The sequence below is a fragment of the Achromobacter sp. 01N37 genome, from assembly GCF_056399725.1.
On the sequence record NZ_JBFTRX010000005.1, the window covers coordinates 691,147 to 747,555 of the forward strand.

Annotated in this window: 52 protein-coding genes and 1 tRNA gene (2 of these 53 cut by a window edge); 30 read left to right on the forward strand and 23 right to left on the reverse strand. The window is 63.6% G+C overall.

The features are described from left to right. The 4 genes in view from AC1DSJ_RS14650 to AC1DSJ_RS14665 are tightly spaced (at most 39 nt apart) and all read left to right on the forward strand, a layout consistent with a single transcriptional unit that may run on beyond the window. A protein-coding gene (locus AC1DSJ_RS14650; RefSeq protein WP_441370579.1) for an ABC transporter ATP-binding protein crosses the window boundary here: on the forward strand, positions 1-457 show its end. Its footprint begins 545 nt before the window's first position; 457 of the gene's 1,002 nt are visible here — the last part of the coding sequence; its start codon lies off the left edge, out of view; its stop codon occupies positions 455-457. Positions 458-496: 39 nt separating this feature from the next. Then, a complete protein-coding gene (locus AC1DSJ_RS14655) occupies positions 497-1,369 on the forward strand; it encodes a MurR/RpiR family transcriptional regulator (RefSeq protein WP_441370578.1) in 873 nt (290 codons plus the stop codon). Positions 1,370-1,383: 14 nt separating this feature from the next. Further along, on the forward strand, positions 1,384-2,874 hold the full coding sequence (locus tag AC1DSJ_RS14660) for an N-acyl-D-amino-acid deacylase family protein (RefSeq protein ID WP_054424375.1): 1,491 nt from the start codon (positions 1,384-1,386) through the stop codon (positions 2,872-2,874). An 11-nt stretch (positions 2,875-2,885) separates the two neighbouring features. Further along, complete coding sequence (locus AC1DSJ_RS14665) at positions 2,886-3,323, forward strand: RidA family protein (RefSeq protein WP_476760336.1); 438 nt, start codon at positions 2,886-2,888, stop codon at positions 3,321-3,323. 101 nt (positions 3,324-3,424) lie between these two features. Here the strand turns inward: AC1DSJ_RS14665 and lolA are convergent, their stop codons facing one another. Beyond that, positions 3,425-4,048, reverse strand: a complete 624-nt coding sequence (lolA, locus tag AC1DSJ_RS14670; protein ID WP_476760340.1) for an outer membrane lipoprotein chaperone LolA — start codon at positions 4,046-4,048, stop codon at positions 3,425-3,427. Next, positions 4,048-6,432 (reverse strand): DNA translocase FtsK, encoded by a 2,385-nt coding sequence (locus tag AC1DSJ_RS14675; protein WP_156336646.1) that lies wholly within the window; start codon positions 6,430-6,432, stop codon positions 4,048-4,050. Before AC1DSJ_RS14675 ends, lolA begins: the two co-directional genes overlap by 1 nt. Before the next feature lie 42 nt (positions 6,433-6,474). Here AC1DSJ_RS14675 and trxB point away from each other — a divergent pair, with 42 nt between their 5' ends. The 5 genes from trxB (at position 6,475) to AC1DSJ_RS14700 (ending at position 10,254) form a co-directional block, all read left to right on the forward strand. Continuing rightward, the gene (gene trxB, locus AC1DSJ_RS14680; protein WP_175172172.1) at positions 6,475-7,434 is read left to right on the forward strand and encodes a thioredoxin-disulfide reductase; all 960 of its coding nucleotides are present in this window, start codon (positions 6,475-6,477) and stop codon (positions 7,432-7,434) included. Further along, the gene (locus AC1DSJ_RS14685; RefSeq protein WP_175172170.1) at positions 7,421-8,089 is read left to right on the forward strand and encodes a Smr/MutS family protein; all 669 of its coding nucleotides are present in this window, start codon (positions 7,421-7,423) and stop codon (positions 8,087-8,089) included. The genes trxB and AC1DSJ_RS14685 overlap by 14 nt, the downstream gene beginning before the upstream one ends. Next, positions 8,086-8,415, forward strand: coding sequence for a DMT family transporter (locus tag AC1DSJ_RS14690; RefSeq protein ID WP_054424385.1), 330 nt, complete (start codon positions 8,086-8,088; stop codon positions 8,413-8,415). The genes AC1DSJ_RS14685 and AC1DSJ_RS14690 overlap by 4 nt, the downstream gene beginning before the upstream one ends. A 92-nt stretch (positions 8,416-8,507) precedes the next feature. Next, positions 8,508-9,140, forward strand: coding sequence for a hypothetical protein (locus AC1DSJ_RS14695; RefSeq protein ID WP_441370577.1), 633 nt, complete (start codon positions 8,508-8,510; stop codon positions 9,138-9,140). Further along, positions 9,127-10,254: a hypothetical protein gene (locus tag AC1DSJ_RS14700; RefSeq protein WP_441370576.1), complete on the forward strand. Its 1,128-nt coding sequence runs from the start codon at positions 9,127-9,129 to the stop codon at positions 10,252-10,254. The genes AC1DSJ_RS14695 and AC1DSJ_RS14700 overlap by 14 nt, the downstream gene beginning before the upstream one ends. On the opposite strand, the gene AC1DSJ_RS14705 is transcribed toward AC1DSJ_RS14700, so the two are convergent. After that, on the reverse strand, positions 10,251-12,341 hold the full coding sequence (locus tag AC1DSJ_RS14705; RefSeq protein ID WP_054424388.1) for a sodium:solute symporter family protein: 2,091 nt from the start codon (positions 12,339-12,341) through the stop codon (positions 10,251-10,253). The two genes, AC1DSJ_RS14700 and AC1DSJ_RS14705, sit on opposite strands and share 4 nt — an antisense overlap. Then, positions 12,341-12,667, reverse strand: a complete 327-nt coding sequence (locus AC1DSJ_RS14710) for a DUF4212 domain-containing protein (protein WP_054424390.1) — start codon at positions 12,665-12,667, stop codon at positions 12,341-12,343. The genes AC1DSJ_RS14705 and AC1DSJ_RS14710 overlap by 1 nt, the downstream gene beginning before the upstream one ends. A 1,015-nt stretch (positions 12,668-13,682) precedes the next feature. Here AC1DSJ_RS14710 and kdpF point away from each other — a divergent pair. The 9 genes from kdpF (at position 13,683) to AC1DSJ_RS14755 (ending at position 24,293) form a co-directional block, all read left to right on the forward strand. Next, positions 13,683-13,772, forward strand: a complete 90-nt coding sequence (gene kdpF, locus AC1DSJ_RS14715; RefSeq protein WP_006223569.1) for a K(+)-transporting ATPase subunit F — start codon at positions 13,683-13,685, stop codon at positions 13,770-13,772. Next, positions 13,772-15,568 carry a potassium-transporting ATPase subunit KdpA gene (kdpA, locus tag AC1DSJ_RS14720; RefSeq protein WP_054424392.1) on the forward strand — a complete coding sequence of 599 codons (1,797 nt, stop codon included), beginning with the start codon at positions 13,772-13,774 and terminating at the stop codon, positions 15,566-15,568. The genes kdpF and kdpA overlap by 1 nt, the downstream gene beginning before the upstream one ends. A gap of 22 nt (positions 15,569-15,590) precedes the next feature. Further along, the gene (kdpB, locus tag AC1DSJ_RS14725; protein ID WP_054424394.1) at positions 15,591-17,750 is read left to right on the forward strand and encodes a potassium-transporting ATPase subunit KdpB; all 2,160 of its coding nucleotides are present in this window, start codon (positions 15,591-15,593) and stop codon (positions 17,748-17,750) included. Positions 17,751-17,786: 36 nt separating this feature from the next. Beyond that, positions 17,787-18,407 carry a potassium-transporting ATPase subunit KdpC gene (gene kdpC / locus AC1DSJ_RS14730; protein WP_054424396.1) on the forward strand — a complete coding sequence of 207 codons (621 nt, stop codon included), beginning with the start codon at positions 17,787-17,789 and terminating at the stop codon, positions 18,405-18,407. A gap of 51 nt (positions 18,408-18,458) precedes the next feature. Next, a complete protein-coding gene (locus AC1DSJ_RS14735) occupies positions 18,459-21,245 on the forward strand; it encodes a sensor histidine kinase (protein WP_175170860.1) in 2,787 nt (928 codons plus the stop codon). A gap of 12 nt (positions 21,246-21,257) precedes the next feature. Next, positions 21,258-21,950, forward strand: coding sequence for a two-component system response regulator KdpE (gene kdpE / locus AC1DSJ_RS14740; protein ID WP_054424400.1), 693 nt, complete (start codon positions 21,258-21,260; stop codon positions 21,948-21,950). Positions 21,951-22,157: 207 nt separating this feature from the next. Then, positions 22,158-22,925 (forward strand): TorF family putative porin, encoded by a 768-nt coding sequence (locus tag AC1DSJ_RS14745; protein WP_441370575.1) that lies wholly within the window; start codon positions 22,158-22,160, stop codon positions 22,923-22,925. A 144-nt stretch (positions 22,926-23,069) separates the two neighbouring features. Next, positions 23,070-23,390 (forward strand): hypothetical protein, encoded by a 321-nt coding sequence (locus AC1DSJ_RS14750; protein ID WP_245636353.1) that lies wholly within the window; start codon positions 23,070-23,072, stop codon positions 23,388-23,390. A 3-nt stretch (positions 23,391-23,393) separates the two neighbouring features. Beyond that, the gene (locus AC1DSJ_RS14755; protein ID WP_175170858.1) at positions 23,394-24,293 is read left to right on the forward strand and encodes a 4-hydroxy-tetrahydrodipicolinate synthase family protein; all 900 of its coding nucleotides are present in this window, start codon (positions 23,394-23,396) and stop codon (positions 24,291-24,293) included. On the opposite strand, the gene AC1DSJ_RS14760 is transcribed toward AC1DSJ_RS14755, so the two are convergent. From AC1DSJ_RS14760 to icd, 3 genes are all read right to left on the reverse strand, one after another. Then, a complete protein-coding gene (locus tag AC1DSJ_RS14760; RefSeq protein WP_175170857.1) occupies positions 24,271-25,812 on the reverse strand; it encodes a methyl-accepting chemotaxis protein in 1,542 nt (513 codons plus the stop codon). The two genes, AC1DSJ_RS14755 and AC1DSJ_RS14760, sit on opposite strands and share 23 nt — an antisense overlap. Before the next feature lie 219 nt (positions 25,813-26,031). Further along, on the reverse strand, positions 26,032-27,297 hold the full coding sequence (locus tag AC1DSJ_RS14765) for an O-antigen ligase family protein (RefSeq protein ID WP_425286135.1): 1,266 nt from the start codon (positions 27,295-27,297) through the stop codon (positions 26,032-26,034). A 133-nt stretch (positions 27,298-27,430) separates the two neighbouring features. After that, positions 27,431-28,687, reverse strand: a complete 1,257-nt coding sequence (icd, locus tag AC1DSJ_RS14770; RefSeq protein WP_175170855.1) for an NADP-dependent isocitrate dehydrogenase — start codon at positions 28,685-28,687, stop codon at positions 27,431-27,433. 205 nt (positions 28,688-28,892) lie between these two features. Here icd and AC1DSJ_RS14775 point away from each other — a divergent pair, with 205 nt between their 5' ends. Next, complete coding sequence (locus tag AC1DSJ_RS14775; protein ID WP_054424409.1) at positions 28,893-29,318, forward strand: DUF1841 family protein; 426 nt, start codon at positions 28,893-28,895, stop codon at positions 29,316-29,318. 13 nt (positions 29,319-29,331) lie between these two features. Here the strand turns inward: AC1DSJ_RS14775 and AC1DSJ_RS14780 are convergent, their stop codons facing one another. Both AC1DSJ_RS14780 and AC1DSJ_RS14785 read right to left on the reverse strand, forming a co-directional pair. Beyond that, positions 29,332-29,694, reverse strand: a complete 363-nt coding sequence (locus AC1DSJ_RS14780) for a c-type cytochrome (RefSeq protein WP_054424411.1) — start codon at positions 29,692-29,694, stop codon at positions 29,332-29,334. A 10-nt stretch (positions 29,695-29,704) separates the two neighbouring features. After that, on the reverse strand, positions 29,705-30,058 hold the full coding sequence (locus tag AC1DSJ_RS14785) for a c-type cytochrome (RefSeq protein WP_006217806.1): 354 nt from the start codon (positions 30,056-30,058) through the stop codon (positions 29,705-29,707). A gap of 187 nt (positions 30,059-30,245) precedes the next feature. On the opposite strand from AC1DSJ_RS14785, the gene AC1DSJ_RS14790 reads away from it, so the two are divergent. Continuing rightward, on the forward strand, positions 30,246-31,127 hold the full coding sequence (locus tag AC1DSJ_RS14790) for an AAA family ATPase (protein ID WP_054424413.1): 882 nt from the start codon (positions 30,246-30,248) through the stop codon (positions 31,125-31,127). Positions 31,128-31,152: 25 nt separating this feature from the next. Next, complete coding sequence (locus AC1DSJ_RS14795) at positions 31,153-32,325, forward strand: vWA domain-containing protein (protein WP_175170854.1); 1,173 nt, start codon at positions 31,153-31,155, stop codon at positions 32,323-32,325. 18 nt (positions 32,326-32,343) lie between these two features. Here the strand turns inward: AC1DSJ_RS14795 and AC1DSJ_RS14800 are convergent, their stop codons facing one another. The 3 genes from AC1DSJ_RS14800 to AC1DSJ_RS14810 form a co-directional block, all read right to left on the reverse strand. After that, the gene (locus AC1DSJ_RS14800) at positions 32,344-32,901 is read right to left on the reverse strand and encodes a GNAT family N-acetyltransferase (RefSeq protein ID WP_346552149.1); all 558 of its coding nucleotides are present in this window, start codon (positions 32,899-32,901) and stop codon (positions 32,344-32,346) included. A 102-nt stretch (positions 32,902-33,003) separates the two neighbouring features. Beyond that, the gene (locus AC1DSJ_RS14805) at positions 33,004-33,381 is read right to left on the reverse strand and encodes a hypothetical protein (protein WP_054424416.1); all 378 of its coding nucleotides are present in this window, start codon (positions 33,379-33,381) and stop codon (positions 33,004-33,006) included. A gap of 249 nt (positions 33,382-33,630) precedes the next feature. Then, entirely contained in the window at positions 33,631-34,230 is a 600-nt protein-coding gene (locus AC1DSJ_RS14810) for a GNAT family N-acetyltransferase (RefSeq protein WP_054424418.1), read from the reverse strand. Between the two features lie 99 nt (positions 34,231-34,329). On the opposite strand from AC1DSJ_RS14810, the gene AC1DSJ_RS14815 reads away from it, so the two are divergent. Both AC1DSJ_RS14815 and AC1DSJ_RS14820 read left to right on the forward strand, forming a co-directional pair. Further along, entirely contained in the window at positions 34,330-37,086 is a 2,757-nt protein-coding gene (locus tag AC1DSJ_RS14815) for a M16 family metallopeptidase (protein WP_427949727.1), read from the forward strand. 295 nt (positions 37,087-37,381) lie between these two features. Further along, complete coding sequence (locus AC1DSJ_RS14820; RefSeq protein ID WP_054424421.1) at positions 37,382-37,771, forward strand: DUF4148 domain-containing protein; 390 nt, start codon at positions 37,382-37,384, stop codon at positions 37,769-37,771. Positions 37,772-38,166: 395 nt separating this feature from the next. On the opposite strand, the gene dnaJ is transcribed toward AC1DSJ_RS14820, so the two are convergent. From dnaJ to hrcA, 7 genes are all read right to left on the reverse strand, one after another. After that, entirely contained in the window at positions 38,167-39,300 is a 1,134-nt protein-coding gene (gene dnaJ / locus AC1DSJ_RS14825; protein WP_054424424.1) for a molecular chaperone DnaJ, read from the reverse strand. A gap of 109 nt (positions 39,301-39,409) precedes the next feature. Further along, positions 39,410-41,335: a molecular chaperone DnaK gene (gene dnaK / locus AC1DSJ_RS14830; RefSeq protein WP_476760337.1), complete on the reverse strand. Its 1,926-nt coding sequence runs from the start codon at positions 41,333-41,335 to the stop codon at positions 39,410-39,412. Between the two features lie 81 nt (positions 41,336-41,416). Next, positions 41,417-41,821 (reverse strand): thioredoxin family protein, encoded by a 405-nt coding sequence (locus AC1DSJ_RS14835; RefSeq protein ID WP_054424428.1) that lies wholly within the window; start codon positions 41,819-41,821, stop codon positions 41,417-41,419. A 17-nt stretch (positions 41,822-41,838) separates the two neighbouring features. Then, positions 41,839-42,396 carry a nucleotide exchange factor GrpE gene (grpE, locus tag AC1DSJ_RS14840; RefSeq protein WP_054424431.1) on the reverse strand — a complete coding sequence of 186 codons (558 nt, stop codon included), beginning with the start codon at positions 42,394-42,396 and terminating at the stop codon, positions 41,839-41,841. A 125-nt stretch (positions 42,397-42,521) separates the two neighbouring features. Next, a complete protein-coding gene (locus AC1DSJ_RS14845; protein WP_054424433.1) occupies positions 42,522-42,758 on the reverse strand; it encodes a hypothetical protein in 237 nt (78 codons plus the stop codon). Then, on the reverse strand, positions 42,748-43,872 hold the full coding sequence (gene hemH / locus AC1DSJ_RS14850) for a ferrochelatase (protein WP_175170850.1): 1,125 nt from the start codon (positions 43,870-43,872) through the stop codon (positions 42,748-42,750). Before hemH ends, AC1DSJ_RS14845 begins: the two co-directional genes overlap by 11 nt. Positions 43,873-43,917: 45 nt before the next feature. Further along, the gene (gene hrcA / locus AC1DSJ_RS14855; RefSeq protein WP_006223542.1) at positions 43,918-44,922 is read right to left on the reverse strand and encodes a heat-inducible transcriptional repressor HrcA; all 1,005 of its coding nucleotides are present in this window, start codon (positions 44,920-44,922) and stop codon (positions 43,918-43,920) included. A 141-nt stretch (positions 44,923-45,063) separates the two neighbouring features. On the opposite strand from hrcA, the gene AC1DSJ_RS14860 reads away from it, so the two are divergent. Both AC1DSJ_RS14860 and recN read left to right on the forward strand, forming a co-directional pair. Then, the gene (locus AC1DSJ_RS14860) at positions 45,064-45,963 is read left to right on the forward strand and encodes an NAD kinase (RefSeq protein ID WP_054424436.1); all 900 of its coding nucleotides are present in this window, start codon (positions 45,064-45,066) and stop codon (positions 45,961-45,963) included. Between the two features lie 13 nt (positions 45,964-45,976). Further along, positions 45,977-47,641 (forward strand): DNA repair protein RecN, encoded by a 1,665-nt coding sequence (recN, locus tag AC1DSJ_RS14865; RefSeq protein ID WP_054424437.1) that lies wholly within the window; start codon positions 45,977-45,979, stop codon positions 47,639-47,641. A gap of 168 nt (positions 47,642-47,809) precedes the next feature. Here the strand turns inward: recN and fur are convergent, their stop codons facing one another. Next, positions 47,810-48,229: a ferric iron uptake transcriptional regulator gene (fur, locus tag AC1DSJ_RS14870; RefSeq protein WP_054424439.1), complete on the reverse strand. Its 420-nt coding sequence runs from the start codon at positions 48,227-48,229 to the stop codon at positions 47,810-47,812. Positions 48,230-48,385: 156 nt separating this feature from the next. Here fur and AC1DSJ_RS14875 point away from each other — a divergent pair, with 156 nt between their 5' ends. Together AC1DSJ_RS14875 and dapB are read left to right on the forward strand one after the other, a co-directional pair. Continuing rightward, positions 48,386-48,922 (forward strand): outer membrane protein assembly factor BamE, encoded by a 537-nt coding sequence (locus AC1DSJ_RS14875; RefSeq protein ID WP_441370574.1) that lies wholly within the window; start codon positions 48,386-48,388, stop codon positions 48,920-48,922. A 17-nt stretch (positions 48,923-48,939) separates the two neighbouring features. Beyond that, a complete protein-coding gene (gene dapB, locus AC1DSJ_RS14880; RefSeq protein WP_054424443.1) occupies positions 48,940-49,731 on the forward strand; it encodes a 4-hydroxy-tetrahydrodipicolinate reductase in 792 nt (263 codons plus the stop codon). Positions 49,732-49,848: 117 nt separating this feature from the next. Here dapB and murB read toward each other — a convergent pair whose 3' ends face one another. Next, entirely contained in the window at positions 49,849-50,895 is a 1,047-nt protein-coding gene (gene murB / locus AC1DSJ_RS14885) for a UDP-N-acetylmuramate dehydrogenase (RefSeq protein WP_441370573.1), read from the reverse strand. A 245-nt stretch (positions 50,896-51,140) separates the two neighbouring features. Between murB and AC1DSJ_RS14890 the strand changes: the two genes are divergently transcribed. Further along, positions 51,141-51,216, forward strand: a tRNA-Gly gene (locus tag AC1DSJ_RS14890). Between the two features lie 67 nt (positions 51,217-51,283). Here the strand turns inward: AC1DSJ_RS14890 and AC1DSJ_RS14895 are convergent. Next, positions 51,284-52,729: an aminotransferase-like domain-containing protein gene (locus AC1DSJ_RS14895; protein ID WP_441370572.1), complete on the reverse strand. Its 1,446-nt coding sequence runs from the start codon at positions 52,727-52,729 to the stop codon at positions 51,284-51,286. 202 nt (positions 52,730-52,931) lie between these two features. On the opposite strand from AC1DSJ_RS14895, the gene AC1DSJ_RS14900 reads away from it, so the two are divergent. Beyond that, positions 52,932-53,678: an iron-containing redox enzyme family protein gene (locus AC1DSJ_RS14900; RefSeq protein ID WP_054424449.1), complete on the forward strand. Its 747-nt coding sequence runs from the start codon at positions 52,932-52,934 to the stop codon at positions 53,676-53,678. Positions 53,679-53,686: 8 nt separating this feature from the next. Continuing rightward, the gene (locus AC1DSJ_RS14905; RefSeq protein ID WP_454668353.1) at positions 53,687-54,406 is read left to right on the forward strand and encodes a hypothetical protein; all 720 of its coding nucleotides are present in this window, start codon (positions 53,687-53,689) and stop codon (positions 54,404-54,406) included. 153 nt (positions 54,407-54,559) lie between these two features. On the opposite strand, the gene AC1DSJ_RS14910 is transcribed toward AC1DSJ_RS14905, so the two are convergent. Next, positions 54,560-56,409: the 3' portion of a PKD domain-containing protein gene (locus AC1DSJ_RS14910; protein ID WP_441370571.1), read on the reverse strand. It continues 775 nt past the right edge of the window; 1,850 of the gene's 2,625 nt are visible here — the last part of the coding sequence; its start codon lies beyond the right edge, outside the window; the stop codon is at positions 54,560-54,562.

Here is a 56,409-nt window from a genome sequence, read left to right on the forward strand (position 1 = left end):
CGTGGCCGACGAACCGGTGTCGGCGCTGGACGTGTCAGTGCAGGCGCAGGTGCTGAACCTGTTGCAGGACTTGCAGCGCGATCTGGGGCTGACGATGCTGTTCGTCGCGCATGATCTGGCGGTGGTGGATTACCTGTGCGATGACGTCGTCGTGATGTATCTGGGCCGCGTGATGGAGCGCGGCCCCACCAGCGAGGTGTACGCCCGCCCCCGCCATCCCTATACTCGCGCGCTGCTGTCTGCCGCGCCGGTGCCGGACCCGCGTGCGCCGCGCTCGCGTATTCTGCTGAAAGGCGACATCCCCAGCCCGATCAATCCGCCGTCCGGTTGCGTGTTCCGCACGCGCTGCCCGCACGCCATTGACGCCTGCGCCACGATCGAAGCGCAAGCTGTCAGCGTCGGCCCGGGCCACTACGTGGCCTGTTCGCGCATCGGCGACCCCGAGCTGGCGGCCTGACGCCGGCCAGCCCTGCCCGACTCGACCCAGGAATTTCACATGAACATCATCCGCGACATCGTCTTCCAGATACGCAGTCGGCGGGACGCATTGAGCGTGACCGAACGCAAGGTCGCTGACGCCATTCTGGACGACATCATGTGGGGCGCCAGCGCCACCGTTGACCAGTTGGCCACCAAGGCGGGCGTCAGCATCGCCACGATCTCGCGCTTTGCGCGCACGGTCGGCTGCTACGACACGCGCGACCTGAAGATGAAGCTGGCGCAGGCCAGCACGGTGGGCAGCCGCTTTCTGGACCCGAGCGCGCCCGCCGAGGAAAGCACCTTCTACGCCCGCATCTACGCCGACATCGAAAGCACGCTGCGCGCGCATCTGCCCACTTTTACCGAGTCGTTGTTCGAGCAAGCCTGCGCCATGATTGACGGCGCCCGCATGATCTACGTGTTCGGCATGGGCGGCGCGTCCGCCGTGCTGGCGCAGGAAGTGCAGTCGCGCCTGGTGCGGCTGGGCTACCCCATCGCCGTCTACAGCGACGCCGTGCTGTTGCGCATGGTGGCCGCCACCCTGGACGAGCGCGATGCGGTGCTGGTGCTGTCGGCTTCGGGCCTGACGCCGGAAATCGTGGGCGCGGCGCGCATCGTCAAGCAGTACCGCGCGCGTCTTGTCGCCATCACCGACGCATCGTCGGAACTGGCCAAGCTGGCCGACGTGGTGTTGCCGATACGCACCGACGAAACCGACTTCATCTACAAACCCTCGGCATCGCGCTACGCGATGATGCTGGCCATTGACTTGTTGTCTACCGAACTGGCCATGCTGAACCAAGAGGAAAACCGCGAACGCCTACGCCGCATCAAGCTGGCGCTGGACGAACACCGCGGCGGCCCCAACCGTTTGCCGCTGGGCGATTGAACCTGGAACCCAAGATGTATGACACCCTCATAGGCAACGTCCGAGTCCTGGACGGCACGGGCGGCCCCGAGTACCGCGCCAGCGTGGCGCTGGCCAATGGCCGCATCGCCGCCATTGGCGACCTGCCGGGCGCGCACGCCCGCCACATCGTCGACGGCACCGACCTGGCGCTCGCCCCCGGCTTCATCGACGTGCATACGCATGACGACACCAACGTCATCCGCACGCCGGGCATGCTGCCCAAGCTGTCGCAAGGCGTGACGACGGTGGTGGTGGGCAACTGCGGCATCAGCGCCTCGCCCGTGTCGCTGCGCGCCGACCCGCCAGACCCAATGAACCTGCTGGGCGGCCGCAAGGATTTCAACTACCCCACGTTCGCCGACTACACCCGCGCCATCGAAGCCGCGCAGCCCGCCGTGAACGTGGCCGCGCTGGTCGGCCACACGGCGCTGCGCAGCAACCACATGGACCGCCTGGACCGCGCCGCCACGCAAGACGAAGTGCTGGCGATGCGCGAGCAACTGCGAGACGCGCTGGCGCATGGCGCGATCGGGCTCAGCACGGGCCTGGCGTATGCGTCCGCCATTGAGGCCGACACCGCCGAGGTCAAGCTGCTGGCCGAAGCGCTGGACGAATTCGGCGCGCTCTACACCACGCACCTGCGCTCGGAATTTGCCGCCATCCTGGAAGCCATGCAGGAAGCGTTCGACATTGCCCAGCATGCACGCGTGCCGGTGGTGGTGTCGCACCTCAAATGCGCGGGCGCGGGCAACTGGGGCCGCACGAAGGAAGTGCTGTTCACGCTTGAAAGCGCCGGCCGCCTGCAACACGTGGGTTGTGACTGCTATCCGTATTCCGCCAGCTCGTCGACGCTGGACTTGAAGCAGGTCACCGACGAATTCGACATCGACATCACTTGGTCCGTGCCGCATCCAGAGCAGGCCCGCCGCAAGCTGGCCGACATTGCCGCCGAATGGGGCGTGAGCCTGCTGGACGCGGCCAAGCGTTTGCAGCCCGCGGGCGCCGTGTATCACAACATGCACGAAGACGATGTGCGCCGCGTGCTGTCGCACCCGCTAACGATGGTGGGTTCCGACGGCCTGCCCAACGATCCGATGCCGCACCCCCGCCTGTGGGGCGCGTTCCCGCGCGTGCTGGGCCATTACAGCCGCGATGTGGGCTTGTTTCCGCTGATTCAGGCCGTCCACAAGATGACCGGGCTGTCCGCCGCCCGTTTCGGTTTGGCTGAACGCGGCCTGGTGCGCGAGGGCTATCACGCCGACCTGGTGCTGTTCAATCCCGACACCGTCATCGACCGCGCCACCTTCGCCGCCCCCGTACAAACGGCCGCCGGCATCGAAGCCGTGTGGGTCAATGGCGCACTCTCTTATCACCACGGGCAACCCACCGGCGACCGCGCTGGCCGCTGGCTGCCGCGCAGTGGCGATCTGCGCGCGGGCTTTGCCGCAGCAAATCCGCTGACGCCCGCCCCCCAAACACCCTAAGGAGCCTATCCATGAGCAATGCCCCCACCCCCGACAACAATGGCATCACCCGCTACGGCGTGGCCGGCGGCACCGGCCAGGGCGGATCGCACATGCCGTTTGCGCGCGCGGTTGCGGCCGACGGCTGGCTGYACGTGTCTGGCCAGGTGCCGATGGAAAACGGTGAAGTGATTGAAGGCGGCACGGTTGCCCAGTGCCATAAAGCCATTCAGCAGTTGCTGGCGATCTTGAAGGAAGCCGGCTACGGCCCGGAACACGTGGTGCGTTGCGGCGTCTGGCTGGACGACGCCCGCGATTTCCCGTCGTTCAACAAGGTATTCAAGGAATACTTCGGCGAAAACCCGCCGGCACGCGCCTGCGTGCAGTCCAGTTTGATGGTGGACGCTAAAGTTGAGATTGATTGCGTGGCGTATAAGCGCCCCCACGCCGCGCCCACTTCCGTGGGCTAGCTGCCCCCGAGGGGGCTCTTTCCCCTTGGGGCGGCCCGGCGGGGAAAGGCGCCTGGATCACGTCCGAAAAAAAGCCCGGTGAATTCACCGGGCCTTTCTTTTTACATCTTCACCACATCCACCCCCTTGGGCGCGACGAACTGGAATTCCTTCGCCGGCAAGGACGGGTTCGCGGCGATGGATGACAAGTCCACGCGCGTCGTCTGCCCGAAAGAATCCAGCAGTTCCACGCGCACGGGCAGGTTGTCTTTCATGCCGATATCCACGCGCGAAAAGCCGGCGTCCGCCGTGCGCGGTTTGGCGCGCAGCCATTCCACGCCGTCCTTGGACGGCAAGGCGGTAACGTCGAACGACTGCTCAAGCGAACCGGAGCCAAACAGGATGGCGGCGGGCGACGTGCCGATGGCGGCGTCTACCTTGCGCTCGGTGACCTGAGCCAGATCGGGGTCAAACTGATACACCGTGCGGCCGTCAGAGATAACCTGCTGTTCGTAAGGCTTCTGCACCGCCCACTTGAACTTGCCAGGGCGCTGGAACGAGAACACGYCCGTCTGGGCGGGTTGCGTACGGCCTTGGGTATTCACCGTGTATTGCGAGAACGAACCCGTCGCCGCGGAGACCGTGGCGACGAAGGCCTTCAACTGTTCTTGCGCGCTGGCGGCGAACGTCAGTGCGGGCGCCAGGCTCAGGGCTGCGACTACGGCCAGGCGGCGAAACGTCTTCATCATGCTTCCTCTCGGGCGGCGGCTGCCGCGGGGACCAGAATTTCGCGGTTGCCATTGGACTGCATCGCCGACACCATACCCGATTGCTCCATCTGCTCGAGTAACCGGGCCGCACGGTTGTAACCGATGCGCAGGTGACGTTGCACCAGCGAAATCGACGCGCGGCGGTGCTTGAGCACCACTTCACAAGCCTGGTCGTACATCGGGTCGGACTCGGCGTCGCCACCGATGCCGGTGACGCTGCTGGCGCCTTCGCCGTTATCGCCTTCGACGCCGCCTTCCAGCAGGCCTTCGATGTAGTTCGGTTCGCCCTGCGCCTTCAGGTTTTCCACCACGCGGTGGACTTCGTCGTCGCTGCAGAACGCACCGTGCACGCGCACCGGCAGGCCAGTGCCAGGCGGCATGTAAAGCATGTCGCCCTGACCCAGCAGGGTCTCGGCGCCCATCTGATCAAGAATGGTGCGGGAGTCGATCTTGGACGACACCTGGAACGCGATACGCGTCGGGATGTTGGCCTTGATCAAGCCCGTGATGACGTCCACGCTGGGGCGTTGCGTGGCCAGGATCAGGTGGATACCGGCGGCGCGCGCCTTCTGCGCCAGACGGGCGATGAGCTCTTCGATCTTCTTGCCCACCACCATCATCAGGTCAGCCAATTCGTCGATGACCACCACAATGGTGGGCAAGGGCGACAGCGGCTCGGGCTGATCCGGCGTCAGCGAGAACGGGTTCGGAATCGGTTCCTCGCGCTTGATGGCGTCGCGGATCTTGGTGTTGTAGCCCGCCAGATTGCGCACGCCCATCTTGCTCATCAGGCGATAGCGCTTTTCCATTTCGCCCACGCACCAGTTCAGCGCGTTGGACGCCTGGCGCATGTCGGTGACCACCGGCGCCAGCAGGTGCGGGATGCCTTCGTAGACGCTCATTTCCAGCATCTTCGGGTCAATCAGGATCAGGCGGGTATGGGACGCGTCGGCCTTGTACAGCAAGGACAGGATCATGGCGTTGATCCCCACCGACTTGCCGGAACCGGTCGTACCGGCCACCAGCAAGTGGGGCATCTTGGCCAGATCGGCCACCACCGGATTGCCGGCGATGTCCTTGCCCAGCGCCATCGTCACGACCGAATGGCTGGCGTGATAGGTCTGCGAACCCAGAATTTCGGACAAACGCACCATCTGGCGGCGCGGGTTTGGCAGTTCCAGGCCCATCAGGTTCTTGCCCGGAATGGTTTCAACCACCCGGATGCTGACCAGGCTCAGCGCGCGCGCCAAGTCCTTGGCCAGGTTGACGATCTGGCTGCCCTTCACGCCGGTGGCGGGCTCGATTTCATAGCGCGTGATGACCGGGCCGGCCTGCGCCGCCACCACAGTGACGGACACGCCGAAGTCGGCCAGCTTCTTTTCGATCAGGCGCGAGGTGAATTCGATGGTTTCCGCCGACACCGTTTCCTGGTTGGTCAGCGGTGGGTCCAGCAGGCTGATGGCAGGCAGGTCGCCTTCGGTGCCGCCCGCAGGCGCGAAGAACAGCGACTGCTGCTTTTCCTTTTCAACCCGTTCGGACTTCGGCACGACGGTAATGGCGGGTTCGATGCGCACCGGCTGTTCATGCACCAGCTTTTCCTGCTTGGCCACGACTTGTTCCGTACGCACGGCTTTCGCCACCTCGCCAACCTTGCGGTCTTCGCGGGCAGCGTAGGAATTGCGGACGCGGCGCACCAGGCCTTCCATCCACGACCCCACGCGCTCGGCGACAGCCAGCCACGAGAACGAGAAAAACAGGCTCAGGCCGATGGCCAGCATGACCAGGAAGGCCAGCGTGCTGCCGGTGAAACCGATGCTGCGGCTGATCAGGTCGGCCAGCGTGTGGCCGATGACGCCGCCTGCGCCGCTGGCAGTTTCAGACGCGCCGGGCAGATGGGTGCCGCGGCTGGCCAAGCGCAGGGCTTCCATACCCAGCGACCCCAGCAGCAACAGAAAGAAGCCTATGCCCTCTTCCCAGTGGACGCGCGGCAACACTTCCGGTTGTTTACTATTAGTTACCTTGAGCTGGCTGGCCAGGCGCCGGTAGCCGGCGCGCACGCGGTGCAGCAGCAGGACGACCCACCACCAGGCCGAGAAGCCAAAGAGATAGAGCAGGATGTCTGCCAGATAGGCACCTAGCCGCCCCCCATGGTTGCGCACGACGTCGCCGGGCACGGAGTGCGACCAGCCAGGGTCGGACGCGCTCCAGGTGGCCAGCACCAGGGTGAGCCAGGCCGCCAGGGCGGCAAATAGAATCCAGCGGGCTTCGCGCAGCAACGCAGAAATACGCGTCTGTAGCGGCGAAGGTCCGTTGCGGGTGTTGCGCGAGGCGCGCGGAGAAGCAGTCGAGATACGCGGCATGCGGCTCATTATAATTGGGCGTTAACCTAAAGATACCCGCCCATGTCCACGCCCAAGCACGCTAAAGTTTTGATACTCGGTTCCGGCCCTGCCGGTTACACGGCGGCCGTCTATGCGGCACGCGCAAATCTGAGCCCTGTTCTTGTTACAGGTCTGGCCCAAGGCGGCCAGCTCATGACCACCACGGACGTCGACAACTGGCCGGCCGACGCAGATGGCGTCCAGGGTCCGGACCTGATGCAGCGCTTCCAGAAGCACGCCGAACGCTTCAACACCGAGATGCTGTTTGACCATATCGCCAAGGTCGACCTGTCCAAGCGTCCGTTCACGCTGACCGGCGACACCGGCAAGATCTACACCTGCGACGCCCTCATCATCGCCACGGGCGCATCGGCCAAATACCTGGGCCTGCCGTCCGAACAGTCCTTCATGGGCCGCGGTGTGTCCGGCTGCGCCACTTGCGACGGTTTCTTCTACCGCAACCAGGACGTCGTCGTCGTTGGCGGCGGCAATACGGCCGTCGAAGAAGCCCTGTACCTGTCCAACATCTGCCGCAAAGTCACCCTGATCCATCGCCGCGACAAGTTCCGCGCCGAGCCCATCCTGGTCGACAAGCTGATGAGCAAAGTCGAGAACGGCAACATGGAACTGAAGACGTTCCATACGCTGGAAGAAGTGCTGGGCGACGACAGCGGTGTAACGGGCGTGCGCGTACGCCACGTGGACACTGGCGTCACCGAAGACATGGCGGTGACCGGCGCCTTCATCGCGATCGGCCACCAGCCCAACACGGAAATCTTCCAGGGCCAGCTGGAAATGAAGGATGGCTACATCGTCACCAAGAGCGGTTTGTCCGGCATGGCCACGATGACCTCCGTGCCTGGCGTGTTCGCCGCCGGCGACGTGCAGGACCACGTCTACCGCCAAGCCATCACCAGCGCCGGCACGGGCTGCATGGCCGCTCTGGACGCTCAACGGTGGTTGGAGAATGCGGGGCAGTAAGGTCGGCCTGGCCGACCTGAAACGCCTGAAGAAAGACCTGCAAGCCGAACGTGAACGCGAAGCGCTCGCCAAGCGGGTCGCCGTACTGAAGAAGCCGGAAAGCGCGCCCATGGACGACATGGCGGCTTTCCAGCGCACGATGAAGTCCGTCACGCCGATCAAACACGCCGCCCGGGTGGAGCACAAGCCCGTGGAGGAACCTGCTCCGGCGCTGCGCCGCGCCAACGCGCTGGGGGAAACCCCGTCGCGCGCGGATGCCGGCGTGTCGGATGGCGGAGAGATCACGCACCTGTTGTCCGAAGGCGGCACCGCGTTTGTGCGCAACGACGCCGCGCCCGACACCGCCCGCAACTTGCGGCGCGGCCAATGGCGCGCGGGCGCGGAGCTGGATCTGCACGGACTGCGCGTCGAGCAGGCGCGCCATGCGCTGCTGTCGTTTCTGGATGAATGCCAGGAACACGGCATCCGCTGCGTGCGCATCGTGCACGGCAAGGGCTATGGCTCGGAAGGGCTGGAGCCGGTGCTGAAAGACAAGGCGCGCACCTGGCTGGTGCAAAAGTCAGAAGTCCTGGCGTTTTCCGAAGCGCCCGAACGCGAAGGCGGCGCGGGCGCGCTGCTGGTGCTGTTGCGGCAATCCGAAGGAATGCGCAAATGAAATGGCTCTACCTGGGCGTGGCGATCATCGCCGAGATTTTCGCCACCAGCGCGCTGAAGGGTTCCGAAGGCTTCACCCGCCTAGTGCCGTCCATCATCACGGTGTTCGGCTATCTGATCTCGTTCTACTTCCTGTCGCTGACGCTGCGTGAAATCCCGGTGGGCATTGCCTACGCCATCTGGTCCGGCGTGGGCATCGTGCTGATTTCCATCGTCGGCGCCGTGCTGTTCAAGCAGCACCTGGACACGCCGGCGCTGATCGGCATCGGCCTCATCATCGCCGGCGTGGTGGTGATGAACGTGTTCTCGAAATCGGTCTCGCATTGACCGCGCCGGCCGTGGGGCTGCTACGGTTGCTGTCTTGGCGCGGGCTGGCGGCAGGGTCTGTGCGGCGACTGCCGTGGCGCAGGTGGGCAGCGTTGCTGTCAAGGCGCGGGCTGGCGTCGGGTTTCTGCCTGCCCTTTTTCCTGCCCTTTTTCCTGCTCTTTGCACTGGCCGGCAACGCCACGGCGCAGGACTTCAACCGCGCCGCCGAACTCAAACGCTACCGTGCGTGGCTGCATGATTTCACGCAGGACCTGGACACGCTGGCCGCCTCGCGCCGCCCGCTGACCGACGCGCAGCTGGACGCGATGTTCGCGCGCACGGTGGTGCCGGGGTCTCGCGGCGCAAGCTTCATCCGCCAGACATTCGCCAGCCGCGGCAGCGATGGCGCCTACTTTCCCCAGCCTGGCCCGCGCACGCTATTCCTGGGCGTGCTGGAAAGCGGCATCCCGGCAGGCCAAGGCGGCCGGTATCCCGAGACAGACCCCACGCTGGACGCCGTGCCGCTCACCGTCTGGTATCTGCATGTGGATGTGGGCGACATGACCAACACCTATCTGCTGTCCTCCAAGCACTTCACGCCTTACCGGCTGCCCCCCGCCGGCAAACTGGAACGCAATGCCTACCCCTTCCTGCTGATGGACACGCGCGACGGCGGCTTGCGCCTGGGCGGGGTCAGCAGCGAACTCTGGGGCCTGATCGCCTACTTGCACAATGCCGCTCGCTGATTCCACCCTGCGCCTGCTGGTGCTGAGCGCCCTGTCGATGGCCCCCAGCTGGGCGCATGCGCTGTGCCAACCCATGGCCGCGACCGGCCAGCGGGAAACCATCGTCACCAACGTGAAGTTGAGCGAAACCAACACGCTGTTGGCGCTGGACGGGTCGCGCATCCGCAGTTGGGAAGCTCCGGTGGACGTGGAAACCGGGCCGCGCGCCACGCCGGTCATCTGGGCCGAACGCGTGGATTGGTCGGTGTACGCCGCCGAGCCGGATGCCCGCATCGGCCCCACCGTGCTGCGTTTCGAGCGCGGCGCGGATGGCGTCAAGCACCTGTGCGGCATCGCCGAATACGACGCCCGCACGCTGAACGACGCTCAAGCCTCGCGCCAAAAGACGCTGCCCAAGCCCGACAACGAAACTCGCTTCCAGTATGACGACAAGGCCCGGCTGATCGGCGTTGAGCTGCGCTCGTATGCGGCCAGCGGCAAGCCCAATGCATCGCTCTACACCTGCCTGCGCTATGACCGCAATGGCTGGCTGGCCGAACGCAGCGCCAACGCGTGCAGCGAAGCGTCGCAGCCCTTGGCCCGCTACGTGCACGACGACAGCGGCCGCCTGCTGCGCACGATTGCCTATGTGGAAAAGCAAGGCGATGCGCGGGAAGTGACCACATTTGATGTGCACGGCAAGCCCGCCCAACGCTATGAACGGCAACGGCTGGGTTGGGAAAACGAACAGCTCGCGCTTGGGCTGCCCTATCAGGTGCGCCCGTCTGAATTTGCCGTGCTGGTGCTGCCCGGGCCGAATTGGGCCGCGCCTGCGATGGAGTCGTATCACTACGATTGGGCCATCGTTCACCCCCAGGACGGCGACGTCTATGCCGCCAAGCGGAACCCCGCCGCCGTGCTTGCCAGCGGCAACAGCGGTAACGACGGCCGGTTCACGCTAAGCCCTGCGCAACGCCAACGCGTGTGGGAAGCCGCCGGCCAAACGCCCGGCAGCGTGCAATGGCTGTGGGCGCCGGGTCAGATTTATACGCTGCTGCAAACCGTGCCCAAGGCCACCTGGGCGGCCTGCACCGACCCGGAAAACCGCCAGCCCGACGCCTGCGAATCCCGCTAGGCTTTTTCGGCGGGCGGCCGGGGCGCGCCCGGATGACGCAGATAGTCCACCAGCGCCAGCGTGGCGCGGTCGGGCGGCGGCGTCAGCAAAGACACGACAATGATCGTCAGAAACGCCACCGGCGCGCCGAACACGCCCGCCGCAATCGGCTGAATGCCCCACCACAAATCCACCGGCTGCGTGCGCGAAATGCCCAGCACCCATTCGCGCAGCCACGGGTGCGTGTGCGTCATATAGGCGAACGTCACCAACAGGCCCGCCGCCATGCCCAAGGTGGCGCCCCACTTGTTGGCGCGCCGCCAGAATACGCCCATGACCAGTGCTGGGAAAAATGACGACGCCGCAAAAGAGAACGCCGCCGACACCATAAAGAGGATGTCCGCCGGTTTGCGCGCCGCCACCCAGGCCGCGCCAAACGCCACGACCAGCAGCAGAATTTTCGACACCATCACCCGGCGCGCGGCCGACATGCGCGGCGACACCATCCGGTACCACATGTCATGCGACAAGGAATTCGACAAGGTCAGCAGCAGGCCGTCTGCGGTAGACAGCGCCGCCGCCAGGCCTCCCGCCGCCACCAGCCCTGAAATCACATAGGGCAGCCCGCCAATTTCGGGCATGGCCAGCACCACCACATCGGCCCCCATGCTGATCTCGCTTAACTGCACGACGCCGTCGCGGTTGATGTCGGTGACGTCCAGCAGGTTGCTGTCGACCGCGCTCCATGCGTGTACCCAGTTGGGCAGGCTCAGGAAATTTGAGCCCACCACCTGTGTGTAAACCTCGTACTTCACGAGCAGCGCCAGCGCGGGCGCCATGAAGTACAGCAGCAGAATGAACAGCAGCGACCAGCACACCGATTTGCGCGCCTCGATGACCGAGGGCGTGGTGTAGGACCGCATCAGAATGTGCGGCATGCCTGCCGTGCCCAGCATCAGGCACAACACCAGCGCCAGGAAGTTGATGCGCATATTGCGCCGCTCTTCCGCATCTTTGGCGGGAAACGGCTCTGCGTGCGGCGTGGGCGGCGCGGCCCGCGCTTCAAACGTGGCGCGCGCCTGCGACCACACCACGCGCGCATCTTCCACGCTGGCGGGGTACGCGGCCAGCTCACGTTCGGCCGAGCGAATCTCGACCATGGGCGCATCCGACGCATTCAGTTGCGCAAGGCGGCTGCGTAGCTTGTCCTTTTCCAGCGTCCACGATTCCGGCAGGGTGTCGACACGCTTGGCCATTTGATCGGCATGCTGCTGCCACAGCCGGCGCACTTCGATTTCCGACGGATCGTTTTGCAGGTAGATCTCTTTTTCGGTGACCTGTTGCAGCACCACGCCCGCCGACAGTTGCGGCACCGGCATATTGGTGTGCTTCACCGACAACCACACCACCGGCACCAGATACGCGATGACCAGAATGATGTATTGCCCGACCTGCGTCCACGTCACCGCGCGCATCCCGCCCAGGAACGAGCAAACCAGCATGCCGCCCAACGCCACGAAAATGCCCAGCTCGAACGAGATGCCCGTCATGCGCGTGGTGATGATGCCCACGCCGTAGATCTGCGCGACCAGATACGTGAACGAACACAGAATGGCGCACGCCACGCCCGCCAGGCGCGGCATGTTGCCGCCGTAGCGCGCACCCATGAAATCGGGGATGGTGTATTGCCCAAAGCGCCGCAAGTACGGCGCCAACAGCATGGCGACCAGCACGTAGCCGCCCGTCCAGCCCATGATGTAGGCCAGCCCGCCGTAGCCCGTCAGGTACAGCGTGCCCGCAACCCCGATGAACGACGCCACCGACATCCAGTCGGCGGCGGTCGCCATGCCGTTGTAGATGGCAGGCACGCGCCGGCCCGCGACGTAGTATTCGACCTGGTCTGACGTGCGGCAAACAATGCCGATGCCCGCATACAGGCTGACCGTAACCAGCAGGAACACATAGCCGATCCAGTTGCGCGGCATGCCCAGGATTTCGGCCAGCGCCATCAGCAGGATCATCAGCGCGAAGCCCGCCGTGTACAGCACATAGATACGGCGCAGGCGGATCTTGAATTCCTGGGGGGTGTCTCCGCTGAAAAACGGCATCAGCGGCCCCCCGCGTTGTCATCGCGATACGGGTCGCGGGTGGCATCGAAGCCCGTTTCGGCGCCCGCTTCGGCACGCTCGTCTGCGCGGTTCATGGTGCGGGCGTAGATGGCGATGATGATCAGGTAGGCCAGCGGCGCGCCGTAGGCGGCCATCCAGAAGGCAAAGGGCCAGCCGATGAAATTAAACGTCAGGCTGCGCGCGAAGAAGGCGGGCACGAACGTCAGCGCCGCCCAGACGACAAGCAGCAACGCAATCAGCCGCAAGTTGCGGCGCCAATAGGGGGTGGGTGCGGACTCAGAGGGAGATGCGCGGGATTTCGGCATAGCTAGGATGTTTTCAGACCCTGCCTGGATAGCGCGAAACGCTGCGTCTGAAAAGCCCTTGCTGATGAAATACAGGCTTTTTATGCGACAACGGCTGGCACTGCCTGGTGCCAGCCGTTGTGCGTTTTGCTTTTTTTGAGTACTGCTTTACTTTTTTTATGTACCGGTGCCGCCGGTATTTGCCCATGCAGGGCTTTGTCTCCTCACCTGCATGGGAAGAGATTCTGCACCAAGTGCGGGAATGCCACACTAGGGGAATGCCCTAAGACGGAGCATTCATTTACATATTCCTTGCACCATATCGGTGCTAATTGACCACAAAGTTCTAAATATTGGGATTTTTTGGCCAAAAAGCCCGAATTGAGCCGAATTCAGAAATCCCGCCGATCCCGAAATATGACAGCCGCCATCGCGTAATGCCCGGAATCGGGCGGCCCTGAGTTGGGGCGGCCCGGCCCCTCGGAGGCAGCAAGCGAGCGAAGCGGGTGCGAAGCGGGTGCCAAGCGGGTGCGAAGCGGGTGCCAAGCGGGTGCGGAGCGGGTGCGGAGCGGGTGCGGAGCGGGTGCGGAGCGGGTGCGGAGCGGGTGCGGAGCGGGTGCGGAGCGGGTGCGGAGCGGGTGCGGAGCGGGTGCGAAGCGGGTGCGGAGCGAAGACCCCGGCCGGCCGCCGGGCCGCCCCAAGGCCGGCCAGCCCCCTCGGGGGGCAGCAAGCGAGCGAAGCGAGTGCGGCGTGGGGGCCCACATCCCGGGGCACCTATTTATTTCTTGTTTACACCCCCCTCCCCAACCTATATCCCGTTTTTACCCCCCGCTCCGTAACCTGCCGGTGTCCTGATTGGTCACCTGGCCTGCCCGGCGCGCATCCGCTTTTGCCGCGCAGGCCCGTCGTTCGAAGGGAGCGTGGCTCCCGGGAGGAAAAACGTGGATGCCATCTATATCGCCGTCTTCGCCGTCATGGCCGGGCTGACAGTTGCCCTGCTGCGCTTCTGCGAAGCCCTGTCTTCGGGGGAGCCGTCATGAATTGGCTCTATTGGGTCAGCGGCCTGACCGCCGCCCTGCTGTTCGTCTACCTGCTGGTGGCCCTGTTCAAACCGGAGAAATTCTAATGACCGCCGAATTCGTCGGACTGCTGGTCCTGTACCTGGCGGTCCTGCTTGCGATCGCGCCGCTGCTTGGGCGCTATATCCGTATCGCCATGGAAAACGGGCAATCCCGGCTTACCGCCTGGGGCCGCCCGCTTGAACGTGGCATTTACCGGCTGGCGGGCGTCGACCCGCAGGCCGAGATGGGCTGGAAGCGTTATGCGCTGGCCGTGCTCGCCTTCAACATTCTTGGCGTCGTGGTCGTGTACGCCCTGCAACGGGTCCAAGGCATGTTGCCGCTGAACCCGGCGGGCATGGGCGCCGTCACGTCGGACTCGGCGCTCAACACCGCCATCAGCTTTGTCAGCAACACCAACTGGCAGGGCTACGGCGGCGAAGCCACGATGAGCTACCTGACGCAGATGCTGGCGCTGACGGTGCAGAACTTCGTCTCGGCTGCCACCGGCATCGCCGTGCTGTTCGCGCTGATCCGCGGCCTGGCGCGCCATAGCTCCGCCACCATCGGCAACTTCTGGTCCGACATGGTCCGCTGCACGCTTTACGTGCTGCTGCCCCTGTCGTTCGTGCTGGCGCTGGCGCTTGTCAGCCAAGGCGTGATCCAGAATTTCAGCCCCTACCAGGACGTGCAGACGGTTGAAGCCCTGCACTACGACCAGCCGCGCGTGGATGCGCAAGGCCAGCCGGTGCTGGATGCAAAGGGCCAACCTGTGACCGACCCTGCGGTGACCTCGACGCAAACGCTGGCCATGGGCCCCGTGGCCTCGCAGGAAGCCATCAAGCTGTTGGGCACCAACGGCGGCGGCTTCTTCAACGCCAACTCCGCGCATCCATTCGAGAACGCCACCCCGCTGGCGAACTTCCTGGAGATGCTGGCCATCCTGATGATTCCCGCCGCGCTGTGCTTCACATTCGGCGAAATGGTGGGCAGCCGGCGTCAGGGCATCGCCATCCTGGCCGCGATGACCGTGCTGTTCGCCGTCTTCGCGCTGGGTACGGCGTACTTCGAACAGCAGGCGAACCCCATGGCCGCGCAGGCGGGCGCCGACAGCGCAATGACTGCGCTCTCGCCCGGCGGCAACATGGAAGGCAAGGAAACCCGCTTTGGCATTGCGGCCACATCGCTGTTCGCCACCATCACCACCGCGGCGTCCTGCGGCGCGGTCAACGGCATGCACGACTCTCTGAACGCCATGGGCGGGCTGCCGCCGATGCTGCTGATGCAGTTGGGTGAAGTCGTTTATGGCGGCGTGGGTTCTGGCCTGTACGGCATGCTGGCCTTCGCCATCCTGGGCGTCTTCATCGCCGGGCTGATGATCGGCCGCACCCCGGAATACCTGGGCAAGAAGATCGAAGCGTACGACATGAAGATGGTGTCCATCGTCATTCTGGCCACGCCGCTGCTGGTGCTGGGCGGTACGGCGCTGGCGGTGTCGGTGTCGGCCGGCCAGGCGGGCGTGCTCAATCCGGGCATCCACGGGTTTTCCGAAATCCTTTATGCGCTGTCTTCCGCCGCCAATAACAACGGCAGCGCGTTCGCCGGCCTGTCCGCCAACACGCCCTTCTACAACGTGCTGCTGGGCATCGCGATGTGGTTCGGCCGCTTTGCCGTGATCGTCGCCGTGCTGGCGATGGCCGGGTCGCTGGCGGCCAAGCGCCGCCTGCCCGCCGGCCCCGGCAGCATGCCCACCACCGGCCCCCTCTTTGTGGTGCTGCTGATTGGCGCCGTACTGCTGGTGGGCGCCCTGACATATGTGCCCGCGCTGGCCTTGGGCCCGGTCGCGGAACACCTGCAACCCTGAATGCAACAGGCTAGGAATCAACATGGCCAAAATTGAAATGCCAACCTCCAGCGCAGGCGGCGGCGCTGCCCGCGCCCCCGCAACTGCCACGCAAGATCGCCCTTTCGGCATGTGGTCGCGCTCGCTTGTCGGGCCGGCCCTTGTCGACAGCCTGCGCAAGCTATCGCCCGCCGCGCAGCTGAAGAACCCCGTCATGTTCGTGGTGTACGTGGGCAGCATCCTCACCACGCTGCTCTGGGTCATGGCCCTGCGCGGCCAGGCCGAAGCCCCGGCGGGCTTCATCCTGGCCATTACCGTGTGGCTGTGGTTCACGGTGCTGTTCGCCAACTTCGCCGAGGCGCTGGCCGAAGGGCGCGGCAAGCAACAGGCGGCGACGTTACGTGGCCTGCGCACCACCATCAACGCCCGCTTGCTGAAAGGCTTTCGCGAGGCAGACGCCCGAGACGCCCAGCCCGCGCAATGGCGCGATCAGGCCATCAGCCAGCCCTCGGGCCTGCTGCGCCGTGACGACGTGGTGCTGGTGGAAGCCGGCGACACCATTCCCGGCGACGGCCAGGTCATTGCCGGCGTGGCGTCGGTGGACGAAAGCGCCATCACCGGTGAATCGGCCCCCGTCATCCGCGAATCCGGCGGTGACTTTTCTTCCGTCACCGGCGGCACGCGGGTGCTGTCCGACTGGATCTTCGTACGCATCGCGGCCGATCCCGGCGAGAGCTTTCTGGACCGCATGATCGCCATGGTCGAAGGCGCCAAGCGCCAGAAGACGCCAAACGAACTGGCGCTGACGATTCTGCTGGTGGGCCTGACCGTGGTGTTCCTGCTGGTCGTCGTCACGCTGATGCCGTTCTCGATCTACGCGGTCAGTGCGGCCGGTGGCGGCGCAGCCGTCACGGTGACGGTGCTGGTGGCGCTGCTGGTCTGCCTGATCCCCACCACCATCGGCGGCCTGCTGTCGGCCATCGGCGTGGCGGGCATGAGCCGCATGATGAGCGCCAACGTCATCGCCACCTCAGGCCGCGCGGTGGAAGCGGCGGGCGATGTGGATGTGCTGCTGCTGGACAAGACCGGCACCATCACCTTCGGCAACCGTCAGGCGTCGACCTTCCTGCCCGCGCCCGGCGTGTCGCCGCGCGAACTGGCCGACGCCGCCCGCCTGGCGTCGCTGGCCGATGAAACGCCGGAAGGCCGCAGCATCGTGGCGCTGGCCGACAAGTCCCTGCACGCGCCGGCCGCGCGCATGATCGACGTCGAATTCGTGCCCTTCACGGCGCAGTCGCGCATGAGCGGCGTGAATCTGGGCGATCGCATGATCCGCAAGGGTGCGGTCGACGCCATTCAGTCGTGGATTGCCGCACAAGACAACACGGTGCCTGAACCCGTCTTGCGCCTCGCCGAAGATGTGGCGCGGCGCGGCAGCACGCCGCTGATGGTCAGCGACGGCAACCGCGCGCTGGGCGTCGTGGAACTGAAAGACATCGTCAAGCCCGGCATTCAGTCGCGCTTTGCCGAGCTGCGCCGCATGGGCATCAAGACGGTGATGATCACGGGCGACAACAAGCTCACCGCCGCGTCCATTGCCGCCGAAGCGGGCGTAGACGACTTCCTGGCCGAAGCCACGCCCGAAGCCAAGCTGAAGCTGATTCGCGCCTATCAATCGGAAGGCCGGCTGGTGGCGATGACGGGCGACGGCACCAACGACGCGCCCGCACTGGCGCAGGCCGACGTGGCGGTGGCGATGAACTCGGGCACGCAGGCCGCCAAAGAGGCCGGCAACATGGTGGACCTGGACTCCAACCCCACCAAGCTCATCGAGATCGTCGAGATCGGCAAGCAGATGCTGATGACGCGCGGCGCGCTGACCACGTTCAGCGTGGCCAACGACGTGGCCAAGTACTTCGCCATCATTCCGGCCGCCTTCGCCACCGTGTACCCGCAACTGAACGTGCTGAACATCATGGCGCTGACCACACCGGCCTCCGCCATCTTGTCGGCCGTGATCTTCAACGCGCTGATCATCGTCGTGCTGATCCCGCTGGCGCTCAAGGGTGTGCGCTACCGGCCGCTGGGCGCGTCTGTGCTGCTGCGCCGCAACCTGCTCATTTATGGCCTGGGCGGCCTGCTGGTGCCGTTTGCCGGCATCAAGCTGGTTGACATGGTGCTGGCCGCGCTGGGCTGGGTCTAAGCCAGCTCCCGCCCCGAAACCCGAAAGGAATTCATCATGAAACACACAACGTCATCCCCCGCCGCCCTGCCCCGCCCGGGCGGCATCCTGCGCCCCGCGCTGGTCGTCTTCGCCGCCCTGTCGCTGGTGACGGGCCTGGCCTACCCCTTCCTGACGCGCGGCGTCGCGGCCGTGGTCTTCCCGCACGAGGCGGCCGGCTCGCTCATCAAACAGGGCGACAAGGTCGTGGGCTCGGCGCTGATTGGCCAGTCGTTCACGTCGCCCCAGTATTTCTGGAGCCGGCCGTCCGCCACCGCGCCCATGCCGTATAACGGCGCGGCCTCGGGCGGGTCGAACCTGGGCCCGCGCAACCCCGCGCTGGCCGAAGCCATCCAGGCCCGCATCGCCGCGTTGAAGGCGGCGGACCCCGACAACCCCACGCCCGTGCCGGTGGACCTGATCACGGCGTCCGGCAGCGGGCTGGACCCGCACATCAGCCCGGCAGCGGCCGCCTACCAGGCCGCGCGCGTGGCCCGCGCCCGAAACTTGCCGCGCGCGCAGGTCGATGCGCTGATCCAGGCCAACACCGAGCAGCCCTGGCTGGGCGTGCTGGGTGACCCGGTCGTCAATGTGCTGATGCTGAATCTGGCGCTGGACAACTTGCGCCCGGCCCCATGAGCCCCGAGCGTATAGTATTGCCAGCTTTCCCCACCCCACTCTTGCGCGTTCATGGCTGATATTGCTGGCGAGCGTCCCGATCCCGACGCGCTCTTGAAGACCCTGGACGAGGCCGCGCGCCAAGCCGTGCGCGGCAAGCTGCGCGTGTACTTCGGATCGTCGGCCGGCGTGGGCAAGACCTACGCCATGCTGGTCGCGGCCCGGGCGCAAGCCGCGCAAGGGGTCAACGTGCTGGCGGGCATCGTCGAAACCCACGGCCGCCGCGAAACCGCGTCGCTGCTGGAAGGCTTGGCGGTGCTGCCGCTGAAAGACGTCGCGTATCGCGGCCACGTCCTGAAGGAATTCGATCTGGACGGCGCGCTGGCCGCCCGCCCCGGCCTGGTGCTGGTGGACGAACTGGCGCATTCCAACGCGCCGGGTTCACGCCACGCCAAGCGCTGGCAAGACATTCAGGAATTGCTCGCGGCCGGCATCGACGTCTGGACCACGCTGAACGTGCAGCATCTGGACAGCCTGAACGAAGCCGTGGGCAGCATCACCGGCGTGCGCGTCTGGGAGACCGTGCCAGACGAGGTCTTCGACGCAGCCGACGAAGTCATGCTGGTGGACTTGTCGGCCGACGAGCTGCTGCGGCGCTTAAAGGAAGGCAAAGTCTATCTGCCCGAACAGGCCCGCCACGCCACGCGCAATTTCTTTCGCAAGGGCAACCTGATTGCACTGCGCGAATTGGCGCTGCGCCGCACGGCGGATCACGTCGATGATGACGTGCAGGCCTACCGGCGCGACCGCGCCATTGAACCCGTGTGGCGCACGCGCGAAGCGGTCGTCGCCTGCATCGGGCCGGACATCGATGCCGAATACGTCATCCGCAGTGCGCACCGCCTGAGCCAGCAGCTGGAGTGCGATTTGCACGTGGTCACCATCGACACCCCACGCGCCGCGCCCACGCCGCAAGCCGAACAGGACCGCATGCAGCGCACGCTGGCGTTCGCGGATTCGCTGGGCGCACGCACTGAAACGCTGGCGGGCGGCGACATGGTCGACGCGGTGGTGCGTTACGTGCGCCGGCACAACATCACCAAGGCCATCGTCGGCCGCACGCGCGCCACCGGTTTGCAGCGGCTGCGCCTGTCGGTGTCCGCGCTGCTGACGGCCGCCATCACGCCCGGCTGGTTGTGGCGGCGGCACAGCTTCGCCGACATGCTGGCCGCGGGCTGCCCCGAGATCGACATCATCCGGCTGGGCGCGCCACCGCTGCCCGCCAGCGCCGCGCCCGGGCGCGACCCGCTTACGCTGGGCCGCCGCGCGAGTCTGGGCGCCGACGAGCGCACCGCCCGTTCCTGGGCCGGCTATGCCTGGGCGCTGTGCTATTGCGCGGCTGCCACGGGCTTGTCGATGCTGGCATTCCCCGTGCTGCACCAGACCAATATCGTCATGCTGTTCCTGCTGGCGGTGGTGGGCGTGGCGCTACGCCATGGACGCGGGCCGGCGGCGCTGGCATCCGTCGTCAGTGTGGCGCTGTTCGACTTTTTCTTCGTGCAGCCGCTGGCCTCGTTCGCCGTGTCCGACGTGCAGTACCTGCTGACCTTCGGCGTGCTGTTATCCGTGGGGTTACTGATCGGGCAACTGACGGCCGGCCTGCGCCTGCAAGCCCAGGCCTCGGTCAAACGCGAAGCCGACGCGCGCAGCCTGTATGAATTTGCGCGCGAATTGTCGTCGGCGCTGTTGCCCGAGCAGATCGTAACGTCGGCCGGCGCCTTCGTGCACGCCACCTTCGGCTCGCGCTGCGCGCTGTACATCCTGGGGCTGGACGACCGGTTGAAACTCGCCTCGCCGGCATCCGACGACATGCCGCCGTTGGAGTCGGCGCTGGCCCAATGGGTGTACGACCACGGCCAGCCCGCAGGCGCTGGCACCGCAACCTTGTCCAACAGCGAGCTGCTGTACCTGCCGTTGAAAGCACCCATGCGCACGCGTGGCGTGCTGGCGCTGGCCGCCCCCCGCCGCAGCCTGTTCTCGCACCCGGATTCGCGCCGCCAGATCGAGGCCTACGCCACCCTGATCGCCATTGCGCTGGAACGGCTGCACTACGTGGAAGTGGCGCAGCAGGCGCTAGTCAGCATGGAATCGGAGCGGCTGCGCAACTCGCTGCTGGCCGCCGTGTCGCACGATTTGCGCACCCCGCTGACCAGCCTGATCGGCATGACCGATACCTTGACGCGCCAACAGGCGACGCTTGCCCCCGACGTGCAGGACACCGTGCGCGCCATGCGCGATCAGGCGCAGCGCATGCATGCGCTGGTCGTCAACCTGCTGGACATGGCGCGCCTGCAAAGCCGCGACACGCCGCTGCGCCGGGAATGGCAATCGATTGAAGAGCTGGTGGGCGCATCGCTTGCCGCCATGCGCGAACCGCTGGCTGCGCATCACGTCACGGTCGCCAGCCTGTCGCAGCTGCCGCTGGTGGAATGCGATGGCGTGCTGATCGAACGCGTGCTGTGCAACCTGCTGGAGAACGCGGCCAAGTACACGCCCGCAGGCAGCACGCTGCATCTGCACGCAGCCGTCGTCGATGACGAACTGCGTGTGGCCGTCAGCGACAATGGCCCCGGCGTCACCCCCGGCGCCGAACGCCGCATCTTCGAAAAATTCACGCGCGGCGAACGCGAATCCGCCACCCCCGGCGTTGGCCTGGGCCTGGCGGTGTGCGAAGCCATCATCTCGGCCCACCACGGCCGCATCTGGGTCGAACACACGCCGGGGCAGGCCTCTGGCGCGCAATTCGTCTTCAGCCTGCCGCTGGGCACGCCGCCCGCAATTCCTCCTGAAACCCATTGATTCCCCCAAAGCATGTTCGACTATCAGCCCACCGTCCTGATCATTGAAGACGACGCCAACATCCGGCGCTTCGTCCGCCAGGCCCTGGAAAGCGAAGGCTGCGTCGTGCACGAAGCCGACACCGTCAAGCGCGGCCTGATCGAAGCCGGCACCCGCCAACCCGACGCCATCGTGCTGGACCTGGGCTTGCCCGACGAAGACGGCATGACGCTCATCCGCGAATTGCGCGCGTGGACGGAAGTGCCGGTGCTGGTGCTATCCGCCCGCAGCGCCGAGGCCGACAAGGTGGCCGCGCTGGACGCGGGCGCCGACGACTATCTGACCAAGCCCTTCGGTGTCAGCGAGCTGCTGGCCCGGCTGCGCGTGCTGCTGCGCCGGCATGCACGGGGCGGCGCGGGCAGCGCCGCCGAAATCACGTTTGGCGAGGTGCGCGTGGACTTCGCCAAACGCGTTGTCGAACGCAATGGCCAGCATGTGCACCTGACGGCCATGGAATACCGGCTGCTGGCCGCGCTATTGGCGCATCGCGGCAAGGTCATGACGCACCGTGAACTGCTGCGCGAGGTCTGGGGCCCATCGCATGTGGAAAGCAATCACTACCTGCGCATCTATATGGGCCATCTGCGCCAGAAGCTGGAAGCCGATCCCGCGCAGCCGGTATTCCTGATGACGGAAATCGGTGTGGGCTATCGCTTCGCGGGGTGAATGCCGGGTGGTGGGGATGGCGCCGCGTTGATGCGGTCTTGTTGATGCGGTGTTGTTGATGCGGCCTCGTTGATGCGATCTTGTTGATGCGGCCTGGTTGAGGCGGCACTCTTGATGCCGCCTTTATGCGGACCACGCGAGTCTTGTCTCGCGCTTTATGCCGATCCTCCTATTGTTGCGATCCTCATCCAACATCAGGAGCCTTCCATGTCCCGCAACACCCTGGCCGCGCTTGCGCTGCTTGCGCTTACCACCACCTCGCAGGCCAGCGAAGCCCCCGTCGCGACGACAACGCCCGCCGCCAGCGACTTCTCTTTATCGGCCAACCTCACGCTGGCCAGCCAGTACCGCTATCGCGGCCTGATGCAGTCGAACAACCAGCCCGCCATCCAAGGCGGCTTCGATCTGGCCCACGCGAGCGGCTTTTATCTGGGCAACTGGAATTCCAGCATCAGCTGGCTGGGCGACAGCAACAGCGCCGTGTCGGCCCCCGTCGAAATGGATTTCTACGGCGGCTACAAGGGCAATCTGACAGAAGGCGTGCCGGTTGACCTGGGCGTCTTGCAGTACTACTACCCCGGCGACTACCCGTCCGGATTCACCAGCCCCGACACCACCGAGCTCTATGCCGGCATCGGTTACGGCCCGGTGATGTTCAAGTATTCCATCGCCATGACCAACCTGTTCGGCTTTGCCGACAGCAAGTACAGCCAGTACTTTGACGTGACGGGCAACGTGGACACGGGGCTGTGGGGCTTGACCCTGAACGCCCATGTCGGCCGCCAGATCGTGCGCAACGTCGACCACGGCTCCTATACCGATTGGAAGCTGGGGCTGACGAAAGACTTTGGAGCGGGCTTGTCGGTGTCGCTGGCGTACCTGGACACCAATGCCGACCGCACGGTCTACACCAACACGCGCGGGCGCGACATGGGCCGCGCAACCGGCCTGCTGTCCGTGACCAAAACGTTTTGATCCGGCGCGGCGTTGACGCGTTTTTTATGCGCCGCGCCGGCTTTTATCGGCAGGATTTACGGTGCGATTTCTATAGTGGAATCGTCATCAACCAACCGGAATTACGGATCGCCGCAAGTGGCGAATCCGTCCCGCCCCCCCGCCATGACTCCCCGACTGGACCGCCGCCCCCTGCTTTCGCCCGCTTCCTCTTCCGCGCTGCCCCTGCCGCAATCCGAGCGGGTGGCGCTGACGGTCAGGATCGATACGCTGGATGCCCTGAAGGTGCGGCTTGCGCTGCACCGCGAGCTGGGCGACCGTATCGGCGTCTATGTGCTGTCGGTAGACCACGCCCACGCGCAAAGCACGCTGCAACTGCAGTGCGCCCGCCACGAACTCGGCGACCTGATGCACGCCGTCATGTGCGGCCTGCCCCAAGCGGAATTCGGCGCGGTGCGCCCGGCGTCGGCCATCACGGTGCAATAAGCCATGGACATGCCCGTTACGACCGCATTCGAAGGCATCTGGCTGCCAATGATCACGCCGCTGCGCGGCGGCTATGTCGACCTGGACGCCGCCCAGGCGCTGGCCCGCTACTACCGCAACGCCGGCATCGCCGGGCTGGTGCTGTTCGGCTCCACCGGCGAAGGCAACCTGCTGAGCCTGTCCGAAAAAATCGACATGGCCGAAGCCATCGCCAGCGATCCGCACGCACTGCCGCTGGTGTTTGGCGCCGGCGGCGTCGACACGCGCGGCGTCGCCACCGCCATCCGCCGCCTGGACAAACTGGCCCCCGCCGGCTATCTGGTGCCGCCACCCTACTATTTGGGCCCATCGCAAGCCGGCATCCTGTGGCATTACCGCCAGATCGCCTGGGCAACCGAACGCCCCATCATTCTGTACAACATCCCCAAGCGGACTGGCGTGACGATGACAGTGGAGACCATGGAGAAGCTGGCGCTATTGCCCAACTTCAGCGCGGTCAAGGAATGCAATCCGTCGGTGCTGTCCGCCTTGAATGCGCGCGGACGCCTGGCCGCGCTGTGCGGCGAAGATCTGTCGCTGCTGGATCATTGGCTGGCGGGCGGACGCGGCGCCATCCCGGCCGCGGCGCACGTGTACCCGGAGCGCTATGTTGAAGTCATGCGTCTGGCGCAGGCGGGCCACGCCGAGGCCGCGCGCGAACTCTTCGAGCCCTTGCGCGGCCTGATCCGCCTGCTGTTCGCCGAACCCAACCCCGCGCCCATCAAGCGCGCCCTGGCGATGCAAGGGCTGATCACCGACGAGCTGCGCATGCCCATGACGCCGGCCAGCCGAGAGCTGAGCATCCGGCTGCAACGCGCCATGGGCGCGCTGCACAGCCTGCCTAGCCGGCTGCAGACAGCTTGAACACCGACACGGCGCGCGCCAGGTCGTCGGCCTGCTCGTGCAAGGTGGCGGCCGACGCGGCAAACTCCTCGACCAGCGCGGCGTTCTGCTGCGTCACGCTGTCCAGGTGCGTCACAGCCTGATTGATCTGTTCAATCCCCACGCTTTGCTCGGCCGACGCGGTGGCGATTTCGCCCATCAGGGGCGCGCTGGTGGCGGCGGATTCCAACACGCTGCCCATCGTGGCGCTGGCCTGTTCCACGCGCTGGCTGCCGCGCGCCACCGATTCGGACGAGGTTTCGATCAGCCCCTTGATCTCTTTGGCCGCAGTGGCCGAACGCTGCGCCAAGGCGCGAACCTCGCCCGCCACAACCGCAAAGCCACGCCCCTGCTCGCCGGCTCTTGCAGCTTCCACGGCCGCGTTCAGCGCCAGGATATTGGTCTGAAACGCAATGCCGTCGATCACGCTGATGATTTCGCCAATGCGCTGCGAACTGTGCGAGATCTCGTGCATGGCGTCGATGGCGTGTTGGGTCTCTTCACTGCCCTGGCGCGCCAACTGCGCCGCCTGCCCCGCCAGCGAACTGACTTCGCGCACATGCTCGGCGCTTTGCTTGGCCGTGGCGGTGATTTCTTCCACGCTGGCCGCCGTCTGTTCCAGGGCGGCCGCCTGCTTCTCGGTGCGATCCGACAAGTCCATGCTGCCCGCCGCAATCTGGCGCGAGGCCGCCGCGATGGAGCTGGTGGAATGCACGATGGTGCGCACGGCAACGTCCAGGCGTTGCTGCATTCTTCCCATGCCCTCGAACAAACGGCCGATCTCGCCCCGATGGTGGCGCGACACCGCGGAAGACAAATCGCCATTGGCCACGCGCTCGCACAAGGCCACGGCTTCATCCAGCGGGTTGATCACATGGGTGCGGAAAAAGCGCAGGGCGGCGATCAGCACCAGCGCCAGCAAGCCCAACGTCACACCGCCCTGCCGCCACAAGGTGCTGTAGAAGGCCGTGTCGACATCATCCACATACAAGCCGGTGAAGATCAGCCAGCCCCAATCCGCGTCGTAGGCGGCATAGCTGATCTTGGGCAGCGCCTCGTCGGCGCCCGGCCGGGGATAGCGGTACTCCACATAGCCGCCGCCCGCCTTACCTTCGGCATAAAGGTTTTCAAAGATCGGCAGGCCGTCCACATCCTTGATGGCGCGCACGTTCGTGCCCACCAGCTTGGCGTCAGGGTGCGCCAGCAAGGCGTAGTCGTCGCCGAACACCCCCACATAACCATCAGCGCCGTAGCGCAGTTGCGTCAGGCGCCGCGCCACATTGCGCTTGGCCTCCGCCAGCGGCATGCCTTCACTGACGCTTTGCTTGCCGTTGCGCAAGATGCCCGCGGACAGATCCAGTACGTGGCGCAACTCCGTCTTCCGTTCTGCCACCATCTCTATGCGCCGCTGCCATGCGTCCCAGGCGCCCAGCGCCAGAACGGCAACGCCAATGGCGAACACGAACCACAACAGCTCCCTGCGCAGACTGGAATTTTTCACAGCCTCTCCTCGTAGTGCCCATTCTTATGCCTGAAACCTTTCGCGGCAGAATGTGACGGTTTATGTATTGCGTTCCGTCAGAATACGGTGACACAGCAGGGTTTTCACTAGGTCGACCTCGTCGACTTGATCTAACGCAAGGCCCATAAAAAAAACGCAAGGCGAGTGCGCCTTGCGTCAGGTAATGCTTGCACTGCGCGGGAATTTACCCGCCCGTCTTCAGCGCCGCAGCGCGCGGTTGGCGGCCTCGGCTACGCGAGGCGTCGTCAACGCAATCAGCGTCACGACGATGAGCGAATAATTGGGCACGCTGCGCATATTGCGGAACATCATTTCCGTCAGGCTGAATGCGCAGTAGCTCAGGCAGAACAGCAGGCCCAGTTGCGCCCCCACTCGGATCACCCGGTCGTCGCTCGCCATGCGGCGGAAAAACACCGCGGCTGGCAACAGATACAGGGTCAGGATGCTCAACAAGCCCAGCAGCCCATAACCGGACAACGCGGCCAGCATGTCGTTGTGCGGTTCGCCAAACCCTTCAACGACCTCGGCGGTCACGATCCCCTGGGTTTCCAGCTGGCGCAGTTCCTCGCGGAACTTGCTGGGCCCGATTCCCACGATGGGACTTTTCTGGAACATGAGGATGGACGCATGCCACAGCTGCAAGCGGATACCGAAAGACGTATCGCGATTGGCCGAGGTGGAATAGCCCTGCACGTCTTTCGAGATCTCGTGCATGCGCGTGCTGAACGTCCAGATGGCGGCGGCGCTGGCCACCAGCGCCACACAGACGGCCAATGCGCAATACACCTTGTGGCGGCGCTTCCAGTTGCGCAGGCCCAGCAAGAACACCACCCCCAGAATGGGCAGCAACATCCAGCTGCTGCGCGTCTCGGACTCCCATGTGGCGTAGACGGACAGCGCCACGGCCACCAGCTTCACCGTCGTCTCGGCCCGCGGCCAGCGCGTACAGGGGCCAAAGCCCAGGGACAACAGCGTCATCGCGCCAAACAGCAGCGTCATGTTTGCAAACGCCACGGCGTTATAGCGCCCGCCGACATCAACCATGGCATTGCGATCTAAGGTCTGAACCGTAACGATCAGCAGCACCGAACCGGCAATGGCGCCCGCCAAAATGCTCCACTGCACCAGCTTCAACCATCGCTGCGGCGCGCGCAGCAGCAGCCAGAGCACCGGCAGCGCCAGCGCAAAGCGCAGCAGCTTCTCCAGCTCTGAATTGCTCCACACGCCTCGCACCGCGGACGTGATGAACATACAGGCCAGCGGCAGCAGCAACACCAGCGACATCGGCCACAACTCGCCAAACGCCATCGGCTCGTAACGCTTGATGGCGTTCACGGCCAGCGCCGTCAGCGCGACCAGGCCGGCCAGGTAAAGCACAGCGGGGCCACCCACCGGGCTGGTCAGCGCCAGGGCAGGAACCAGCAATACCAGCCAAGTGGCCAGGGAAACATACATTCGGGGCACAGCGATCAACCTGAAAAGAACGATGCAAGCGCAGCGCGCTTCATGCGAGTAAGGGTAGATAAACCCGGTAGACAAAACCCGCCCGCCATGACGGCGGGCGGGTTCTACGGAGCAATGCGGAGCGAACCGCGAATTACATGTTTTCGATCATGACCTGACCGAAGCCCGAGCACGACACTTGCGTCGCGCCTTCGAGCAGGCGGGCGAAGTCGTACGTGACCTTCTTGGACAGGATGGACTTTTCCATGCTGGAGATGATCAGGTCGGCGGCTTCGGTCCAGCCCATGTGGCGCAGCATCATTTCGGCCGACAGGATTTCGGAACCGGGGTTCACGTAGTCTTTGCCCGCGTACTTGGGCGCCGTGCCGTGGGTGGCTTCAAACATGGCCACCGAGTCCGACAGGTTGGCCCCCGGCGCAATGCCGATGCCGCCCACTTGCGCGGCCAGCGCGTCAGAGATGTAGTCGCCGTTCAGGTTCAGCGTGGCGATAACGTCGTACTCGGCCGGGCGCAGCAGAATCTGCTGCAGGAAGGCGTCGGCGATCACGTCCTTGACGATGATCTCGCGCCCGGTCTTCGGGTTCTTGAACTTGCACCACGGGCCGCCATCGATCAGCTGCGCACCAAATTCCTTTTGCAGCAGCTCGTAGCCCCAGTCGCGGAAGCCGCCTTCCGTGAACTTCATGATGTTGCCCTTGTGCACCAGGGTCAGCGACGTGCGGTCATTGTCGATGACATACTGCGCGGCCTTGCGCACCAGGCGCTCGGTGCCTTCGCGCGACACGGGCTTGATGCCGATGGACGAGGTGTTCGGGAAGCGGATCTTCTTCACGCCGAGCTTGGTTTGCAGGAACTGGATCAGCTCCTTGGCCTGCTCGCTTTCGGCCATGTATTCAATACCCGCGTAGATGTCTTCCGAGTTCTCGCGGAAAATCACCATATTGGTCTTTTCGGGTTCACGCACCGGCGAGGGCACGCCCTTGAAGTACGCCACCGGACGCAGGCAGACGTACAGGTCCAGTTGCTGGCGCAGCGCCACGTTCAACGAACGGATGCCGCCGCCGACCGGGGTGGTCAGCGGGCCCTTGATGGACACCACGTAGTCTTTGACGACTTCCAGGGTTTCATCGGGCAGCCACACGTCGGGGCCGTAGACCTTGGTGGCCTTCTCGCCCGCGTAGACTTCCATCCAGTGGATCTTGCGCTTGCCGCCGTAGGCCTTTTGCACCGCGGCGTCGACAACCTTGATCATCACCGGGGTGATATCGGCGCCCGTGCCGTCGCCTTCGATGAAGGGAACGATGGGCTGTTCAGGCACATTCAGCGAGAAATCAGCGTTGACCGTGATCTTCTGGCCGCCAGCGGGAACCTTGATATGTTGGTAGGTCATGAATGCTCCATTTGCTCCGGGTGGTTTTTCTGCATGCGCCGCATCGGAAAGCGTCCGATTCCGCAGGGGAAAATCACCCTCGCGAACCGCACTCCGGATGGCGTATAGCAACCAATTCTATATCGCAAAGACGCTACAGAAACCTGACCGCGCCCCGGGGGCGGTAAAATAGTGCATCTCCATCCCGCATTTCTGCCCCGACCCGATGTTCAATCCCTCACGCGACCAAGTCCGCGAATTCTTTATCGACACCTGGCGCAAGCACCGCGCCAACGAGGTGCTGACCCCGCTTGAGGCCATCGCGCTGGATTGGATCATCGAGCATCCGGAATATCACGGCGACCTTGAAAGCCCCGACGCCATGACCGCGGAATACGCCGTGGAAAAGGGCCGCACGAATCCTTTTCTGCACTTGTCCATGCACCTGGCCATTGCAGAGCAGCTGTCAATCGACCATCCGCCCGGCATCCGCCTCGCCTATCAGCAACTGACGGCGCGCTCGGACGCCCATCACGCGGCGCACGAAATCATGGAATGCCTGGGACAGGTGGTGTGGGAAGCGCAGCGGCTGGGCACGCCGCTGGACAGCGACAGCTATATCGATCTGATCCGCCGCCGCGCCAGCCTCTGAACCCGCTAGCGGGTTATTTGCGTACGCCCAGGTCGCTGGGCAAGGACGCCAGCCACGCCGATACGTTGGAGATGTCCTGGTCGGACAGTTGCGTGGCGAATGCGCCCATGATGGGGTTCTTGCGCACATTGGCCGTGGCCGCGCTGCCGGAGGCGCCGCGTTTGTAGGCTTTCAGTGCGTGGGACAGGTAATCRGCGTGCTGGCCGGCCAGCGTCGGGTAGGCCGGGTCCACCGCCGTCTTGGCGTCGGCGCCATGGCACGACGCGCAATTGAATTTGTCGAAGACGGCCTTGCCAGCCGCCAGATCCTGCGCGTGGGCGGCAGAGCCCGCGATAGCGAGGGTCGCGCCCAGAAGGGCAAGCATCGTGCGATTCATGGTTTGCCCCTTATTTGAGATTCGAGTAGTACGCGGCCAGATCGGCGATGTCCTGGTCGGACAAGCTGCCGGCAATGGCGTCCATCGTGGGATGGCTGCGCGCGCCTTTCTTGTACTCGTTAAGGGCGGTTTCGATGTACTTGGCGTTCTGGCCAGCAATCATCGGCACGTGATAGAGCTCGGGAAACGTCGCCTTGTAGCCTTCGATGCCATGGCATCCGATGCACATGGAAACCTTGTCGCGGGCGTTTTGGATATTACCGACAGGCGCTGCGTCAGCAGCAACAGCCTGGCCGGCGATCGCACAGGATGCCATCGCGGCCAACACGGAAACCGTGCACTTCAGAGAGGTTCGCAACTTCATTGGAATGGCTCTTCTTGGTATGGCTTAAGGACTAGGGCCTGCTCACACGTTGGCCCCCTGCAAACACGTTGCGGGTCGAACCCAGCTGCAAATCCAACTGCAAAACCGCCTGATTGTACGATAATTGCCCAGGATTAATACCTTACGATGGGTTTGATCCCCGTCAATTCTCGGAAGCCATCAGACAATGTCAGCAGCCCAGTCCGCCACCTCCGCGTCGCCTGCCCGCTTCAACGGCACCGACAGTTATGTCGCCACCGATGACCTGAAACTCGCCGTCAACGCCGCCCTGACCTTGCAGCGCCCCTTGCTTATCAAGGGCGAGCCCGGCACCGGCAAGACCATGCTGGCCGAAGAGGTCGCACGCGCGCTGGGCCGGCCGCTGCTGCAATGGCATATCAAGTCCACCACGAAGGCGCATCAGGGCTTGTACGAATACGATGCCGTGTCGCGGCTGCGCGACTCGCAGCTGGGTGATGAAAAAGTCCGCGATATCCGCAACTACATCGTGCAAGGCACCTTGTGGCAAGCGTTCCAGGCGGATGAGCCGGTGGTGTTGCTGATCGACGAAATCGACAAGGCCGACATCGAGTTTCCCAACGACCTGCTGCGCGAACTGGACCGCATGGAATTCCATGTGTACGAAACGCGCGAGACGATTTCCGCGCGCCATCGCCCGCTGGTCATCATCACATCCAACAACGAGAAGGACCTGCCCGACGCCTTCTTGCGCCGCTGCTTTTTCCATTACATCCGCTTCCCCGACCGCGACACCATGCGCGACATCGTGGCCGTGCACTACCCGCATTTGAAGCAGGACGTGCTGCGTGCGGCGCTGGACACGTTCTTTGCGCTGCGCGATGCGCCGGGCCTGAAGAAAAAGCCGTCAACGTCGGAACTGCTGGACTGGCTGCGCCTGTTGCTGGCTGAAAACGCCACGGCCGCCGAAATCGACGCACACACCGCCACCGCCGTGCCCCTGATGGCCGGCGCCTTGTTGAAGAATGAGCAAGACGTGCATCTGCTGGAACGCCTCGCGGCCATGACGCGCGGCGGCCAGCGCCGCTGATCTTGCCGCCACGCGCAGCCCGCTCATGCTGATCGACTTCTTCTACCACCTCCGGGCACACAAGCTGCCCGTCTCGGTCAAGGAATACCTGACGCTCGTGGACGCGCTGCGCCACGACCTGATGGCGCCCACGCTGGACGAGTTCTACTTCCTGGCGCGCGCCACGCTGGTCAAGGACGAGTCGCTTTACGACCGCTACGACAAGGCCTTTGGCGCCTACTACAAAGGCATCGAAGCCGCCCTGCCCGCCGGCAAGGAGATCCCGCTGGACTGGCTGATCAAGCAGTTCGAAAAGAACCTGTCGCCCGAAGACAAAGCCGCCATCGAAAAGCACGGCTGGGACAAGCTGATGGAGCTCTTCAAGGAACGCATGGAAGAGCAGAAGGAACGCCATGCGGGCGGCAGCAAATGGATCGGCACCGGTGGCACCTCGCCGTTCGGCAACGGCGGCTATCACCCCGAAGGCATCCGCGTGGGCGGCGCATCGGCCGGCAACCGCACGGCCGTGAAGGTCTGGGACATGCGCCAGTTCAAGGACTACGACGATCAGGTCGAACTGGGCACGCGCAACTTCAAGGTTGCGTTGCGCCGGCTGCGGCGTTTCGCGCGCGCAGGCGCCGAGATGGAGCTGGACCTGGACGACACCATCGCCAGCACCGCCCGCAATGCCGGCCACCTGGACTTGCGCATGGTCCCCGAACGGCACAACACGGTAAAGGTGCTGATGCTGCTGGACGTGGGCGGCAGCATGGACGACCACATCGGCCGCGTCGAGGAACTGTTCTCGGCCGCGCGCAGCGAATTTCGCAACCTGGAAGTCTATTACTTCCACAATTGCCCCTACGAAAGCCTGTGGCAAAGCAATCGGCGGCGTCAGAACGAACGCTTCGACACCTGGGACGTGCTGCGCAAGTACAACCCGGACTGGCGGCTGATCATCGTCGGTGACGCCACCATGAGCCCTTACGAAATCCTGCAACCGGGCGGGTCGGTTGAGCACTACAACAAGGAGCCCGGCGCGCAATGGATGCGGCGGCTGCTGGATGCCTGGCCGAAATCCGTCTGGCTGAATCCGGAGCCCACGGCGTCCTGGCAGTACCGTCAATCCATCGCGCTGATGCGCGACATCATGCAAGACCGCATGTACCCGGTCACGGTTGCCGGTCTGGAACAAGCCATGCGGGTGCTGTCGAAATAACGCGCGGCCGGTAAGGGATCAGCCATCCACCGGCTGTTCAGGCGTATCCAGAATCCGCTGATAAAACGCCAGGTCCAGCCACCGGCCAAACTTGAATCCCGCTTGCTTGACCGTGCCGGCGTGCGTGAAGCCCAGCTTTTCATGCAGGCGGATGCTGCCGTCGTTGGACGCATCAATGCCGCCCACCAGCACGTGCACCTGATTCTGGCGCGCCCGCTCAATCAGCACGCGCATCATCGCTTCGCCCAGGCCCTTGCCGCGAAAACGTCCGTCGACATACACGGAATGCTCGACGGAATACTTGAACGCGGGCCACGCGCGGAAAGTGCCGTAGCTGGCGAACGCCATCAGCTCACCGTCTGCGTTCTCGAAACCGACCACCGGAAAGCCGCCCTGCTGCTTGGTCTGGAACCAGCCCTGCATCGCCTCGCGCGGACGTGGCTTGTAGTCATACAGCGCGGTCGAGTTGACGATCGCGTCATTGAAGATGGCCAGAATCTGGTCTGCATGGCGTTCATGCGTGCAGTCGACAAGGATTGCGCCGTCGGGCGCGACGATTTCAGCGGGCGTTTTCATGGGCAAAAGTGTACCGGGCGGCTCTGGAACCCGTCACGCGCCACGCATAAAAAAAACCGGCAATCTGCCGGTTCAGTAAGGTGTTGCCGCTTCTGGCCACTCTCAGGCGGCGCGGCTCTCCACTGATCGGTTGGCGGCGGACGCACTGCGCAAGCCGGGGCATTGGCGCCAGGACAGTTCGTCTGCATCCATGTCCAGGTCGAATAGGTCGTTCGCGGCCGGCCAAGGATGGCTGCGCGCGGCGGCGCCTTCCATCTCCAGCACATGTCCGGCGAACCCGCGGGGCGAACCGCCGCACTCCTCGAAATACCGCTGGGTGCTCAAGTCCACCACATAGGTGGTCATGTCATGGGTCAGTATGGCCACGAATTGGCCGTCATCACTGGCATAGGCGTACTGAAATTGCCCTTTGATCCCGTCGCCGTTCAAGGCGTTGCCGGTCAGTTGGGACAAGGCACGCGTGACGATCTCGGTCAGCATGGGTCGTTCCTCCGAAAAATGCGCCGGCAGGATGCCGGCAGCGAAGGCGCGAACGACAAGCACCGGCGCCGCACTCAAAGCGGCGTCTGGCGTTGGACGGGAAGCCGGTAGACGGCTGTCGCGCATCCCGTCGGCAACAGCTACTACGTCTTCAAAAGCTTACACCCGCGAACCTGCCGACCTCAAATTTGCCTTGTGCACTAAGGATATTGCAATGCAACACCCTATGACGACGCGGTTTTCGGGCCGTTATGCGGCTGCAACCGGCATGCCGCCTAGGTCGGCGTCACCATTTTTTGTGCGCATCCAATGCTCCCGCGGCAGGCGATAAAGCACATGTTGTTGCAACGGGTGCCCATTCGCCACAGCGGGATGGTCAAACAGGTCGGCATCCGCAAGCATGCCCAGCTTCTCCATCACCGCCCTTGAACGCTGGTTGCCCACCGCCGTGAAGGCCACGATTTCGTGCAGGCCCACCTGCTCGAAACCCACGCGCAGCGCGGCCTCGGCCGCTTCTCTGGCGTAGCCCCGGCCCCAGTACGGCTGCGCCAGACGCCAGCCGATTTCTACGCCTGGCGCAAACGGCAGCGTCGGCGGCATCGGCTTGATGCCCACGAAACCGACAAACGGCGCCACGCCGGGCGCCTCAACCGCCCAAAAGCCCCAGCCATGTTCATCAATGCCCGCCGCCAGGCGGCCAGCCAATGCATCGCTTTCGGACTCGGACAGCGGCAGCAGGAACTCGGTGACGCGCGGGTCTGCGTTCATTGCCGCGAACGGCTTGCGATCATCGGCGCGCCATTGGCGCAGCACAAGCCGCGGCGTTTCAACTTCCAGAGATAGAGACATGTTGCACTTCCTTGCCTTGCGCTACGGGGTGGCAGCCCCTGAACCATTGCCAACGTATACACTCCAACGGATTCTGCCATGCCAAAGGAATTGTCTGCCATGCGCCTGTCCCTGTCGAAGCTGCCGCGCCCGTTGGGTGTGCTGCTGTTCTCATCCTTCCTGGCCTTTCAGGCCGGCGCCGCGCCCCTCCCGGCGGGTGTCTCGGAGGCCGCCTCGATTGAAGGCATTACCGAATACCGCCTGGCCAACGGCTTGAGAGTGCTGCTGGTTCCCGATGAATCCAAGCCGTCCACCACCGTCAACATGACGTACCTGGTGGGCTCGCGCAACGAGAACTACGGCCAGACCGGCATGGCGCACCTGCTTGAACACATGCTGTTCAAAGGCACGTCCACCACCCGCAACGCCATGGGCGAATTCTCGCGCCGCGGCTTGCAAGCCAACGGCTCGACCTCCAGCGACCGCACCAATTACTTCGCCAGCTTCGCCGCCAACCCCGACACCTTGAAGTGGTATCTGGGCTGGCAGGCCGACGCCATGGTCAATTCCCTGATCGCCAAGGAAGACCTGGACTCGGAAATGACCGTCGTCCGCAACGAAATGGAAAGTGGCGAAAACAGCCCGTCCCGCATCCTGATGCAGAAGATGCAAGCCGCCGCCTTTCAGTGGCACAGCTACGGCAAGAACACCATCGGCGCGCGCTCCGACGTTGAAAATGTCGACATCGCCCAACTGCGCGCCTTCTATCACGAGTACTACCAGCCCGATAACGCCGTGCTGATCGTGGCCGGCAAGTTCGACCCGCAAGCTACGCTGGCGGATATTCAGGAAACGCTAGGCAAACTGCCCAAGCCCGAGCGCAAGCTGCCGCCCGAATACACGGTGGAACCCACGCAAGACGGCGAACGCTCGGTGACCTTGCGGCGCACGGGCGGTACCCCGCTGGTGGCCGCGATGTACCACATCCCTGCGGCCGGCAGCGCAGACTTCGTGCCGCTGGACCTGGCCACCGTCATTCTGTCCGACACGCCGTCGGGCCGCCTGTATCACGCGCTGGTCGCCACCAAGCTGGCTTCGGGTGTGTTTGGCTTCACCATGGAAAACCGCGACCCGGGCCTGGCGATGTTCGGCGCGCAGCTGCCCCCCGGCAAGAACCTGGACACCGCCATGACGGCGCTGACCAGCACGCTGGAAACGCTGGCGAAGAAGCCCTTCACACAACAGGAGCTGGACCGCGCGCGCAGCAAATGGCTGACCGCGTGGGAACAGACCTATAGCGATCCCGAGCAGGTGGGCGTGGCGCTGTCTGAAGCGATCGCCGCGGGCGACTGGCGCTTGTTCTTCCTGCAACGCGACCGCGCACGCAAGGCCTCGCTGGCCGACGTGCAAAAGGCCGCTGTCACGTATCTGGTGCAAAGCAACCGCATTGAAGGCCGCTACATCCCCACCGAAAAGCCGCTGCGCGCCCCGCAATTGCAGCGTGAAGACCTGACTGCCGTTTTCAAGGACTACAAGGGCGATCCCGACTTCAAGGCCGCATCCGCCTTTGATCCCACGCCGGAAAATATCGACAAGCTCACCCAGCGCAAGAAGCTGGACCTGCCCAACGGCCCGGTCCAACTGGCGCTCTTGCCCAAGGCCACGCGCGGCAACCGCGTGCAGGCGCAGATGCTGATCCAGTTCGGCAATGAAAAAGACCTGCGTGGCCAACGCGTGAACGCCAGCGCCGTCGCCGACCTGCTGACCCGCGGTACGGCCAAGCTGTCGCGCCAGGACATCCAGGACCGTCTGGACAAGCTGCAAGCCGAGCTTGGCTTCAGCGGCGGCGGCACCACGCTCAAAGTCGCGATGTCGACCAAGAGCGAAAACTTGCCCGAACTGACCGCGCTGGCGCTGGAGATCGTGCGCACCGCGAACTTCCCGAAGGAACAGCTTGAGGAATACCAACGCCAGATCGAGACCTCGATCCAGAACGCCATGACCGAGCCCTCGGCGCTGGCCGGCCGCGCCCTGGCTCGCCAGGACAACCCGTGGCCTGCCGATGACCTGCGCTATGTGCCCACGTTTGACGAAGCGCTGGCCAGCGTGCGCGGCCTGAACCGCGACGCCCTGGTCAAGTTCCACACCAAGTTCTATGGCGCGGGCAAGATCGAGTATTCGGCCGTTGGCGATTTCGAGCCGGAAGCCGTGGAAAAGGCCATCAAGACCGGTTTGGCCGGCTGGAAGAAGGCGCCCGCCTACACCCGCGTGCCCAACCCCTACCGCGACATTCCCGCCAAGCAGTTCGACATCGACACGCCCGACAAGGCCAACGCCTTCTATATCTCGCGCATGCCGCTGAAGCTGCAAGACACGGACGCCGACTACGCGGCCCTGTACCTGGCCAACTACCTGTTCGGCGCGTCGGAAACGTCACGCTTGTGGAACCGCGTGCGTGAAACCGAAGGGCTGTCGTACAACGTGCGCAGCTCGCTGTCGGTCTCGTCGTTCGAACCCAGCGCCAGCTGGACCATGTACGCCATCTACGCGCCGCAAAACCGCGAGCGCCTGGAGAAGGCCATCAACGAAGAACTGGCCCGCGTGCTGAAAGAAGGCTTCTCGGACAAGGAAATTTCCGACGGCATCAATGCGCTGCTGAACTACCGCAACCTGGCCCGCGCGCAGGACGACATCCTGGCCAGCACGTGGCTGGACTACCTGCAACGCGGCCGCACATTCGAATGGTCGGCCGAGATGGACAAAAAGATCTCGGCGCTGAAACCCGAAGCGGTCAACGCCGCCCTGCGCAAATATCTGCGGCCTGACGGCTTCAGCACCGCCGTGGCGGGCGACTTCAAAAAGAAGGCAACGCCTTGATCCGCTGAGCACTTCTCGCAACACCGGCCCCTGCCTTGTGCAGGGGCTTTTTTTTGCACGATGAAATCCGGGTTCCCAGGCAGCCAGGCCTTTGAATCCGCATAACCATGCCATAGGTGGGGAATTTTTTTCACAAATAACTTATTACTCGGTTATTTGGAAAGATGTTTTCAAGGAATACGGGTTTATCCCAGGTGGGATGACGCGCACAATTCAGTCATCGGGAACAAACAACGAACCACGACGGAGGGCCGCCGGATTCGGTCCCCACTAAAAACGAATTGGAGGTCTCACCATGAAAACCCTAACCACCACCCTGCTTCTGTCCCTAGCCCTGGTTGGCGTTGGCGCCCAAGCCGCCGGCGTTGAACAAGCCAAGACAAGCGCACAAGTCGCGACCGAATTGCAGCAAGCCAAGGCCAGCGGTCAATATACCTTCGGCGAACTGGACTATCCGCCCGCCCAACCCCAAGCGGCCAGCCTGACCTCGCAAGACGTGCAAGCGCAGCTGCAACAAGCCAAGATCAGCGGCGAATACACGTTCGGTGAACTGCAATACCCGCCCGTCGTTGCGGCTCCGGCCAGCGTGAAGACCCGCGCCGAAGTCCAGCAGGAACTGGCTCAAGCCAAGGCCAGCGGCCAATACACGTTCGGCGAACTCGAATACCCGCCGATCACCCGGTGAGCTGCTTGCTGTAGCCCGGCCGGCCTCAGGCGGCATCATGGCTTGAGGCCGGTTTCTTCCGGTACAGCGGCAACCGCAGTAGCAGTACCTAGTAGTAGCAGTACGAGGTAGTAGCAGTACGAGGTAGTAGCAGTACGAGGTAGTAGCAGTACGAAGTAGTAGCAGTACGTAGCACTAGCAGTACGAAGTAGTAGCGGTACGTAGCACTAGCAGTACGTAGCACTAGCAGTACGAAGCAGTAGCTATACGAAGCAGTAGCAGTACCAAGGCCGCGGCGCAAAGCTGCGGCCTTTTTATTACGTAAGATGGGCAAAGCGCCCAATGAAAGCCCAACGAATCCCCAAAAGAAAAAGCCGCGATCTCGTCGCGGCTTTTCCACAGGCCCTTCAGCCCTTTCAGCTGAAGAATTCCTTCACTCGGTCCGTCCAGGACTTGCTTTGCGGCGAGTGGCGATCGCCACCGTCGTTCAGCGAGGCCTCGAACTGGCGCAGGATGCTCTTCTGGTCTTCGCTCAAGCGCACGGGCGTTTCCACGACGACGTGGCAATACAGGTCGCCCGGATAGCTGCCGCGCACGCCGCGAATACCCTTGCCGCGCAGCCGGAAAGTCTTGCCCGACTGGGTGCCTTCGGGAATCGAGATCTCGGCCTTGCCGCCCAGCGTGGGCACCTGAAGCTCGCCACCCAATGCCGCCGTGGTGAACGGGATGGTCAGCTCGCAGTGCAGATCGTCGCCATCGCGCTGGAAGATCTTGTGCTGCTTGATGTGGATTTCCACATACAAGTCGCCCGGGGGGCCGCCGTTGATGCCCGGCTCGCCATTGCCGCTGGAGCGGATGCGCATGCCGTCATCGATACCGGCCGGAATCTTGACCTGCAGGGTCTTGTTGCGGCGGATACGGCCCACGCCGTCGCAAGACGGGCACGGGTCGGTGATTTCCTTGCCATTGCCGTGGCAGGTCGGGCAGGTTTGCTGCACGCTGAAGAAGCCTTGCTGCATCCGCACGGCGCCCGAGCCACCGCAGGTGCGGCAGGTCTTGGGCGACGTGCCAGCCTTGGCGCCAGAGCCGTGGCAGGTATCGCAGTTTTCCCAGCTGGGGACGCGGATTTCGGTATCGAAACCGGCCGCGGCCTGTTCCAAGGTGATTTCCAGCGCGTACTTCAGGTCGGCGCCGCGGTACACCTGCGGGCCGCCGCCGCGACGGCCACCGCCGCCGCCACCGCCAAAGATCTCGCCGAAAATGTCGCCAAAGGCGTCGGCAAAACCGCCGCCCATGCCCGCCCCGCCCATGCCGGCGGAGTTGGGGTCGACGCCCGCATGGCCATAGCGGTCATACGCGGCGCGCTTCTGTTCATCACCCAGGACCTCGTAGGCTTCCTTGGCTTCCTTGAACTTCTCTTCGGCTTCTTTGCTGTCCGGATTGCGATCCGGGTGGTACTTCATGGCCAGCTTTCGATAGGCCTTCTTGAGTTCGTCGTCCGCGGCGTTTTTTGCTACGCCCAAGACTTCGTAATAGTCGCGTTTTGCCATGATCCGTGGGCTCAAAAACGAGCCATCTTTTCAGTGCTACAGAATGAGTACGCCCGGTAGGCGGATTTCTCCGGCTACCGGGCGGCAGAGGCTGGTCAGCGCCCGGCCATTATTGGTCGCGCYTGACTTCCTTGAAGTCGGCGTCGACGACGTTGTCGTCTACCGGCTTCGCGTTATCGGCCGCTTGTTGCTGGCCGGCGGCTTGTTGAGCCTGCATGTCGGCGTACATCTTTTCGCCCAGCTTCTGCGATGCGGTCGACAAGGTTTCCACCTTGGCGTCGATCGCGGCCTTGTCGCCTTCCTTCAGCGTGTCTTCCAGGTCCTTGATGGCGGCTTCGATGCTTTCCTTTTCGGAAGCTTCGAGCTTGTCGCCGTACTCGGTCAACGACTTGCGGGTGGCGTGCACCAGCGCGTCGGCCTGGTTGCGCGACTGAGCCAGCTCGGCAACACGGTGATCTTCCTCGGCGTTGGCCTCGGCATCCTTGACCATGCGCTGGATCTCGTCTTCCGACAGACCCGAGTTGGCCTTGATGGTGATCTTGTTTTCCTTGCCGGTGCCCTTGTCTTTGGCGGACACGTGCAGGATGCCGTTAGCGTCGATGTCGAACGTGACTTCGATCTGCGGCATGCCGCGCGGCGACGGCGGAATCCCTTCAAGGTTGAACTCGCCCAGGGCCTTGTTGCCCGCGGCTATTTCGCGCTCGCCCTGGAACACCTTGATCGTCACGGCCGGCTGATTGTCGTCAGCGGTCGAGAAGGTCTGCGAGAACCGGGTCGGGATCGTCGTGTTCTTCTGGATCATCTTCGTCATCACGCCGCCCAGGGTTTCGATACCCAGCGACAGAGGCGTCACGTCCAGCAGCAGCACGTCCTTGCGGTCGCCCGACAGCACGGAACCTTGAATGGCGGCGCCAGCGGCAACAGCTTCATCCGGGTTCACGTCCTTGCGCGGATCTTGGCCGAAGAATTCCTTCACCTTTTCCTGAACCTTGGGCATGCGGGTCATGCCGCCGACCAGGATCACGTCGTCGATGTCGGAAACCTTCACGCCAGCGTCCTTGATGGCGACGCGGCAGGGTTCGATCGTGCGTTCGATCAGTTCTTCAACCAGCGCTTCCAGCTTGGCGCGCGTGATCTTCAGGTTCAAGTGCTTCGGACCCGAGGCATCCGCCGTGATGTACGGCAGGTTGATTTCGGTCTGCTGAGCCGACGAGAGTTCGATCTTCGCCTTTTCAGCCGCTTCCTTCAGGCGTTGCAGCGCCAGCACGTCTTTCGACAGATCAACGCCTTGTTCCTTCTTGAACTCGGCAATGATGTAGTCAATGATGCGTTGGTCGAAGTCTTCGCCGCCCAGGAAGGTGTCGCCGTTGGTCGACAGCACTTCGAACTGCTTTTCACCGTCAACGTCAGCGATTTCGATGATGGACACGTCGAACGTGCCGCCACCCAAGTCATAGACGGCGATCTTGCGGTCGCCCTTTTCGGTCTTGTCCAGGCCGAACGCCAGCGCGGCTGCGGTGGGTTCGTTGATGATGCGCTTGACTTCCAGACCGGCGATGCGGCCGGCGTCTTTGGTGGCCTGGCGCTGGCTGTCGTTGAAGTAAGCGGGCACCGTGATGACGGCCTCGGTCACTTCTTCGCCCAGGTAGTCCTCGGCAGTCTTCTTCATCTTGCGCAGCACGTCGGCCGACACTTGGGGAGGCGCCATCTTCTTGCCGCGCACTTCCACCCAGGCGTCGCCGTTGTCGGCGCGAGCGATGGTGTAGGGCATCAGGTTGATGTCCTTTTGCACCGCTTTTTCTTCGAACTTACGGCCGATCAGGCGCTTCACCGCGTACAGGGTGTTGCGCGGGTTGGTCACAGCCTGGCGCTTGGCGGGTGCGCCAACCAGGGTCTCGCCGTCGTCCATGTAGGCAACGATCGAGGGGGTGGTGCGAGCGCCTTCCGCGTTTTCAATGATTTTGACCTGCCCGCCGTCCATGACAGCTACGCAGCTGTTGGTCGTGCCCAGGTCAATGCCAATAATCTTGCTCATGGTGGGTTACCTTGAATTGAATCTATGAAAATAGAGAGAAACTTCTTGTCCCCACATAACTGGGGCTACTCGCAGGGTTTTTCAAGACGCCTTGCTGGAATTTTCCGCATTCGGGTCTTGCAACCGATGAATTGCCGCCGTGAACTGGGGCAATCCGGGCCAACCGGTGATACGACCGAGCCGTTTGCCGGCCCGGTACAGCACAAAAGTGGGGACGCCATGCAGGGAAAAGCGGCGGCCCAGGGGCTCGTCGGCATAGACATCGGCCTCGAACCACGTCAGGCCCAGCTCAAGCAAGGTGGCTTGATGCAGCAGCGCCGCCTGCTTGAAAAGATTGCAGTTATAGCAATCCTGCCCCCACAAAAACACGCAACGCAAGTCCGACCCCGGCGCCTGGACCACGGCGGCATCGAATCCCGCGGTGTCGACATGACGCATGCCGAACACCTGGAAAACCTGAGCCGGATCGAAACGGGGATCGGTCATGGTGCGCGCGAGGCGGTTCAGCCCTGACCGGCAGACACCACCACCAGCGCCGGACGCAACGTCCGGTCAGCGATGACGTAGCCTTTTTGCAGCAGCTGCACCACGGTATTGGCGGGCTGCTCGTGGGGAATGGACGAAATCGCCTGATGCAGGTGCGGGTCGAACTTGTCACCTTGCGCCGGGGCGATGTCTTTCAGCAGATTGCGCTCAAAGGCGGCGCTCAGCTGCTTCAAGGTCACTTCGACGCCTTCGCGCAGCGTCGCGACGGTCTGGTCAGGCTGGGCCAGTGCGGCTTCCAGGCTGTCCTTGACCGGAACCAGGCTTTCGGCGAACGACTCGATGCCGAACTTGCGCGCCTTGGACACTTCTTCCTGGGCGCGGCGGCGCACGTTCTCAGCTTCGGCGTGCACACGCAGAAGCTGGTCGTGCTGCTCATTGACGGTAGCCTGGGCGGCGTCCAGTTGGGCGCGCAACTCGTTCAGCTCGGCCTGTGCGGCGTCCTGGGCGGCGGGGGCCGCGCCGGCGTTCTGGCCGGCTTCGGGCGTCTGATCTACAGGCTCGTGGGGTGCCGTCATGGGGAATCCTCCAAAAAGAATGGCTTTCGCAGACATGAATGGGGGCCAATACCCCTATTTCAAGCCCGGGAAAGCGAAATATTCCCTGACGGCCGCCGCCCGGGCGGCGGCGTGGCCGGAGGCGTTTACTTCTTGTGGGGCGTGGCGGGCGCGACGGGGTCGCTGGCCGGGAAGCTCTCCTTCAGAGCACGGTCCACGCGCGCATCGTCTTCGTCGGGTTCTGACCGGATCGCGATGGGGTCGCTGGCAGGAAAGGTCTCGGCCAGCGCTTCATCCAGATCGTGCTCGACCTGATCCTCATCTACCGGGGTGGAAACCGTCCCCTTTTTTACAACCTTGTCGCTCTTGGGATCATGGTGCATGCGCCTTCTCCTTCAAGTCCGTGATGGGCTGGGCAGTCAGAGGCCACCCCTGCAAGTTCCGTTCCACCAACCTGGCCAAGCCGGCGATCCAGTCGGGATCGTCGTTCAGCGCCGGGATATAGCGGAACTGCTTGCCGCCCGCCTCGATAAAGGCGTCGCGGCATTCAAGGCTGATCTCTTCCAGCGTTTCCAGACAGTCTGCCACAAATCCCGGGCACACCACATCCACCTCGGTAATGCCCGAGGCAGCCAGCGCCTTAAGCGTAGGTTCGGTGTACGGCTCCAGCCAGCGCGCGGTACCGAAGCGGCTTTGGAACGTGACTTCGATCTGCTCACGCGGCAGCGACAGGCGTTGCGACAACAAGCGCGCCGACTCCATGCAATCGCGGTAATACGGGTCGCCCAATTCGATCGAATAGCGCGGCAGGCCGTGAAAGCTCATTACCAACTTCTGCGGTTTGCCACGTTCGCGCCAAAAGGACTCGATGCTGGCCGCCAATGGGTCCAGCCAGGCCGGGTCTTCATGGAAACGCTTGGTGAAGCGCAGTTCTGGCTGATCGCGCAGCCGCCCCGCATGGCGGGTGACCGCATCCACGACGGTGGCCGTGGTGCTCGCGGCGTATTGCGGATACAGCGGCACGGTCAGGATGCGTTCGCAGCCAGCGGCGCGCAATCGTGTCATCGCATCGGGGATCGACGGATTGCCATAGCGCATCCCCAATTCCACGACGGCATTGATGCCAGACTGTTGCAAGGCCGCGCGCACGCCTTCCGCCTGGCGCTGGCTGTAGACCATCAGCGGCGAACCCTCTTTGAGCCACACGCCGGCGTAGCGCGGCGCGAGCTTCTTCGGGCGCAGCGTCAGCACCAGACCGTGCAGGATGGGTTTCCACAAATAACGGGGAATTTCGATGACGCGCGGGTCGGACAGGAATTCGCCCAGGTACTTCTTGATGTCCTTCTTGCTGGGGGTGTCCGGCGTGCCCAGGTTCACCAGCAGCACACCAATCTTGTCCAGGCCACGGGGCGGCGGATCTTCGTTGAAGGGGTCGTCCTGCTCGGTTTCCGGCAGATAGCGTTCAGGCCATAGATACTTGAACAGGCGAAGAAACACAAAAACTCCCCTTCCTCCGCAAGGAGGATGTAGCTTTGAATGGAACTACTGGTTGTGGCTGAGGGCGTTGGACAACAAGCGCGCCGTGATGTCCACGATGGGAATGACGCGCTCGTAAGCCATGCGGGTGGGGCCGATCACGCCCAGCGTGCCCACCACCTTGCCGTCCACGCCGTAAGGCGCGGTGATGACCGACACTTCTTCCATCGGCACCAGTTGCGAGTCGCCGCCGATGTAGATCTGCACGCCCTGCGCGCGGCTGGACACGTCCAGCAGTTGCAGCAGGTCGGTCTTCTTTTCGAACAGCGAAAACATTTTGCGCAGGCGGTCCATGTCGGACGCGATGTCCGTCACGTCAAGCAGCTTGCGTTCGCCGGAAATGATCATGGCGTCGCCATCTTCCGCCGCTTCCGCGCTGGCTTCCACCGCCGCCTGCATCAGGCGTGAGATGTCTTCGCGCAGTTGGGCGAGCTCGGTCGACAGCGTTTGCCGCACCGCATTGAAGGACTTGCCGGCGAAATGCATGTTGAAGAAATTGCCGGCTTCCAGCAATTCAGCTTCGACGTAATCGCGCTGCACAAAGAGGATGCGGTTCTGGACGTCGCCATCGGGCGTGACGATGATCAGCAGCACCCGCTTGTCGGACAGGCGGATGAATTCAATCTGGCGGAACACCTGGGCGCGCTTGGGCGTCAGCACCACGCCTGCGAATTGCGTCAGGTTCGACAGCAAGGCTGCGGCCGCGTTGACGGCGCGCGTGGGTTCGGCGGCCGACAGCATTTCGCCCATGTTGTGGGGTTGCAGCTGATAGGACTGCACCGCAAGCAGGGAATCGACGAACATGCGATAGCCCCGCGGCGTGGGAACCCGGCCGGCGGAGGTGTGCGGACTGTGGATCAGCCCCAGCTCTTCAAGATCCGCCATGACATTGCGGATGGTGGCTGGGGACAAATCGAAGACTTTCGATAGCGTCCGCGAGCCGACGGGCTGCCCATCGGCGATGTAGCGTTCTATCAACGCTTTCAGTAGTGCGCGTGCGCGGTCATCCATAGCAGGTATTTTAGGGAATCTTTTCCAATTAAGGCGATTTTTGTCCCGCAAGCAGATATGCGGCCCCATATAATCGGCTAAACCGCCCATTCCGGGCACGTTTTGGCTTTCGGATTCCGCCTTTTTGATACGCACGCAGCCATGCACTTTCCTACCGTCGCCCTGATCGGCAGATACCAGGACACCGGCCTGGACACACCGCTGAGAGCACTTGCGCACGCGCTGACGCAAGCGGGCAGGCACGTGCTTATCGATGCGGACACCGCGCGCAACACCGGCCTGACCGAATACCCCGTTGCTACCCTCGAAGAGATTGGTCAGAATGCCTCGCTGGCCGTCGTGATGGGCGGCGATGGCACCGTGCTGGGTGCGGGCCGGCATCTGGCCCCCTATGGCGTGCCGCTGGTCGGCATCAACCACGGCCGATTGGGCTTCATCACCGACATTCCGCTGCAAGACGCGCACGGCGCGCTGGCGCGTGTACTGGAAGGCAGCTTCCAGATCGAAGAACGCATGCTGCTGGAAGGCAGCGTGTGGCGCGGCGATCAAAAAATGTATTCCGCGTCGGCGCTGAACGACGTCGTGCTGAACCGCGCCGGCCGCGGCGGCATGATCGAAGTGCGCGTCGAGCTGGACGGCGCCTTCATGTACACGCAGCGCGCCGACGGCCTGATCATCGCCACGCCCACCGGCTCAACCGCGTATGCGCTGTCTGCCAACGGCCCCATCCTGCATCCCGGCATGAACGCCATGGTGCTGGTGCCCGTGGCCCCGCAAACGCTGTCAAACCGCCCTATCGTGATACCCGACACGGGCGTGCTGAACATGACACTGACGGCAATGGGCCGCGTGGAAGTGGGCGCCAGCGTGCATTTCGACATGCAAACCTGGTCCGACCTACAACCCGGCGACCGCATCGTCGTGCAGCGCGCGCCGTACACCATCCGCTTCGTGCACCCTGAAGGCTACAGCTTCTTTTCCACCCTGCGCCGCAAGCTGCACTGGAACCTGATGCCCCAGGCCACCGACAACGTAGAGTAGTAAGCGCCCCCACATGCTGCGCACCCTGCATATCCGCGACTTCGTCATCGTCGAACAAACGGAAATCCATTTTGGCCCCGGCTTTACCGTCTTTTCTGGTGAAACCGGCGCGGGCAAATCCATCCTGGTGGACGCGCTGGCACTGACGCTGGGCGAACGCGGCGACGCCAGCATGCTGCGCGAAGGTGCTGCGCGCGCCGACATCACCGCCGTCTTCGACACGCCCAAATCCCTGCACGCCTGGCTGGCCGAACGCGAGATCGATGCGGACGACGAACTGTCGCTGCGCCGCGTGATCGATGCACAAGGCCGCAGCCGCGCCTACATCAATGGCACGCCGGCCACCGTCGCACAACTGCGCGAACTGGGCGATAGCCTGGTCGACATCCACGGCCAGCACGCCCATCAAAGCCTGATGCGCCCCGATGCCCAACGCGACTTGCTCGACGCCCACGGCGGCCATGGCGATCTGCGCCAAGCCGTCGGCCAGGCATGGAAGCAGTGGCGCGCGCTGGCACGGCAATTGGAAGCGGCCGAAAAAGATGCGGCCAGTCTGGCCACCGAACGGGACCGCCTGCAATGGCAGGTCGACGAGCTGGACCAATTGGCATTAGGCCCGGACGAATGGGAATCGCTGCAATCCGAGCACACGCGGCTGTCGCATTCGCAATCGCTGCTGGACGGCGCCTCGCAAATTCTTGAGGCACTGGACGGCGAAGGCGATTCCGCGCATCACCGCGTGACCTCCGCCAACTCCCGCATCCAGCAGTTGCTTCGGCACGACCCCGGCCTGCAAGGCGTGTATGACGAACTGGAATCGGCTCGCATCGCCATCAGCGAAGCTGTGTCCGACCTGAACAACTACGTCAGCCGCGTCGATCTCGACCCGAAGCGGCTGGCCGACGTGGAAGCGCGGCTAGGCCTGGTGTTCGAAACCGCCCGCAAATTCCGCACCGAACCCAATGGCTTGTGCGAGTTGCGCGATGCGCTGCACGCCGAACTGGCCGCGTTGCAGGCCGCAGGCGACATCGACGCGCTGCGCGCCCAAGCCGTCACGGCGCAGGCCCAGTACGACACGGCCGCGGCGAAACTCACCACGGCCCGCCGCAAGGTCGCAAAAGACCTCGGCAAACAAGTCACGCTGGCCATGCAGACGCTGGCCATGCAAGGCGGCAAGTTTGAGCCCACGCTGGCCGCTTCCGCGCCGTCCGCGCATGGCAATGAACAAGTGGAATTCCTGGTGGCCGGCCATGCTGGCACCACGCCCCGCCCCCTGGCCAAGGTGGCCTCGGGCGGCGAACTGTCGCGTATTTCGCTGGCGCTGTCCGTCATCGCCAGCCGCGCGGCTCGCGTGCCCACGCTGATCTTCGACGAAGTCGATAGCGGTGTTGGCGGCGCGGTAGCCGAAGCGGTTGGCAAACTCTTGCGCGAACTCGGCGAACGCCATCAGGTGCTGTGCGTCACGCACTTGCCGCAAGTGGCCGCCTGCGCCAACAACCAGTTCCTGGTCAGCAAGACCGAATCACGCGGCACCACGCGCTCCAGCATCGAAGAGCTGGACGCAGCCGACCGTGTCGAAGAAATCGCCCGGATGCTGGGTGGCATCAAGCTCACCGCCACCACGCGAGAACACGCGCGCGAGATGCTTGAAGGATTCCGCCACCCCGCGGGTGAATGACGCCTTCGGTGCGTCACCGGCTAGAAAAACAGACCGCCCCCGCGCTCAGGCCCGGGGGCTTTTTTATAGATGGCGCCCATAAAAAAAGCCCCTACTAATATGAGGGGCTTTTGATCTCACTGGCCCGCAGTGAGCGCGGCCACGGACCGTGGGGCGGACGCTAGCGGATTAGCGGCCTTTCATGCAGCTGCCGCAGATGCCGTAAAGCACCATGGCATGGCTTTCCAGCGCAAAGCCGTTGTCTTTGGCAATCTTTTGCTGGCGCTTTTCGATGTCCGGGTCTGAGAACTCGACCACCGTGCCGCAATTCGTGCAAATCAGGTGATCGTGGTGATCGCCGTCGTTGAGCTCGAACACGGCCTTGCCGCTGTCGAACTGGCTGCGGGCAAGAATGCCGGCTTGTTCGAACTGCGTCAGCACGCGATAGACCGTTGCCAGGCCAATTTCGACGTTTTCGCCAATCAGGGCGCGGTAAACGTCTTCGGCGCTAAGGTGCCGCTGGTCGGATTTGCGGAAAATATCAAGAATTTTCAGGCGCGGAAACGTCGCCTTCAAACCCATGTTCTTCAGTTCGCTTTGGTCGCTCATGGTGTAATCGCTCTCCGTCCGCGTTGGCATGGGCAAGGATTGGGGTGCGCCGCGAGCCGGCTCACCTGAATTCATGCCGCCCCGCGGAACTATCCTTATGAAACCTTTATGATAACGGTTTTGTCTGCTTCCAAATAATAGGGGCGCGTAGTGTCCATGATTGCACGAATTCCCTCCCGCTCACTGAAGACCGGATTGGCCGTTGCCGCCCTGGCCGTCGCCCTTGCCGGTTGCTCGGGGGACAAGTGGGGCTTCCCCTACAAAGCCGGTGTCCAGCAGGGCAACTGGATCACCCAGGAGCAAGTCTCCCTGTTGCAGCCGGGCATGACGCGCGAGCAAGTGCGCTTCGCGTTGGGCAGCCCCACGCTGACCAGCGTCCTGCACGCCAACCGCTGGGACTACCCCTACTACTACAAGCCCGGCTACGGCGAAGCCCGTGAACGCAAGTTCACCGTCTGGTTCGAGAACGACCGCCTGACCCGCTGGGAAGGCGACAAGCAACCCGACCTGCAGCCGTATCAACTGAATACGCCCAGCAGCAAGGCGGACGAAAAGGCCGACACGCGCCTGGACCGGGACATGGAGCGGATCAAGGAAGACGAAGCGCTGCAAAAGCGTGACTCCGCCGCCCCCGTCAGCCCGCTGAACCAGTACCCCGGCCAGCCCGGCAACGCGCCCGAGCCGCTCCGGTAACCCCAAGGATTTTTTTCATGCGTATTGCAATTGCCGGCGCCAGCGGCCGTATGGGCCAAATGCTGATCGACGCCATCCTCAAGTCCACCGACCTGCAACTGACGGTTGCGCTGGACCGCAAGGGTTCAACCGCCCTGGGCCAGGATGCCGGCGCACCGTTGGGCAAACAGACGGGCGTCCTCATCACCGATGATCTCGACGCCCTGGCCAACGCTGATTGCCTGATCGACTTCACGCGCCCCGAAGGCACGCTGGAACACCTGCAAGCTTGCGTCAAGCACGGCACGCGCGCCGTCATCGGCACGACTGGGTTCGACGACAACGGCCGCGCCGCGATTGAAGTCGCCGCGCAAAAGATCGCCATCGTGTTCGCGCCCAACATGAGCGTGGGCGTGAACGCCACGCTGAAGTTGCTGGACATGGCCGCCCGTATCCTGAATTCCGGCTACGACGTCGAAGTGTTCGAAGCGCACCACCGCAACAAGGTTGATGCGCCCTCTGGCACGGCCTTGAAGATGGGCGAAACCATTGCGTCGGCCTGGGATGTGGCGTTGCCTGATGTCGCCACCTGGAGCCGCCACGGCGACACCGGCGTGCGCAAGCCCGGCACCATCGGCTTCTCGGTGCTGCGCGGCGGCGATATCGTGGGCGATCACACGGTGTCGTTCTGCGGCATCGGCGAACGCATCGAAATCACGCACCGCTCGGGCAGCCGCGCGACCTACGCGGAAGGCGCGCTGCGCGCCACGCGCTTCCTGGAAGACAAGCACAACGGCCTGTACGACATGCAGTCGGTGCTGGGGCTCTAAGCCTGGATCTGGCTCGGGCTCGGGCTCGGACTCGGACTCGGGCTCGGACTCTGGCTCGGGCTCGCGCCTATCAAAAAGGACCCCTGAGGGTCCTTTTTTTCGTCTGCCAGGCGCCGTTCACACCACGACGGGTTCGGGTTCCAGATTGACGCCGTAACGCGCCTGCACCGCCGCCTGGATGGCGTGGGCCAGGCCCATGATGTCGGCCGCCGTGGCGCCGCCGCGGTTTACCAGCACCAACGCTTGCCGGTCATGCACACCGGCCGCACCCAGCGCTTGCCCCTTCCAGCCGCACTGATCGATCAGCCAGCCTGCCGCCAGCTTGTAGCGGCCGTCGGGCTGCGCATACGAGACCAGCCCCGGAAAGCGCTCCGCCAAGCCATCGCGCACATTGGCTGCAACGATGGGGTTCTTGAAGAAGCTGCCGGCATTACCGGTCACGGCGGGGTCGGGCAGTTTCGCGCGGCGAATCTCGCAGACCGCGTCGAAAATGCCACGCGCGGTGGGCGCCCCTTTGGCCAGCGCGGCATGGCGCTGCAGGTCGGGATATCCCAATACCGGCTGCCACGGGCGCGGCAGCGCGAACCGCACACTGACGATGATCCAGCGCCCGGGCGCATCGTGCTTGAAAGCGCTGTCACGGTAGGAAAAACGGCAATCGGCCGCGCTCATCTCGACCAGGCTTGCGGCCGGCACATCCCACGCCGTGAGGCTGTGAAAGCGTTCTTCGAACTCCACGCCATAGGCGCCGATGTTCTGCACTGGGGCCGCGCCTACGGTACCGGGAATCAGCGCCAGATTTTCCAGGCCATCCCATCCGTTGTTCACGCAGGTTTCGACGAAGCCATGCCAGCTCTCGCCCCCAGCGGCCTCGATGATCCAGGCATCCGGCCGGGATTCCAGCAAACGCACGCCCTTGAACGCAACCTTGGCCACCAGACCCGGCACTCGCTCGGGCAGCACCACATTACTGCCCCCGCCTAACACCAGCAACGATTCTGCTTCGCGCGCCAAGGCCGACAAGGCGGGCAATTGCGCCACATCGTCCAGCGACACGAACGCCTGGGCTTGAGAGGCCAGCCCCAGCGTATTGAGCCGGCTCAGGTCTTGCGTGATGGGAATCAGCGCGCTTGGCGCCGGGTTGATGGCAGAAGGATTTGACATGGGTGCTACGGGTTGTGCTATAGTTTCTGTCTTCGCTCATATTACTTGATTGAGTGTTTGGGTCTGAATTCACTGCCTTTTTCAACAGCCGCTCTGCAAAGAGATCTCGGCGAAAAAAGCAAAAAGACATCAGGCTCATGACAAACTCAAAAAAATCATGTAAGATGCGCGCCTTCTGATCGATAACCAAGTTGATCAGAGTGAATAAGAAAACAGGTTCTGAGCAGTGCTAAGTCGGAACCCATGCGGGAGTAGCTCAGTTGGTAGAGCGCAACCTTGCCAAGGTTGAGGTCGCGAGTTCGAGACTCGTCTCCCGCTCCAAATTCAGATTTGCAGCGTTTCTTCAGAAGTTCTGCAAATCATTAAAAAGGGCCTACGGGCCCTTTTTTCATGCCTGTCTTTTTCGTGCCCGTGCGTCCGTGGCCATAGACTCCGAGGCCACGCCGACACGAAAGCGATCCAGCAACGCGCACAGACGCGGGTCGCTCGAATAGCCGATATTGAAGCGTATATGCCGCTCGAAATCGCCCCGGATCGAAAACAGCGTCCCTCTCAGCAGAAAGATCCCATCGCGAAATGCGGCATCAATAAGCCCGTCGATATCGACCTGCGCGCCCAGCCTTCCCCAAAGAAACAGCCCATCGTTGGGCGGCCCGTCGAATGCCACCCCAACCTCGGACAAGGCCAATCGGGCGGCCGAATGCGCCTTCAGAATGCGCCCGCGCAAGGCGCTCAGATGCGCCTGATAGCGTCCCGAACGCAACACATGCGCCACGATTGTTTCTTGCAATGACGAACTGTGCTGCACCGACAGAATCTTCGCCTCGATGATGGGTTCGCAGAATGCCGGCGGACACGCGACGAAACCGACGCGCAAGGCGGGGCTCAGCACTTTGGTGAAGCTGCTGATGTAGAAGACGCGGCTCAAGCCATCCAGCGAACTCAGGCGCAGATTGCGTTCGGTGCACAGGCTGCCAAATACGTCGTCTTCGATGACATAAAAGCCATAGCGTTCGGCAAGCATCAGCAGGCGATACGCGCACGCGGGCGACAGTGTGAGGCCCGTCGGGTTGTGCAATACGGGCTGAATCACGAACGCCTTGGGGCGGTACTGTTTGGCCACCGCTTCCAGCATGTCCAGATCCGGCCCGTCGGCCATGCGCGGCACCGACACGATGGACGCTCCCGTTTTCACGAGCTGCGCCTTGTGCATCATATAGCCCGGCTCTTCGACCACCACGGTGTCGCCCGGCCCCAGCAGCATCCCGCTGACCAGTGAAAACGCATGCGTTGCGCCGCAGGTCGTCACAATCTGCGTGGGCTGAGCATTGATCCTGATGTCGGCCAGGCGTGATGCGATCTGCTCACGCAACAGCGGCAAGCCCATCACCGAGACCGGTGTCGAAATGGACACTTCCTGGCGCATCAAGCGGCCAACCACCGCCGGCGGAATGGCGTCTTCCAGCCAATCTTCCGGCAGGAATCCAGACCCGGCAGGCACGGCATATCTGCCGAGATCAACCGCGTTCAACACAACATTTGCCGCGCAGTCGGGCCGCTGCACGGCGCCCGGGTGTTCCGCGTTCAGGATTTCCGGCTTGGGCAGCGCCACGAAAAAACCGGCGCCCACGCGCGAAAACAGCACACCATCCGAGACCAGCCGCGAATAGGCCGATGAGACGGTGAAGATACTGACATCAAGATCGCTGGCCAATCGCCGCACTGACGGAAGCCTTGCGCCCACGGGCCAGTGGCCGGCATGGATCAGCCCTTGCACGCCCTCATAAATCTGATCGACGAGCGTGCCTCGTCCCTGTCTATCGAGTGTGAACATACGCTGCGCGTCGAACCTCCCTCGCTTACACGTGTTGAACGCTGCACCAGAGCGGCTCGGCCGAGCATACCCCAAACTGTATGGTCAAACGCCCATAACGGTTTGCGCAGCAACATCAGAAAGGTCATCTGTTCGAATGCGGGCGCCGCACCTACTCTGGACATTTGAGTCCTTGCGCAACCCCCTCTTCAGGCGACTTCCCATGATGACGCTCCCTGTTCCTGTTTCGACCCCCGACTTCCGCGCCGAAATCGATGCCTTGCTTGAACGCCGGCTGACGCGCTTCTACCAGACGGTCAAGGGCGCCGATCATCTGCTCACCAGCAACGCCATTGACCCGGAATACTACAAACGGCATGTCATCGAGATCATCCTGCGCCTGCGCATGAAGCGCGTGATTGACGCCCTGACGGTCCACTACTTCACGAAGACCGATCCGGTGCTGGCCAAGAAATGGGCGGGATACACCGAAGACGAAATGCTTCACGACAGCCTGTTCGCCAACGACCTGGAACGCATCGGGGTGACCAAGGAAGAGATCTATTCCACCGACCCGCTGCTGTCGACGAAGCTGCTCCAAGGGTATTTCTATTACGGACTGGAGCATGAAGGCCGCCCGCTGGCCTCGCTGTGCAGCGCTTACCTGATCGAATCGCTGGCGAACAAGACACAGCCGAAGTGGATCAGCAATATCGAACGCAACTTTGGCGATGGCGCAGCAAGGGGCCAATCCGCCCACGTCAGCCACGACATCGCCGACGAGCACATCGATTTCGTCTGGAGCGTGTTGTCGACCTTTGCCAACACCGAAGCGGACAGACGGCGTATCCGCGAGCACTTCGTCAATATCGCCGTGCTGTTCGAGGCCTTCTATACCGAAATGGCCAGCAAGTTCCTGGAGCGCCAGGAAAACCACGAGCCGATTGTCGACGCCATTGCCGCCAATTAGCCTGCCCCATGATAAGCATCAGCCGGTCCGTGTTGCTGCACCGCTTAAAAACCGCGGGCTACGCCATCAGCTCCGTCGTACTGATCAGCTGGGTGACGGATGCATTGAACGAAGGGTTGATGTTCAAGCCGCTGCTGCGATACCTGTACCCGCAGGCCGTCGAGAACTACCAGCATCCGTTCACCGACCACCCCAGCCTGATGATCTGGCTTGTGCCGCTGCTGGCCGCGTTGTTCCTGATGTTCGCCACGTCCACGCTGGCCGTGCACCACTTCAAGCGCCGCCATCTATATCGCTTGAGCCAGCCCGTCGCGGCGCCTGCCATGGCGCATCTGGTGACGCGCGCCACAGGCGGCCAGGCACTGCTGGATGCGCTGCCGATGATCGGGCGCCCGCCCTTGCATACGCTGCACGCCCTATATCTGCAGCCCAACGAACTCACACCGCTTGAGGCGCCCTGCGCGGCGATCGGCATTCGGCTGCGCGCGCGCGCTCTGCCGGACACCCCCGACATCCACCAGCAATACACACGGCTAGGCCACATCCTCGAACAAATCCGCCGCGAGGCCGGACCCGACGAACGCATTGCGTTTGACCTTTCCCACTTGCCGCCGGAGCTGGCTAGCGCCGCCACGCTGGCCTGCCTGGAAAACGATGTGATGCTCTGCTATCTGGACGCCAAGCAGGTGTTGCGCACGCACCGGGTCATCTGCGAAATGCGCGAATAATTCCCACCCCGCAATCCCCAACCCGTAATCCCCACCCCGTAATCCCCACCCCGCAATCCCCACCCCGCAATCCCCCACCCGCGCGCCCATGAAAAAGCCCCCGCCGGGAGAACCCGGCAGGGGCTGGAACATCAGACGATAGCCTTCTGACGCTTAGCGCAGAATCCAGGCGTCACGCCAGTGCGAACCCGTCCCCGGCGCGTAGTGCGACGGCGAGGCGCTGCACCAGCCTTCATACGGCCAGAGCTTGCACTCGTAGGTCTTGCCGCCATTCTGGACCTTATCGCCCGCCTTGTAGGTCGTGCCAACCTGGTACTGCGGCACGCCGCCCACCACGGGCTTGCCCGCCACGGTCACGCTATGGCTGGCCTGCGCCTCACCACGAGCATTACTGACCGTCAACGTGAAGCGGTACGACGTATCCTTGGTCGGGGTGGGCGCCACGAAGGACAGCTCCGCCTTATCCAAGGCACTGGCCGAAATGCCGGCGGGAACCGTCCAGCGGTAGCGCAAATCGGTACCGACCGACGCCTTGCCCGACAACGTCACGCGATCACCCGCGCCGACCTTGGCCGGACCGCTCAGCTTGGCTTGGGGCGCGATCACTTCAGGAATCTGCACCTTGGCCTTGACCTTCACAACGTGGCTGGCCGTCGCCGTCCGGCCACGCTCGTCCGTCACGGCAAGCTTGAACGAGAAAGTCCGATCTTCACCGAGCGGCGGCGCGGTGAAGGACGCCGTGTTGCCCGACGCTTCAATCGGCATGCCGTCCACGCTGGTCCAGGCGAACTTCAGGCCTTGGCCCGTCGAACCGCTGCCAGACATGACCACGCGTTCCATTGCCTTCGCTTCGACCGGCCCGCTGATCTTGGCAACAGGCAGCGGAATCGGTGCAGGCGTCACATCGCAATCTTCCGGCGACTTCCAGGGCTTGCCCCACGGCGCCGAGTTCACATCCGGCGCTGCATCCACGTTCCAGTAATTCTGGTGATACAGCTTGCCCTTGTAGGAAACGGCTTCGTTCGGGACGTTGTAGATCTTCTTTGCCTCCCATGCAGGCGCCTTCGCGCACACGCCGACCGCGGCCTTCGCCTTGACCTGAACGCCATGATGCGTGGTCGCGGTGCGGCCTTGCGAGTCCGTCACCTTCACCGAGATACGATAGGAAACGTCCTGCGTGCTTTCCGGGGCGACGAAGCTGGCCTCGGCGCCTTGCTTGGCGAACGTCAGCGCCGGCTGGCTGCTCCACGCATACGACAGTTCCTTGCCGCTGGACTTGGCTGCTGACAAGACAACCTTGTCACCTGCCTGTGCGGTGGCGGGTCCGGTCAAGTAGGCTTGCGGAGGTTCCCCACCCATGGCGTCGCCGCCCAGCAGTTCTGCCGCACGCACCAGGTCCGGTTGCACGCCGATGTTTCTGACCGGGTCCACGACGGGCAACGGGTTGCCGCTGTCCACCAGAATCTGGCGCATGGTCTTGGGGGGAATGTTGCCCAGGCCGCGTTCGCGAGCCAGGCTCTGCAACCACGCCACGCTACCCGCAATGATGGGGTTGGCAGACGATGTGCCGGAGTACTTTAACGTGTACAAATCGTGCTTACCGTCCGCCCACGTCGTGGTGGTCACCTGCCCGCCCCAACTGAACACGTCGACCCGGCTACCGTACTCAGAAAATCCCGCGCGAGCTCCGGTGCCCGGATTGGCCGCTCCGACATAAATCGAACCGGAATCCCGCACCCGGCGGTCATATCGCCCCTTGAACCACGGGTCATCCAGGTTGGCGTTGCCATTCGCGGCCGCCAGGATAACGTGCACGCCCTTTTCCTTCACCAGATACGAGATCGCATCAAAGACGGCGTCAACGTTCTCGACCGGCAGGTAGCAAGTGATGTTGGGACCGCAGCCATTACCCCAGCCGTAGTGCACGCCAATCTGCAGYACGTCTCCGGCGCGCAGCACGTGGCGCAAGTCGATCATTCCCGCAACGCTGTATTTCGTGTAGC

Excerpts from the sequence above, each read along its gene's own strand:
- AC1DSJ_RS14655 (WP_441370578.1), top strand. The coding sequence starts at position 497 with ATGAACATCATCCGCGACATCGTCTTCCAGATACGCAGTCGGCGGGAC.
- AC1DSJ_RS14660 (WP_054424375.1), top strand. The coding sequence starts at position 1,384 with ATGTATGACACCCTCATAGGCAACGTCCGAGTCCTGGACGGCACGGGC.
- AC1DSJ_RS14675 (WP_156336646.1), bottom strand. The coding sequence starts at position 6,432 with ATGCCGCGTATCTCGACTGCTTCTCCGCGCGCCTCGCGCAACACCCGC.
- trxB (WP_175172172.1), top strand. The coding sequence starts at position 6,475 with ATGTCCACGCCCAAGCACGCTAAAGTTTTGATACTCGGTTCCGGCCCT.
- AC1DSJ_RS14685 (WP_175172170.1), top strand. The coding sequence starts at position 7,421 with ATGCGGGGCAGTAAGGTCGGCCTGGCCGACCTGAAACGCCTGAAGAAA.
- AC1DSJ_RS14690 (WP_054424385.1), top strand. The coding sequence starts at position 8,086 with ATGAAATGGCTCTACCTGGGCGTGGCGATCATCGCCGAGATTTTCGCC.
- AC1DSJ_RS14700 (WP_441370576.1), top strand. The coding sequence starts at position 9,127 with ATGCCGCTCGCTGATTCCACCCTGCGCCTGCTGGTGCTGAGCGCCCTG.
- AC1DSJ_RS14705 (WP_054424388.1), bottom strand. The coding sequence starts at position 12,341 with ATGCCGTTTTTCAGCGGAGACACCCCCCAGGAATTCAAGATCCGCCTG.
- AC1DSJ_RS14710 (WP_054424390.1), bottom strand. The coding sequence starts at position 12,667 with ATGCCGAAATCCCGCGCATCTCCCTCTGAGTCCGCACCCACCCCCTAT.
- kdpF (WP_006223569.1), top strand. The coding sequence starts at position 13,683 with ATGAATTGGCTCTATTGGGTCAGCGGCCTGACCGCCGCCCTGCTGTTC.
- kdpA (WP_054424392.1), top strand. The coding sequence starts at position 13,772 with ATGACCGCCGAATTCGTCGGACTGCTGGTCCTGTACCTGGCGGTCCTG.
- kdpB (WP_054424394.1), top strand. The coding sequence starts at position 15,591 with ATGGCCAAAATTGAAATGCCAACCTCCAGCGCAGGCGGCGGCGCTGCC.
- kdpC (WP_054424396.1), top strand. The coding sequence starts at position 17,787 with ATGAAACACACAACGTCATCCCCCGCCGCCCTGCCCCGCCCGGGCGGC.
- AC1DSJ_RS14735 (WP_175170860.1), top strand. The coding sequence starts at position 18,459 with ATGGCTGATATTGCTGGCGAGCGTCCCGATCCCGACGCGCTCTTGAAG.
- kdpE (WP_054424400.1), top strand. The coding sequence starts at position 21,258 with ATGTTCGACTATCAGCCCACCGTCCTGATCATTGAAGACGACGCCAAC.
- AC1DSJ_RS14745 (WP_441370575.1), top strand. The coding sequence starts at position 22,158 with ATGTCCCGCAACACCCTGGCCGCGCTTGCGCTGCTTGCGCTTACCACC.
- AC1DSJ_RS14750 (WP_245636353.1), top strand. The coding sequence starts at position 23,070 with ATGACTCCCCGACTGGACCGCCGCCCCCTGCTTTCGCCCGCTTCCTCT.
- AC1DSJ_RS14755 (WP_175170858.1), top strand. The coding sequence starts at position 23,394 with ATGGACATGCCCGTTACGACCGCATTCGAAGGCATCTGGCTGCCAATG.
- icd (WP_175170855.1), bottom strand. The coding sequence starts at position 28,687 with ATGACCTACCAACATATCAAGGTTCCCGCTGGCGGCCAGAAGATCACG.
- AC1DSJ_RS14775 (WP_054424409.1), top strand. The coding sequence starts at position 28,893 with ATGTTCAATCCCTCACGCGACCAAGTCCGCGAATTCTTTATCGACACC.
- AC1DSJ_RS14785 (WP_006217806.1), bottom strand. The coding sequence starts at position 30,058 with ATGAAGTTGCGAACCTCTCTGAAGTGCACGGTTTCCGTGTTGGCCGCG.
- AC1DSJ_RS14790 (WP_054424413.1), top strand. The coding sequence starts at position 30,246 with ATGTCAGCAGCCCAGTCCGCCACCTCCGCGTCGCCTGCCCGCTTCAAC.
- AC1DSJ_RS14795 (WP_175170854.1), top strand. The coding sequence starts at position 31,153 with ATGCTGATCGACTTCTTCTACCACCTCCGGGCACACAAGCTGCCCGTC.
- AC1DSJ_RS14800 (WP_346552149.1), bottom strand. The coding sequence starts at position 32,901 with ATGAAAACGCCCGCTGAAATCGTCGCGCCCGACGGCGCAATCCTTGTC.
- AC1DSJ_RS14805 (WP_054424416.1), bottom strand. The coding sequence starts at position 33,381 with ATGCTGACCGAGATCGTCACGCGTGCCTTGTCCCAACTGACCGGCAAC.
- AC1DSJ_RS14810 (WP_054424418.1), bottom strand. The coding sequence starts at position 34,230 with ATGTCTCTATCTCTGGAAGTTGAAACGCCGCGGCTTGTGCTGCGCCAA.
- AC1DSJ_RS14815 (WP_427949727.1), top strand. The coding sequence starts at position 34,330 with ATGCGCCTGTCCCTGTCGAAGCTGCCGCGCCCGTTGGGTGTGCTGCTG.
- AC1DSJ_RS14820 (WP_054424421.1), top strand. The coding sequence starts at position 37,382 with ATGAAAACCCTAACCACCACCCTGCTTCTGTCCCTAGCCCTGGTTGGC.
- dnaJ (WP_054424424.1), bottom strand. The coding sequence starts at position 39,300 with ATGGCAAAACGCGACTATTACGAAGTCTTGGGCGTAGCAAAAAACGCC.
- AC1DSJ_RS14835 (WP_054424428.1), bottom strand. The coding sequence starts at position 41,821 with ATGACCGATCCCCGTTTCGATCCGGCTCAGGTTTTCCAGGTGTTCGGC.
- grpE (WP_054424431.1), bottom strand. The coding sequence starts at position 42,396 with ATGACGGCACCCCACGAGCCTGTAGATCAGACGCCCGAAGCCGGCCAG.
- AC1DSJ_RS14845 (WP_054424433.1), bottom strand. The coding sequence starts at position 42,758 with ATGCACCATGATCCCAAGAGCGACAAGGTTGTAAAAAAGGGGACGGTT.
- hrcA (WP_006223542.1), bottom strand. The coding sequence starts at position 44,922 with ATGGATGACCGCGCACGCGCACTACTGAAAGCGTTGATAGAACGCTAC.
- AC1DSJ_RS14860 (WP_054424436.1), top strand. The coding sequence starts at position 45,064 with ATGCACTTTCCTACCGTCGCCCTGATCGGCAGATACCAGGACACCGGC.
- recN (WP_054424437.1), top strand. The coding sequence starts at position 45,977 with ATGCTGCGCACCCTGCATATCCGCGACTTCGTCATCGTCGAACAAACG.
- fur (WP_054424439.1), bottom strand. The coding sequence starts at position 48,229 with ATGAGCGACCAAAGCGAACTGAAGAACATGGGTTTGAAGGCGACGTTT.
- AC1DSJ_RS14875 (WP_441370574.1), top strand. The coding sequence starts at position 48,386 with ATGATTGCACGAATTCCCTCCCGCTCACTGAAGACCGGATTGGCCGTT.
- dapB (WP_054424443.1), top strand. The coding sequence starts at position 48,940 with ATGCGTATTGCAATTGCCGGCGCCAGCGGCCGTATGGGCCAAATGCTG.
- murB (WP_441370573.1), bottom strand. The coding sequence starts at position 50,895 with ATGTCAAATCCTTCTGCCATCAACCCGGCGCCAAGCGCGCTGATTCCC.
- AC1DSJ_RS14895 (WP_441370572.1), bottom strand. The coding sequence starts at position 52,729 with ATGTTCACACTCGATAGACAGGGACGAGGCACGCTCGTCGATCAGATT.
- AC1DSJ_RS14900 (WP_054424449.1), top strand. The coding sequence starts at position 52,932 with ATGATGACGCTCCCTGTTCCTGTTTCGACCCCCGACTTCCGCGCCGAA.
- AC1DSJ_RS14905 (WP_454668353.1), top strand. The coding sequence starts at position 53,687 with ATGATAAGCATCAGCCGGTCCGTGTTGCTGCACCGCTTAAAAACCGCG.